At 53.1% G+C, this 57,671-nt stretch carries 49 protein-coding genes and 1 CRISPR repeat array (2 of these 50 running past the window's edge); of the genes, 22 read left to right on the top strand and 27 right to left on the bottom strand.

Translation table 11 applies throughout. From position 1 onward, the window contains the following. Window positions 1-484, bottom strand: partial view of a SpoIIE family protein phosphatase gene (locus QET93_RS10710; protein WP_280126176.1) — the 5' end (the start) only. It extends 1,175 nt beyond the left edge of the window; the window shows 484 of its 1,659 coding nt (coding positions 1-484); its start codon is at window positions 482-484; its stop codon lies beyond the left edge, outside the window. Window positions 485-588: 104 nt separating this feature from the next. Between QET93_RS10710 and QET93_RS10705 the strand changes: the two genes are divergently transcribed. Both QET93_RS10705 and QET93_RS10700 read left to right on the top strand, forming a co-directional pair. Continuing rightward, complete coding sequence (locus tag QET93_RS10705; RefSeq protein ID WP_280126177.1) at window positions 589-948, top strand: YkgJ family cysteine cluster protein; 360 nt, start codon at window positions 589-591, stop codon at window positions 946-948. Next, complete coding sequence (locus tag QET93_RS10700) at window positions 945-2,216, top strand: SLC13 family permease (RefSeq protein WP_280131881.1); 1,272 nt, start codon at window positions 945-947, stop codon at window positions 2,214-2,216. The genes QET93_RS10705 and QET93_RS10700 overlap by 4 nt, the downstream gene beginning before the upstream one ends. 15 nt (window positions 2,217-2,231) lie before the next feature. Here QET93_RS10700 and aroA read toward each other — a convergent pair whose 3' ends face one another. The 13 genes from aroA to QET93_RS10635 form a co-directional block, all read right to left on the bottom strand. After that, window positions 2,232-3,545, bottom strand: coding sequence for a 3-phosphoshikimate 1-carboxyvinyltransferase (gene aroA / locus QET93_RS10695; protein WP_280131882.1), 1,314 nt, complete (start codon window positions 3,543-3,545; stop codon window positions 2,232-2,234). A 40-nt stretch (window positions 3,546-3,585) separates the two neighbouring features. Then, a complete protein-coding gene (locus QET93_RS10690) occupies window positions 3,586-4,287 on the bottom strand; it encodes a hypothetical protein (RefSeq protein ID WP_280126180.1) in 702 nt (233 codons plus the stop codon). Between the two features lie 7 nt (window positions 4,288-4,294). Beyond that, window positions 4,295-5,185, bottom strand: a complete 891-nt coding sequence (locus tag QET93_RS10685) for a fumarylacetoacetate hydrolase family protein (protein WP_280126181.1) — start codon at window positions 5,183-5,185, stop codon at window positions 4,295-4,297. A 132-nt stretch (window positions 5,186-5,317) separates the two neighbouring features. Further along, window positions 5,318-6,307, bottom strand: a complete 990-nt coding sequence (locus QET93_RS10680) for a PDZ domain-containing protein (protein WP_280131883.1) — start codon at window positions 6,305-6,307, stop codon at window positions 5,318-5,320. Between the two features lie 18 nt (window positions 6,308-6,325). Continuing rightward, window positions 6,326-6,952: a hypothetical protein gene (locus tag QET93_RS10675; protein WP_280126183.1), complete on the bottom strand. Its 627-nt coding sequence runs from the start codon at window positions 6,950-6,952 to the stop codon at window positions 6,326-6,328. 18 nt (window positions 6,953-6,970) lie between these two features. Next, on the bottom strand, window positions 6,971-7,540 hold the full coding sequence (locus tag QET93_RS10670; RefSeq protein WP_280131884.1) for an RNA polymerase sigma factor: 570 nt from the start codon (window positions 7,538-7,540) through the stop codon (window positions 6,971-6,973). A 145-nt stretch (window positions 7,541-7,685) separates the two neighbouring features. After that, the gene (locus QET93_RS10665) at window positions 7,686-8,090 is read right to left on the bottom strand and encodes an OsmC family protein (protein WP_280126185.1); all 405 of its coding nucleotides are present in this window, start codon (window positions 8,088-8,090) and stop codon (window positions 7,686-7,688) included. Window positions 8,091-8,191: 101 nt separating this feature from the next. Continuing rightward, window positions 8,192-10,633 carry a tetratricopeptide repeat protein gene (locus tag QET93_RS10660; RefSeq protein WP_280131885.1) on the bottom strand — a complete coding sequence of 814 codons (2,442 nt, stop codon included), beginning with the start codon at window positions 10,631-10,633 and terminating at the stop codon, window positions 8,192-8,194. Between the two features lie 21 nt (window positions 10,634-10,654). Continuing rightward, window positions 10,655-12,778 carry a VWA domain-containing protein gene (locus QET93_RS10655; RefSeq protein ID WP_322189979.1) on the bottom strand — a complete coding sequence of 708 codons (2,124 nt, stop codon included), beginning with the start codon at window positions 12,776-12,778 and terminating at the stop codon, window positions 10,655-10,657. Between the two features lie 13 nt (window positions 12,779-12,791). Continuing rightward, a complete protein-coding gene (locus tag QET93_RS10650) occupies window positions 12,792-13,781 on the bottom strand; it encodes a VWA domain-containing protein (RefSeq protein ID WP_280126188.1) in 990 nt (329 codons plus the stop codon). A gap of 5 nt (window positions 13,782-13,786) precedes the next feature. Continuing rightward, window positions 13,787-14,356, bottom strand: a complete 570-nt coding sequence (locus QET93_RS10645) for a hypothetical protein (protein WP_280131887.1) — start codon at window positions 14,354-14,356, stop codon at window positions 13,787-13,789. 15 nt (window positions 14,357-14,371) lie between these two features. Further along, window positions 14,372-15,262 carry a DUF58 domain-containing protein gene (locus QET93_RS10640; protein WP_280126190.1) on the bottom strand — a complete coding sequence of 297 codons (891 nt, stop codon included), beginning with the start codon at window positions 15,260-15,262 and terminating at the stop codon, window positions 14,372-14,374. A gap of 107 nt (window positions 15,263-15,369) precedes the next feature. Then, the gene (locus tag QET93_RS10635) at window positions 15,370-16,353 is read right to left on the bottom strand and encodes a MoxR family ATPase (RefSeq protein WP_280126191.1); all 984 of its coding nucleotides are present in this window, start codon (window positions 16,351-16,353) and stop codon (window positions 15,370-15,372) included. A gap of 604 nt (window positions 16,354-16,957) precedes the next feature. On the opposite strand from QET93_RS10635, the gene dnaA reads away from it, so the two are divergent. Further along, complete coding sequence (dnaA, locus tag QET93_RS10630) at window positions 16,958-18,523, top strand: chromosomal replication initiator protein DnaA (protein WP_280126192.1); 1,566 nt, start codon at window positions 16,958-16,960, stop codon at window positions 18,521-18,523. 102 nt (window positions 18,524-18,625) lie between these two features. Further along, window positions 18,626-19,408, top strand: a complete 783-nt coding sequence (locus QET93_RS10625) for an enoyl-ACP reductase (protein WP_280126193.1) — start codon at window positions 18,626-18,628, stop codon at window positions 19,406-19,408. A gap of 179 nt (window positions 19,409-19,587) precedes the next feature. On the opposite strand, the gene QET93_RS10620 is transcribed toward QET93_RS10625, so the two are convergent. Beyond that, window positions 19,588-20,316 (bottom strand): TlyA family RNA methyltransferase, encoded by a 729-nt coding sequence (locus tag QET93_RS10620; RefSeq protein ID WP_280131888.1) that lies wholly within the window; start codon window positions 20,314-20,316, stop codon window positions 19,588-19,590. A 159-nt stretch (window positions 20,317-20,475) separates the two neighbouring features. On the opposite strand from QET93_RS10620, the gene QET93_RS10615 reads away from it, so the two are divergent. The 8 genes from QET93_RS10615 to QET93_RS10580 all read left to right on the top strand — a co-directional run bounded on the left by QET93_RS10615 (window position 20,476) and on the right by QET93_RS10580 (window position 30,579). Next, window positions 20,476-21,066, top strand: a complete 591-nt coding sequence (locus tag QET93_RS10615) for a DUF2062 domain-containing protein (protein ID WP_280131889.1) — start codon at window positions 20,476-20,478, stop codon at window positions 21,064-21,066. Window positions 21,067-21,144: 78 nt separating this feature from the next. Next, a complete protein-coding gene (locus QET93_RS10610) occupies window positions 21,145-24,351 on the top strand; it encodes a hypothetical protein (RefSeq protein ID WP_280131890.1) in 3,207 nt (1,068 codons plus the stop codon). Window positions 24,352-24,440: 89 nt separating this feature from the next. Continuing rightward, a complete protein-coding gene (gene nagB / locus QET93_RS10605; RefSeq protein WP_280126197.1) occupies window positions 24,441-25,187 on the top strand; it encodes a glucosamine-6-phosphate deaminase in 747 nt (248 codons plus the stop codon). Window positions 25,188-25,369: 182 nt separating this feature from the next. Beyond that, the gene (locus QET93_RS10600; RefSeq protein ID WP_322189978.1) at window positions 25,370-26,413 is read left to right on the top strand and encodes a hypothetical protein; all 1,044 of its coding nucleotides are present in this window, start codon (window positions 25,370-25,372) and stop codon (window positions 26,411-26,413) included. A 60-nt stretch (window positions 26,414-26,473) separates the two neighbouring features. Further along, the gene (locus tag QET93_RS10595) at window positions 26,474-27,523 is read left to right on the top strand and encodes a hypothetical protein (RefSeq protein ID WP_280131892.1); all 1,050 of its coding nucleotides are present in this window, start codon (window positions 26,474-26,476) and stop codon (window positions 27,521-27,523) included. Beyond that, a complete protein-coding gene (locus QET93_RS10590) occupies window positions 27,520-28,659 on the top strand; it encodes a hypothetical protein (protein WP_280131893.1) in 1,140 nt (379 codons plus the stop codon). The genes QET93_RS10595 and QET93_RS10590 overlap by 4 nt, the downstream gene beginning before the upstream one ends. Before the next feature lie 12 nt (window positions 28,660-28,671). Then, entirely contained in the window at window positions 28,672-29,916 is a 1,245-nt protein-coding gene (locus QET93_RS10585) for a TolC family protein (protein WP_280131894.1), read from the top strand. A 153-nt stretch (window positions 29,917-30,069) separates the two neighbouring features. Beyond that, entirely contained in the window at window positions 30,070-30,579 is a 510-nt protein-coding gene (locus QET93_RS10580; RefSeq protein ID WP_280126202.1) for a YlbF family regulator, read from the top strand. Window positions 30,580-30,677: 98 nt separating this feature from the next. On the opposite strand, the gene bioB is transcribed toward QET93_RS10580, so the two are convergent. Continuing rightward, complete coding sequence (gene bioB, locus QET93_RS10575) at window positions 30,678-31,643, bottom strand: biotin synthase BioB (protein ID WP_280131895.1); 966 nt, start codon at window positions 31,641-31,643, stop codon at window positions 30,678-30,680. 137 nt (window positions 31,644-31,780) lie between these two features. Here bioB and QET93_RS10570 point away from each other — a divergent pair, with 137 nt between their 5' ends. From QET93_RS10570 to QET93_RS10545, 6 genes are all read left to right on the top strand, one after another. After that, window positions 31,781-32,206, top strand: coding sequence for a MarR family transcriptional regulator (locus QET93_RS10570; protein ID WP_280126204.1), 426 nt, complete (start codon window positions 31,781-31,783; stop codon window positions 32,204-32,206). Between the two features lie 75 nt (window positions 32,207-32,281). Further along, entirely contained in the window at window positions 32,282-33,637 is a 1,356-nt protein-coding gene (locus QET93_RS10565; protein WP_280131896.1) for an efflux RND transporter periplasmic adaptor subunit, read from the top strand. 3 nt (window positions 33,638-33,640) lie between these two features. Further along, a complete protein-coding gene (locus tag QET93_RS10560; RefSeq protein ID WP_280126206.1) occupies window positions 33,641-36,826 on the top strand; it encodes an efflux RND transporter permease subunit in 3,186 nt (1,061 codons plus the stop codon). Window positions 36,827-36,901: 75 nt separating this feature from the next. Continuing rightward, the gene (locus QET93_RS10555) at window positions 36,902-37,624 is read left to right on the top strand and encodes a SagB/ThcOx family dehydrogenase (protein WP_322189977.1); all 723 of its coding nucleotides are present in this window, start codon (window positions 36,902-36,904) and stop codon (window positions 37,622-37,624) included. 64 nt (window positions 37,625-37,688) lie between these two features. Beyond that, entirely contained in the window at window positions 37,689-38,087 is a 399-nt protein-coding gene (locus QET93_RS10550) for a hypothetical protein (protein WP_280126208.1), read from the top strand. 30 nt (window positions 38,088-38,117) lie between these two features. Beyond that, a complete protein-coding gene (locus QET93_RS10545) occupies window positions 38,118-39,029 on the top strand; it encodes a hypothetical protein (protein WP_280126209.1) in 912 nt (303 codons plus the stop codon). Here the strand turns inward: QET93_RS10545 and QET93_RS10540 are convergent. The 3 genes from QET93_RS10540 to QET93_RS10530 all read right to left on the bottom strand — a co-directional run bounded on the left by QET93_RS10540 (window position 38,983) and on the right by QET93_RS10530 (window position 43,121). Then, window positions 38,983-39,681, bottom strand: a complete 699-nt coding sequence (locus tag QET93_RS10540; protein ID WP_280131897.1) for a Bax inhibitor-1/YccA family protein — start codon at window positions 39,679-39,681, stop codon at window positions 38,983-38,985. The genes QET93_RS10545 and QET93_RS10540 overlap by 47 nt on opposite strands. Before the next feature lie 211 nt (window positions 39,682-39,892). Beyond that, window positions 39,893-40,624 carry a hypothetical protein gene (locus QET93_RS10535; protein WP_280131898.1) on the bottom strand — a complete coding sequence of 244 codons (732 nt, stop codon included), beginning with the start codon at window positions 40,622-40,624 and terminating at the stop codon, window positions 39,893-39,895. 169 nt (window positions 40,625-40,793) lie between these two features. After that, complete coding sequence (locus tag QET93_RS10530) at window positions 40,794-43,121, bottom strand: hypothetical protein (protein ID WP_280131899.1); 2,328 nt, start codon at window positions 43,119-43,121, stop codon at window positions 40,794-40,796. A gap of 140 nt (window positions 43,122-43,261) precedes the next feature. Here QET93_RS10530 and QET93_RS10525 point away from each other — a divergent pair, with 140 nt between their 5' ends. Then, a complete protein-coding gene (locus QET93_RS10525) occupies window positions 43,262-44,509 on the top strand; it encodes an MFS transporter (protein WP_280131900.1) in 1,248 nt (415 codons plus the stop codon). Window positions 44,510-44,574: 65 nt separating this feature from the next. On the opposite strand, the gene QET93_RS10520 is transcribed toward QET93_RS10525, so the two are convergent. From QET93_RS10520 to QET93_RS10505, 4 genes are all read right to left on the bottom strand, one after another. Next, window positions 44,575-45,327, bottom strand: coding sequence for a TatD family hydrolase (locus tag QET93_RS10520; RefSeq protein ID WP_280131901.1), 753 nt, complete (start codon window positions 45,325-45,327; stop codon window positions 44,575-44,577). An 18-nt stretch (window positions 45,328-45,345) separates the two neighbouring features. Further along, window positions 45,346-46,317 carry a KpsF/GutQ family sugar-phosphate isomerase gene (locus tag QET93_RS10515; protein ID WP_280126214.1) on the bottom strand — a complete coding sequence of 324 codons (972 nt, stop codon included), beginning with the start codon at window positions 46,315-46,317 and terminating at the stop codon, window positions 45,346-45,348. A 283-nt stretch (window positions 46,318-46,600) separates the two neighbouring features. Next, a complete protein-coding gene (locus QET93_RS10510; protein ID WP_280126215.1) occupies window positions 46,601-47,158 on the bottom strand; it encodes a DUF308 domain-containing protein in 558 nt (185 codons plus the stop codon). 60 nt (window positions 47,159-47,218) lie between these two features. Then, window positions 47,219-48,154 carry a hypothetical protein gene (locus tag QET93_RS10505; protein WP_280126216.1) on the bottom strand — a complete coding sequence of 312 codons (936 nt, stop codon included), beginning with the start codon at window positions 48,152-48,154 and terminating at the stop codon, window positions 47,219-47,221. A 52-nt stretch (window positions 48,155-48,206) separates the two neighbouring features. Here QET93_RS10505 and QET93_RS10500 point away from each other — a divergent pair, with 52 nt between their 5' ends. Next, window positions 48,207-49,097 carry an alpha/beta hydrolase gene (locus QET93_RS10500; protein ID WP_280131902.1) on the top strand — a complete coding sequence of 297 codons (891 nt, stop codon included), beginning with the start codon at window positions 48,207-48,209 and terminating at the stop codon, window positions 49,095-49,097. Between the two features lie 157 nt (window positions 49,098-49,254). Here the strand turns inward: QET93_RS10500 and QET93_RS10495 are convergent, their stop codons facing one another. From QET93_RS10495 to QET93_RS10485, 3 genes are read right to left on the bottom strand one after another with little or no spacing between them, the layout of a single operon-like run. Continuing rightward, entirely contained in the window at window positions 49,255-50,904 is a 1,650-nt protein-coding gene (locus QET93_RS10495; RefSeq protein ID WP_280131903.1) for a beta-N-acetylhexosaminidase, read from the bottom strand. 51 nt (window positions 50,905-50,955) lie between these two features. Continuing rightward, complete coding sequence (locus QET93_RS10490; protein WP_280131904.1) at window positions 50,956-51,954, bottom strand: aldo/keto reductase; 999 nt, start codon at window positions 51,952-51,954, stop codon at window positions 50,956-50,958. Between the two features lie 57 nt (window positions 51,955-52,011). Continuing rightward, window positions 52,012-53,898, bottom strand: a complete 1,887-nt coding sequence (locus tag QET93_RS10485; protein ID WP_280131905.1) for an SLC13 family permease — start codon at window positions 53,896-53,898, stop codon at window positions 52,012-52,014. A gap of 316 nt (window positions 53,899-54,214) precedes the next feature. On the opposite strand from QET93_RS10485, the gene QET93_RS10480 reads away from it, so the two are divergent. Then, on the top strand, window positions 54,215-54,910 hold the full coding sequence (locus tag QET93_RS10480; RefSeq protein WP_345783056.1) for a hypothetical protein: 696 nt from the start codon (window positions 54,215-54,217) through the stop codon (window positions 54,908-54,910). A gap of 41 nt (window positions 54,911-54,951) precedes the next feature. After that, a complete protein-coding gene (locus tag QET93_RS10475; RefSeq protein WP_280126225.1) occupies window positions 54,952-55,953 on the top strand; it encodes a GGGtGRT protein in 1,002 nt (333 codons plus the stop codon). A gap of 344 nt (window positions 55,954-56,297) precedes the next feature. Further along, a CRISPR array of direct repeats spans window positions 56,298-56,731; the repeat unit is 32 nt; unit sequence GTCGCTTCCTATACGGAGGCGTGAATTGAAAC. A 118-nt stretch (window positions 56,732-56,849) separates the two neighbouring features. Here QET93_RS10475 and QET93_RS10470 read toward each other — a convergent pair. Then, window positions 56,850-57,671: the 3' portion of a M60 family metallopeptidase gene (locus QET93_RS10470; RefSeq protein WP_280131906.1), read on the bottom strand. The gene runs 696 nt beyond the window's last position; only the last 822 of its 1,518 coding nucleotides appear in the window; its start codon lies off the right edge, out of view; the stop codon is at window positions 56,850-56,852.

Below are 57,671 nucleotides of genomic sequence, written 5' to 3'. Positions count from 1 at the left end.
TGTTGGGAATATGGTCGATCAGGGTACGGAACAGTTCGCGTTCTTCTTGAGCCCGGAGTTCGGAGGTCTTGCGTCGGGTGATGTCGACGAAGACCCCGACGAGTTCGATCGGTTTTCTGTGTTTATCGTACTTGGCCTTACCGTTGACACGAATCCACATCCAGCCGCTGGAACGGTTGTTGCGGATGCGGATTTCGATCCTCATGGGTATGATCGGATTGAGGCTTTCGAGGTAACGTCTTACTTCAAGGTCGAAGAATGCCCTGTCTTCTTCATAGACGACCTGGTCGGACTGAGTAAAAATGTTCGGTGCCAGTTCGTCACGACCGTACCCCATCATTTTGAGGCAGCGATCCGTGTAATGGATGTCGTTTTTCTCGATATTCCAGATAAAAAAACCTTCTTCCGCCGCTTCGAGAGCCAGGTTGACCTGATCCCAGGTGAAAACCTCTTGTCCGTGTTGATGGTGGGCGGGTAGATCCATAACGACTATAGATACGTTTATAAAACCCCAAATCAGTGTTGCATGCAAGGGGTAAACATCGGCGGATTGATTTTTTTTATGGATCCTGCTATATTGCACCTGTCATGTGTGAAGATATCCAGGGGAAGGTGCTCTACCGTTGTGTCCGATGCGGGGCTTGTTGCCGCTGGGAGGGGAATGTCTGTGTGGAGCCGGAGGAGATTGAGGCAATTGCCGGATTTTTGGGAATGGACGAAGATTTCTTCATTGAACAATACTGCCAATTGAGGGAAAACAGACAGGGGCTTTCCCTCAAGGATGGCCCCGACGGTGCTTGCATCATGCTGGAGCATAACGACTGCAAGATTAATCCGGTCAAGCCCGTTCAATGCCGCAATTTCCCCAATGGGTGGAATTTCCCGGGATGGAGGGACAGGTGCCGGGCTGTTCCGGATGAAAGATCACGAGAGAACAACGAGCCATGAACATGGGATACATGGATGCCCTTCATTCCTTCTTACTGGCATGGAAGGAGCCGATTACATTGATTCTCTTTATCAATACGTATCTATGGGTCGGTATTGGTCACGGGCGTTCCCTGCGGCTGGATCGTACGGGGTTTGCTTTGATCGGAGCCATTTCGATGATGGTGTTCGGTTGCATAACGTTTCCTGAGGCGATTCAAAGTATTGACTTCCATACTCTTGCACTTGTGTTTTCCCTGATGGTGATTTCGGCGCAGCTTCATTACTCAGGGTTTTACACCATGCTGGGCAACAGGCTTTCTGCGTATATGGATCGTCCTGTTTTGTCGATGTTCATCCTGATGATGTGCGGGGCTGTGTTTTCTTCGTTCTTTAACAATACGATCATTGCCCTAGCTGTAGCGCCTGTGTTGGTATCCGTTGCTCTGGCCAAGAAGTTGAATCCCTCTCCGTTTCTGATTGCTCTGTGCATGTGCAACAATGGAAGTATGACGATCATTGGCAATCCGCAGAACGTGTTTATCGGGGAATATGCCAAATTGTCTTTTCTGGATTATACGAAATTTGCCCTTGTTCCGGTGATGGCATGTGCTCTCGCTTGTTTTGGGATTTGCTGGCTGTTGGGACGTAAGAACTTCCAGCTACAGGAGGGTAGCCAGGCGGCCTTGCCGGAATTGGAGCATCCGTTCAGCATGCAGGGATCGGTCAAGGGATTGTCGGCAATGTTATTCCTGATTTTGGCTTTTATCCTGACGGACTGGGATCATGGAATTGTGGCCTTGTTTGTGGCGGGGATCATGCTTTGCAGCCATACGTGGTCGAGCCGTATTATTCTGGGGCGTGTGGATTGGCAGACAATTTTGCTTTTCATGGGCCTCTTCGTCATTATAGGAGCTTTCAATATCAATGACCTGGGATGTCAAATGGTTGATTTGCTCCAGCATTGGAACGTGAATTTGGACGAGCCCATGACGATGATTCTGGCGGCAACCGGGCTAAGTAACCTGATTAACAACACGGCGGCCGTGATGTTACTCAGTCAGGTGACGGATTTGGCAGCCAATCCGCGTACGGCTTATGCTCTGGCTTTGTCCAATTCACTGACAGGCAATCTCATTCTTGTCGGCAGCCTGTCGAATTTGATTATGATCCAGACGGCGGAGCAAGCGGGACTGAGGATTTCTATGAGGAGATTCTTTATGTACGGCCTGCCTTGTACGGTTGCCTCCATCCTGATTCTGACAGGGTGGTTTTATGTGACGACTTGAACAAGACGCCGTTTTTCAGATACGCAGGAAACGTTCCAGATCGCTTGCAAAGCCGGGGTAGGAGGTGGCGATGCAGTCTGTATTTTCCAGGATGGTTGTTCCTTCCGCCGAGAAACCGGCTACGAGGAAGCTCATGGCGATGCGGTGGTCGCCGAAACTGTCCAGACAGCATCCGGTGAGTGACGCGTTGCCGTGAATGACCATGCCGTCGTCGTATTCGTCTACGGCGGCTCCCATGGCTCGGAGGTTGGCGGCAGTGGTGGCAATCCGGTCCGTTTCCTTGACCCGGAGTTCCCGGGCGTTGCGGATGACGGTATCTCCGTCAGCCAGGGCGGCAGCTACGGCCAGAATGGGGATTTCGTCAATGAGATTGGGGATTTCTTCTCTGAGCAGTTCCGTTCCGTGGAGACGGCCTGTTCCTCGGATAGTGATGTCTCCGTAGGGTTCTCCTTCTGTCGGGGATGAGGTGGCGGAGACGGTGATGTCGGCTCCCATGCGGCGCAAGGCATGCAGGATTGCATCGCGTGTCGGGTTCAATCCCACATTGCGGAGGGTTAGTTCGGAATTCGGGCGCGTAGCGGCGGCGACTATCCAGAATGCGGCAGACGAGATGTCGGCCGGGACAGTCAGATCGCGGGCTTGTGGGGAAGCAGGACCGTGTACGGAAACGTCTAGCCCGTTGACGGTACAGGGGATATCGAAATGTCGGAAGAGGCGTTCCGTATGGTCCCGCGTCTGGGCGGGCTGATAGACGGTTGTGGTGCCATGGGCAAACATCCCAGCCAGAAGGATGGCGCTTTTTACCTGCGCGCTGGCCATAGGCAACGTATAATTGATGGGATGTACATGCCCGGCGTGGATGAATAGGGGGGCGCAGCCTTCCTTGGCGCCTTGAGCTTCGATATGGGCGCCCATGAGAGCAAGAGGAATCATGATCCGTCCCATTGGTCGGGAACAGAGGGAGGCGTCACCGAACATTTCGGAATCAAAGGGACAGGCGGCCAGCATGCCGGCCATCAGGCGCATGCCGGTACCGGAGTTTCCGCAGTCAATCGGCTGCATCGGCGGGACAGGGCGCATGCCGACGCCAGTGATGCGGAAGCGTGTAGGACCGTATCCTTCCCGGTTTTCAAGGACTTCGACACGAGCTCCGAGTTGTTCCATGGCTCGGAGCGTATTGAGGCAATCTTCACTGCATAAGTAGTTACTAATCTCGGTTGTGCCTTCTGCCAGACCTCCGAGGATGGCGGCGCGGTGGGAGATGCTTTTATCTCCGGGAACGAGAAGTTCTCCGGCCAGGGGAGCTGTACGGTGAGATTGCAGATTCATGGGATGCTGGGTGGACTATACAGGTAGGGCGGGAGGCAAATCAAGGTTTCATGTCCGCATCATGCGGGAGTTCTGCTGCGTCTGTCTTCGGCTTTGGCAGGGAGTGTTGCGGTTCGGGGGCGTTGGCAACACCTTCCAGGAAGATGATATCGGAACTGAAAAAATCCCTGGCGGAACGCCCTACGCGCAAAGTGTCCCGGTAGGAGACGGTACCCATCAGGGCGGCTCCGACACCCGGCAGGAAGCGGGTAATGCCTCGGCTGAGCAGTTTTTCCGTCATGGAGATACCCACCTTCTGGAGTATTTTCTGCATGAACTGGGTGGATGCATGGCGGACGAGGTATTTTTGTCCGACTTTGACGACGAGGGCGGACAAAGTGACCGAAAGCCCCTGCTTGAACAGACAGTAGGCCATGGATTCGTTTGTGAGGCTGGAGGTTTTACCGTACACGGAGGCAATGTCCGATACCATTTGCCTTTGGATTTGCCAGATGACGGCCAGTTCGGGAATGATCGTCAACAAACCGAGAGGTCCGGCTGGGAGCGTGAGCGTGGCCGAGGTGGCGGCGGCTTTAATACAGGCAGACTTGATGATGGCAGTTGCGCGTTCGTCCGGTGTGGGCGAGTGTAGTTCCCGGGAGACCGGGATACTGCCGAACAGCTCCAGCAACTTGGCCGTGATGGCGGCTGCAGAGTTTGCCCGGGTACGGGTATCCGCCTCAGTCTTGTGTGAATCGGGCATGTGTGTTTCAGGATGCCGTTGTATCCTGTTCGACGATCTGGCGGGCAAAACCGATAGAGGGGGTTCCCCATTCGACGATGTCGCCGGGTTGCAGGAATTGGGGAGGATCCATGCCGATGGCTACCCCGACGGGAGTACCGGTGGAGATGACGTCTCCCGGCAGGAGTGTCATGAAGCTGGAAACGTAAGAGACTAGCTCAGCCATGGGCATGATGAGCTGGTTCGTGTTGCCTGCCTGACGGGATTCTCCGTTGACTTTGAGGAAGATGGGAAGATTATCCGGATCAGTCAGTTCATCCGGAGTGACGAAGGTTGGGCCGAGAGGGGCGAAGGTGTCGTAGCTCTTGCCCTTGGTCCACTGTCCCCCGCGGTTGAGCTGAAGGTCGCGTTCTGAGTAATCGCACATCATCGTGTAGCCGGCGATAGCTTGGGCTGCCTGGATGGAATCCGCATTTTTGAGTTTCTCTCCGATGACGATGGCTAGTTCTACTTCATAATCAAGCCTGGAACATCCGGGGGGGATCAGGACGGGGGAAAAGGCTCCCGCTACGGCTGTTGTCGCTTTGAGGAAGATGGAGGGTTCCGTGGGGGCACTGCCATCGAATTCCCGGGCATGGTCTGCATAGCTCTTTCCGAGGCAGACGACTTTTCCGGGACAGGGTACGGAGGGAGCCAGAGTGTAGAGGCTTTCGTCAATGAGAGTGGCTTCGTCGGCATGGTCGGCGATCCATTGGATCAATTGGCGTTTTTGTACAGCATCGGCGGCAAGGTAGGATGCGGCCAGAGCCGGTTTGCCGCAGGAGGAGAAGTCGGCGTATCCGTTGCGTGACGACAGCCAGATGGCTGTGATAGATTCAGCATTCGGCGAGGCGATGGGAAAAAGGCATTTCCATTTCATAGGACAGAGAATTGACGGAAAAAGGGGTGATGTCTAGAGTAATTATTCAATCCCCTGCTTCGTTGACGGGACAAACGGAGCAGGGGCTTCACTCTACCAGCACTCGTTGGAAACGTGCGAAGGAAGGAAAAATTATCTCACATCGATTTCGATGTTGAGATTGCTGAGCCTTTTTTGAATTTCCGGAGGGACATTGGCTTTTTCCTCATCAGTGTTGTACGGGCCTTCGAATAGAAGCTTGCCGTTCGCGTCCGTAACGTAAAGTCTGGTTCCTCCCTGGGAGCTTGTCGTGATACGGATGGTGCCCTGGGCATCGGAAAAACTGGTCGTGGATGATGAAGACGAGCTGAAGTTCCCTTGCAGGGGGGCTCCCTGCGTATTGGGGAGGGCGTTGGGAGGCGGTGCCGGCATACCCATGCGCTGATTCATCAGGGAACGGAGCCGATCAATCCTGTCGAAGGGATTGTTGGCGCCCGTTCCGTTCATGAGGCGATCCATCATATCGAATGCCTGGTTTATGTCATCCAGCGGTGAAGGGCCTCCCTGGAATGTTCTACGTCCGGCTCCGATGGCTCTATCGATATCGTTATGAAGAGTTCCGTCGGTAGAAAGATTCCCATGAGGATAATCGCCATAGAGGGATTTTTCCAGAGTGAGGGTGCAATCCTGTTGTTTTCCTCCGCGCAAGTATTGGATGTTGACCTTGTCCCCGGGATTTTTCCCAGCCACTGCTTCTTTGACCGATGCTACGCCTAGAATAGGGGTATCGCCTATTTTCAGGATGATATCGAGATCTTGGAGGCCTGCTTTTTGAGCCGGACCGCCCGGCTCCGTACTTTCTACGACGACACCGGGGTAGCCGCTCATGGCAAGCTGGGCGCGAACAATTTGCGGGACTTCACCAGGGATAATGCCCAGTCTGACTTGTCCCGCCTTTTGAGGTGCCGCTGTTTGGGGTGTCTGGGGAGTATCCTGCTTGGGGAGTATCCGGGTAGGGGCGGGAGCATTTCCCGGAGCGACCTGGACTCCTTGGGCTTGTGAAGAGGGACGATCAATAGCGGATGCTGTAGCAATGCAAAGCCCGCATCCTGCAGCAAGTAATTTGAGGTTATAGGAGTTCATGTTGTTGAAAAATTTGAATTAATAGGTTTCAACGGGAACAACGACTGTTCGGGATGACGGTACGGAGACGGAAATCCTGTTGCCGTTCTTATCGCGTAGTTCGATGGTGTCTTCAAAATCTACGCGAAACTGGCGTTCCGCGATCCCTTTTTCCTTATTCCAGTTGACACCTTGTGGGACAACTCGCACAGCCTGTCTGTTCAAATCACCTGTGGCAGCCATGGAGTTTTTTTCTGGTGAATTATAGAGAAAGGCCAGTATACCCATCGTCAGTGCCAGAAGGGCGGCTGCGGCATATGTCATCCGTCGCTTGAACGAAAAACCTGATTTTACAGGGATGACGGGAGCGTGGTCTTCCGGTATCCGTTTTTCGTCGGAGTGGTGGATGACAGGGCCAGCTGCTTCCTCCATGGCGAGAGTCCATTTCATGGACGGGATTTCTCCGGGGGAGGCCGGTTTCAACTGGCGGAGGCTGTCTTCCGTCGCTTCTTGGGAGGCGCGTGCCATCAGGAGCGCCCAGGAATGAATTTTATCCTGTGTGGGAATGCTGGGCCGGATCCCTTTTAGGGTTTCGACCAGTTCTTCTTCTTCCAGAGCGGAGAGACCGTTTCCGGGTGAAGATGCGGGGGCGAGTGGATGAGTCATCTTGATGCGGGAAATCGGTTAATATTGATAATCGTCTTTTTGTCCTGAAATAGCTTTGCGGAGCTGTTCCAAACCATATCGGTAGCGGGAGGCAACCGTGTTCAGCGAAATGCCTAGAGTATCGGCTATTTGCTGGAAAGTTTGTTCTCCCCATATCTTGAGGATAATGACCTCGGAAAATTTACCGGGCAGTTTTTTCAATTGACGGTCCAGCAGGTTGCGTAGTTCGTCTTCTCCGGATTCGCTGCTGAACCAGGGATCGTTTAAGAGATCCGTTGTGTCGTCCGCACTGGTTTGTTCCCTCCGGGTGCGGCGGTCGTCCCGGCGGCGGAAGTCGATGGCAATACGGCGGATAGAGGTATAGACGAAAGGCAGCCAGGCTTCTCTTCCTCCGATGAACTCGCCCGATGCTTCTTTGCGAGCCAGCCGGACGAGAGCTTCCTGGACGATGTCTTCTGCGTCTTCCTGCGTGCGTGCCTGCTGTCTGGCAAAGAGGTAAATGCGGGCGGCATGTTCCTTGAGCCAGGCTTCCCAGTCCCGGGCACTGCCATTCTCGTATTCGTCGTCCTGTGGAAGAGTGTTGTTCATAACCGGTTCCTTCTTGCGTAGCGTACCATCCGGCATTTTTTGTGTAAAAAATTTTCTATTGTTTTACAGATAGTATGTACGAAACGAAAAAAACTGCCTCCCGGGTCAACGAGGGGCAGTTTTGCGAAAGAGTGAGGAGGAGCGTTTAGCCGATCCACTTCCATTCTTGCGTGATTTTGATGGAAGGATCCAGCGCTTGTTTGACCGGGCAAGTCTGGGCGGATTGTTCCAGGGCCTGGCGAGAGGGATGGTTGGAGGATAGGGGCATGGTAATCAACAGATTGAATCCCGTGATTTTCAAACCTTCTGTAACCGGCTGGGCTTCGATGCTCATTCCTTTGACGTCAATGTCTTTGCGCCCGGCGAGGTAAGATACCAAGCTCATCATACAGGAGGCAAGAGTTGCTCCCAGCAATTCGGCCGGAGCCGGATTATCCTCCAGCCCACCGAGATCCCGGTGCAGGTCGGTGGCGAATTTTTTGCCGGATGCAATATGGGTGGTCAGGCAACGGCCCTGGCCTTCATAAACGGTTTTCGTATTGTAATTCATGACGGGTGGTTACGGTTTGAATAAACCCCGGGATACGGGGATATATACATGAAGATTGGATTCCTTTCTCGGCAGGATCGTTGAATTAAAATAGGAATTATTTAGTTTTCCTGGCGAACTAGGGGCAATTTTTTCGTGAGAACCGGAGAGGCTGAGTCTGCGTGGATCCATGCAGGGGTACCGGTGAACGTACGGACGTAATACCACGATCCGCGTTTGGCTTGGAGGATGAGCGGCGTAGAAGGAGGCAGGGTCATCAGAGTGGGGCTGCTGGCATCGGCCGCATGGCGGGCCGGGGTGGCTTGCGTGACGATGAGCAGACTGGACGGGTTGACAGTTTCCGGAATGACCGGGTACATGGCTCTATTGGCAATGGCTGCCGCCATGGAGAGGCCTCCCAGAACGCACAATACGGTCAGGAGGATGACGTAGCGGTGATATAAAAGGAGCAGGACGAGGGCTGTGAGCAGGACGGCTCCGGAAAGGATGATGATCGGTGGCAGAGAGTGGTAGCCGACGAAGGTCAGCCATTCGGAGGCTTGGTCGTTGATGGGAAGGATGGCCCCTTCCTTACGTTCGATGAACTCGAGATTTTTACGGGCTTCCGTGAAGCCCGGGCAAATGTTGAGAGCTCTGTTGTAGGCGAGGGCGGCTTCTCCGGGCTTGTTCAATCTGTAGAGACTGTTGCCGAGGCCGTAGTAGTCGAGAGCCTTTTGACCTGGATATTGGTTCGGTTCGGTGACTGCATGGGCATATGCCTTGGCGGCTTCCGTGAATTCTCCTCGTTCGTAGAGGAGGTTGGGTGCTGCTTTCGTGTGGATAGGCGGGGCGGCCTGGACTTCTTGCATGGCAATGGGCAGAAGGAGACAGGTCAGCAGGAACACGACGGGGAGTTTGGTGAGGATTGTCCGGACATGTTTCACCATGGACTTGCGTTCAGCGTCGGAAATATTGTCGCTGGTGTCCTGGGGAAGGAAGGCAAGTTCGTCGCGCGTTGCGAGGATTTTCCGCAATGTTTCATCCTGTTTGGATTCGGGAATGTATGTTTCGATGAAGGAACCGATGGAACGCAGGAAAACCGGGGTGGATTCTTTGACGGGAATGGCCTTGAAGGCAGCCATGCGTTCGCGGGATTCTTCCGTCTGGAGGCGTTTTTTCCGGATGTACGATGCTCCGGCAAACGCGAGGATGAGTAGTACAGGCAAATAAGCGAGCAGGTACCACGAGGAGGAATCCGGCGTCTTGAGGCTGGTGGCCATGGTGAGGGGAACGAGTCCGTAAATGTCGGTCATTTTGGCGACGGGGACATCTCCGGCAGGTGGAGGTGTTGCAGCGGCTGCCATGGAGGCGGGAACGAGATCAGGAGCAGTGGCTTTCCAGGGAAGTGGAATGGCCGGAGTGGAAATGAGTTCGTATTGTTGTGTTGAGGGATCGAAATAGACGAGTTCGAAAGGTGGTACGGCATCCGTTTCCGCTGTCGGACGAAGCAACTGCTGGAATGTGACGCTTCCGCTCAGGCTGCGGGCCTCATCATTGCCGATTTTGTTGGCGGGATAGAGTTTCCAGCGGGAGGGATCTTTGGGCTCCGGGGCACTGAGAGTGTTGATATTGCCGGTGCCGGAAATGGTGATTTGGACGGAGATGGGTTCATTGGCGCTGAGATCGCGGGCATCGGTCGTGGCTTTGATGGTGAATTGACCGACGGCGTTTTTGAATCCGGCGGGAGCTCCGGGAGGAAGGGGGCGGGCCTCAAAACTGAATTCCGGAATTTCCATGGGAATGGAAATCATGTTGCGCGTAAACTGGGCCAGGATAGGATCCGCAGAACTATCGAGGGCGAACATGGTTTCCGTGCCGCCGATTTTGACCTTGCCGCTACGGAGGGGGGTCAAGGCACTGTGGAAGGAACAGACTTTCCAGTCGTAACCGCTGATAAGGGCCGATCCGAATTGGAAGATGTTGATATTGGATGGCTGAGGTTCGAAACGCCAGGTGGCGAGGCCGTCTGCCTTAATGGATGGAAGTTGGTATTCAACGATGTCCGGCGGAACATAGAATTTCAGCTCAGTCATGGTAGGCTGGTTGACGTAGGGTGTCTGGTCGTCAATATGCCAGAGGGTACCGTACTGTCGGCGTCCTCCTGATTGGGGAATGGGAGTCCATTTAATGGCATCGAATGGATACACTTTGAGGGACTGGGGGGCTGTCTTGTAAATAGCTCCGTTGTTGCCTTTTAATTCGATGGAGGGAATGGTGACGATGCCTGGCTTGTCGGCAACAACTTCGAAGGCGACATAGTAAAAGGCGCGTTGGGAAGGGGAACCGTTCCATACCATATAGTTGCGGGCGGCAAACCGGACACTGGCCCCTTCTATCCTGCTGGTTGGCAACGGTTGCACCATCTCTCCGTTGGTCATGATGACAAGCATGAGCGTTTTCTCTCCCGGGACAACGGCTTGGGACGACCATTGCGTAATCACCTGAGTCCAGCCGGATAAAGCGAACCCCAATATGAGGATGATGATGGATAATAGTTTGTTCATGTTTGCTTGAGTAGTGATAAATTAATAATCCTTGTCCGGAGTGAAAATGTAGGGGTTTTGGGGGATAGGAGAACCTTTTTCTTGGTCTCGACGTTCAAACAGAATGCGGGCTGCTTCTTTCTTCTCCTGTTCTTCCTTGGATTCCTGTACTTGGGCTTGCTGAAGTTGCTGGTTTTGCTGTTCCGCACTTTGCTGTTGACCGGAGACGCTTTCCTTTTCCTGGTCTTTTTTTAAATCAATAGGATTGGGCGTTTTATTCTGAGGGTTGTTTTGATCCTTGTTCTGATCCTTGTTCTGATCCTTGTTCTGATCCTTGTTCTGATCCTTGTTCTGATCCTTGTTCTGATCCTTGTTCTGATCCTTGTTCTGATCCTTGTTCTGATCCTTGTTCTGATCCTTGTTCTGATCCTTGTTCTGATCCTTGTTCTGATCCTTGTTCTGATCCTTGTTCTGATCCTTGTTCTGATCCTTGTTCTGATCCTTGTTCTGATCCTTGTTCTGATCCTTGTTCTGATCCTTGTTCTGGTCCTTGTTCTGGTCCTGATTCTGGTCCTTGTTTTGATCCTGCTGTTGTTGCTTAAGTTGCTCCAGATATTCGGTCAGCTTTTTTTTATTGTTAACGGCAGTTTTGAGAGAAGGATTAAGTTTGAGAGCATCATCATAATGTTCGATGGCTTCCTGGATTAATTTTTGTGCTTCTTCGATCTGTTCTTTGCCTGGCCTCTGTGGGGTAGGTGCTTGGTTCGAGGATACTTCTTCAATGTCCTTGTTTTGATCAGGCTGGGGAGGAGCGAGTAAATGGAATGCCCGTTCAGCTACCGTGTTTCCTATGTTATAATGAGCCGCAGATTGAAGAGCTTCGTCTTCGGAAAGAAGCGCTTGTGAAAACGACTGAGTGGCTTCGGCATCCTTGCCTTTTTTGAGCAGGGCATACCCGCGAGCGAAGGCGAGGCGGGCTTGATCTTCCGGTGTCATGTTGGAGGATGTCCCATAGGTGTCCAACAGTTTGACTGCTTCATCGTATTTTCCCTGTTTCAGAGATTCCCGTACTCCGGGGGCCAGTTCGGCTGCATGGACGGTAGTCAGTCCGAATCCTGCCATGATAAGCAGGCAGGGCAGGATTGCTGCAGAGTTGCGGGTGGCAATCCTCCATTTTCTCCATTTGGTTCCGGCCAGGAGGCAGAGAATGAAGCATAGGAGGGAAGGTATGGCGAAGAGGTAATATTTGTCGTTTGGAATTGTGTGGACTTCGTCTCTGTTTTCCTGCTCATCCAGTTTACGTGAAACGTCTTTAACGAGAGCCGAGAGGTTGGTGCCTGCTCCAAGGTGGATGTATTGTCCTCCGGTTTCACGAGCCAGGGTTTCGAGTGATTCCGGAACGAGTTTGGAGATGACATGCTGCCCTCGGGCATCGCGGTATAACCCATCAGGATTGGATGAGTCGGGGATGGCGTCTCCGTTGACGGTGCCGATACCTGCCGCGATGACGATGAGTTTGGATTCCCGAGCGTCGAGTGCAGTGTTGTAGTCAAGGTTGACGGTATCTTCACCGTCGCTGAGGATGACGAGGGCGTTTGTGGATTCTCCTTTGTCTCGCTTGAAGGTATTAAGGGCAAGCTGGAGGACGTTTTTCATGTTGGTTCCGCCGTAGGAAATCCAGCCGAATTCAAGTTGTTCGATGGCTTCCCGGACAGCGCTATGGTCGTGGGTCAGGGGAATGAGGAGATGTGCTTCTCCGGAGAAGATGATAAGGCCGAAGTTGTCTTCCGGCAAGGCGTCGAGCAAATCGAAAGCGGCAGTTTTGGCTCTTTCCAAGCGGGAAGGGGTGACGTCTCGGGTGAGCATGGAGCGGGAGACGTCGATGGCAAGCATGATATTATGGCCTTTGTGTATGGTGGGGACTTCTCTTGTTCCTGAATAGGGCCGGGCCAATGCCAGAATGAGGAGGCAGAGGGCGAGTAGACCGAAAGTAAGAGTAAGCAGCCTTTTCCAGACGGAGGGGCGGACGACGAGTTCCTGGACATGGTCTCTGGAGACGAGCTCCTCCCATTTGCGGGAACGGCGGCGCATGAGGAGTCCGGAGGCAATCAGAAGGAGTGCCGGGAGAATCAACGCATAGAGAACATGGGGGTAAAGGAATGACATAAACTTGGGAGAATTACGGTGCAGGGGTGGGTCTCAGGATCTGCAGGGAGAGCCCCAGAGCGGCGAGGATGGCACTGGCGGCCAGGAAATACATGAAGAGTTCCTGTTCCTTGCGGATGACGTAAAGTTTGGCTTCGTTTTTTTCCAATTGGTCGATGGAGGAGAAAGCGAGCAGGAGTTTGTTGGTATCCGTAGCCCGGAAGTGTTCTCCACCGGTAATTTCCGCTATTTTGCGCAGAGTGGGTTCGTCAAAGTTGTCTCCCGCGATTTGGAAGGAACCTCCGAGGCGGCCGCTTTCCGTACCGACGGCGATCGTGTAGACCTTGATACCCAGCTTGGCGGCGGCAGTGGCCGCTTCGATCGGGGAGATTTGGCCGGAATTGGAGGCTCCGTCGGTGATGAGAATGATGATTTTGGACTTGGTGTCCTTTCGGTCTTCCAGGCGGGTGGCAGCAGCGGCAATAGCCGAGCCGATGGCGGTACCGTCTGCGGAAATTGATTTGTCGGTGAAGCGCTGGATGATGGAAATGGGCAGGGCGTGGTCCAGGGTCAACGGACAGAAGGATTTGGTTTTACCGGCGAAACCGATGACACCGATACGGTCGTCGGGGCGTTTGTCGATAAAGTTGCAAATGACGTATTTAGCCGCGGCGAGACGGTCGGCACGCCTTCCCTGAAGCATCATGTCCAGCGTAGTCATGGAGCCGGAAAGGTCGAAGGCTATCATGATATCGACGCCGTTGACGATCTTGTGCGATTTTTCATCAATGATTTGTGGACGTGCCAGAGCGATAGCCAGGGAGGCTGTAGCCAGGACAAGGAGGATGGCTCCAATGCGTCCGGCGAGGGATTCCGGATTGCGGGACAAGGTGGCGATGAAGCGCATGGTGGGGTGGTCGATGGAACCTTCCGCCCCGCGTTTCCTGCGGAGAAGCACCAGCAGGAGGAGGAAAGGCAGGACGTAAAGCCATGCGGAATGAGCAAATTGAAGATTGTCAAACATGCCTGTCATTTGGTGAAGCTGAGCTTGGGTGACGAGGTGTCCCGTGAAAGGGGGGCGTCCTCATTGCCCTTGAGTTGTGAGAGGTATTCGAGCCGCTCGATGATGTCTTTGGTTTCCCGGGCCAGTTCGGAGGCAACGGAGGCGTCGTCGGTCGTGTTTGGTTCGTATTTGAGTTGTACCATGCGCTGGAGCAGGTTGCGGACGGGGATCTGTTCCTGGACGGGGAGATTCATCAGGGCATCGGCCCGCATGCTGAACTCCTGGTGAGTTTCGAACAGGGTGGGATCTTCCGAGGTGCCGGTGAGGTAGGTTCTTAGAATGAGGGATAGCTCCGTGGCGCACTGGCGGAGGTCTTTGCCGGAGGCCAGCACCGCATCGATGTGTTGCAGGGCAATCTGCGCCGGTGTCGGCGGCGGAACCGGCTTGATCAGTTTTTTGGCGATCCATAAGCCCAGCAGGATGAGGAGGGCGATGCCGACAATGATAATCATCCAATGCCACCAGGCTAAAAGAGCCGTGTGCAGATAGGCATCGGGAGATGTGGACGGATCAAGCTGTGGTGGCGGTGGAATCATGGCTGCAGAAGATGATCAGTGGGCAAATTTACGGGCACGACGTCCGAAGAGGGCTTTGAGGGGGCTGAGGAATTGGTTCCTGTTATTCAGGTCCAGATAGTCCAGACCAAGGCGGTGGAAATCTTTGACCCATGCATCGCGTTGGAGTGATACGGCGTGTTCGTGGGCAGCTCTCAAATCCGGACGGGACAGGTTGAGAGACATGAGTTCTCCGCTTTCCGGGTCACGGGCAATGATTCGTCCGGCATCCGGCAGGACAAGTTCGCGAGGGTCGTAAACCCGGATGGGTATGAGTTCGTGCTTGAAGGCTAGTTTTCCCAGAGCCGGACGATTGGGCTCCATCAGAAAGTCGCTGATCATGACGACCATAGCCGTTTTTTTCTGAGTGCGGAGCAGGGTGTTGGCAACGTCGGAAAGAGATTCGTCCTCCTGTCCTGCGGGAGAGCTGATGATTTCCCGGACGATGCGGAGCGTCTGTTTGACTCCCTTGGCGGGGGGGACATAGAAGAGGTCGCCGCGTCCGAAGAGCAGGAGACCGCACTTGTCTCCGCTCTGAGCGGCGCTGAAGGCCAGGACAGCGGCGATTTCCGCCGCGTATTCCAGCTTGGAGTAAGATGCTCCGGCGGAGGCGTACCTCATGGATGCACTCGTATCAATTGCCAGGATGAGAGCTTGTTCTCGCTCTTCCTTGAAGCGGCGGACAAACGGGGATCCCATGCGTGCCGTGACTTTCCAGTCGATAAAGCGGGGATCGTCTCCGGCGAGGTATTCCCGGAAGTCGTCGAAGTCCAATCCCTGGCCCCGGAAACCGGACTGATATTGTCCGGCAAAGTTTTCCGCAGCCAGTCGCCTGGCTCGCAATTCGATGCGGTGAACGCGTTTGAGGATTTCCGCTGCTTTGTCCATATTGATTGTAAGATTGTTAGGAGTTCATCACCGATAAGTGCCTATTGTATTTCGGCAAGGCCGGAGACGAGGAGGACGCTTGGGATGTGTCCCCTCGGATACGCTGTTTACGGCACTGGCACTTTGGACATGATGCGGTCGATGACATCATCCGTGGTGACATTTTCCGCTTCTGCTTCATAGGAGAGCAGGATGCGGTGGCGCAGGATGTCGTGGGCCAGGTCTTTGATATCCTGCGGCGTGACGAAGGAACGGTGATGCATAAAGGCGAGCGCGCGCGAAGCCAGGGCGATATTGATAGTGGCTCGCGGGGATGCCCCGGCACGGATCAAGCCGCTGAGGGTGATGTCGACGCGTTCGGGATTTCTCGTAGCACGGACGAGATCGACAATGTATCCTCTTACAGCATCGTCGATGTAGATCTGGTTGACGAGGTCACGGCTGTCGGCGATTTGCTGCGGAGTGGAAACGGGGGTCGTGCTGGGCGGCGGTGTCGATGTGGACATCAGGTCCAATACGCGGAGTTCTTCTTCGCGGTCGGGATAGGAGACGACGACTTTGAAGAGGAAACGGTCCAGCTGGGCTTCCGGAAGCTGATAGGTGCCTTCCTGGTCGATTGGGTTCTGGGTAGCCATCACGAGGAAGGGATCGGGCAGGGCATAGGTGGTTTCCCCCAGCGTTACCTGGCGCTCCTGCATGGCTTCCAGCAGGGCGGACTGAACTTTGGCCGGGGCGCGGTTAATTTCGTCCGCAAGGATGAGATTGGCGAAAATGGGCCCTTTTTTCGCGGTAAAAACCCGTTCTTCCGGGTTGTAGACCATCGTGCCGAGAAGGTCGGCGGGAAGAAGATCCGGCGTAAACTGAATACGGGCGAATGCTGCATCCAATGCTCCGGAAAGGGCTTTGACTGATAATGTCTTGGCAAGACCCGGGACACCTTCCAAAAGGATGTGGCCCTTGCACAAGAGGCTTAGAATAAGTCGATCGACAAGTTCTGTCTGTCCGATCACGACTTTGCCAATTTCAGCCCGCAAGGGGGAAATCCATGCGGAGTGCATGGCGATGGCTTCGTTGAATTGTTGGGTATTCATATCTCCGGGAATGTTGTCTCAATGTTGGCAATGATTCTGCGCGTCCGGGCAATTATTTCAAGTATGATATCTAATCGTCCTTTGCGGTGTGAGACAGTGCCTCGTCGGATTCTGTTGAAAGAAAGTGTGATCTATCGGAGACGACTGGCTTTCGGAGTCTTTTGGGATATGTGTATTTCGGTCGGTTGAGGAGCTCTATATCGTGGGGTTCGGAGAGAGATGTATGACGTTGCGCTTCCTTCCATTTCCGGTCACTTATCCCTGTTTTTGTCACAGTTCGTTGACACTGGGGTAACAAGAGTTTGCCTGCCGAGAAAAAATGATCGAAAAGAGGATTTTTTTGTTCTTTTCCAGCCTCTCCATTTCCCAGGAAACGGGCTCCGCCGTAATTCTTTGAATCGCGATTAGTTAGGTATAAATTATCCTTGAATGAAAATTTTATGAATCCGTAATCCATTAATAATAAATAGGAAATTAGAAATTTTGAAAAATGAATATCAATCTTTCTTAAGTAATCTCGAAGGCAAGCAAAAAATTTTTTTCTCCGTGGAACCCCCATGGAACTTGATGCGACAGAATTGACACCTGGCAGGGGGGAAAAAATATGTTCACGCACTCCGGTTGTCTGGGTATTGTGTGGCTCCCGAGGCGGAAACGCCCCGACCTGATCCGGCTCTCCCGGCAGGGAGGCGGGCATGTCCAGGCATCCCTCTCCCGGCTCTTACCGAACACGACGAAACAGACTTCTACGAACATGCAGATTCCCCAGGAACAGAATACCGCTCTTTGGTCCAAAATCACCGGTCTCATCCACGCCAAGGTGAATAAGGACACTTTTGAGCGCTGGTTTACCCGGCTGGTTCTCGTAGAAGATTCCGGAACGCATCTGGTTATAGCTGCCGATGACGATATTTGCCTGGCATGGGTGGAAACGAATTATGCCCATTTGATCCAGGAAGCCGCCCTGACGGTTTTGGAAGGATCCCGCTCCCTGACATTTCGCCTTTTGGGGGAGGAAGGGAATGATTCTTCTTCCCATGATGAAAAACTTAAGGAAGGTTGGGGAGACAATGCCCTGAAGGCAGCGGGAGACGCTCGCCCAGCAGCGGTACTGTCCGTCTCCGGTAAAACGGGACGCAAGGCCAGGGGGGTAACGAACCTTAATCCGAACTACAGTTTCGAGAATTTTGTGGTTGGTGCTAATAACCAGTTTGCTCACGCCGTCGGAATTGCCGTGGCGGCGTCTCCAATGTGCCAATACAATCCCCTTTTTATCCACGGTGGTTCCGGGCTGGGGAAAACCCACCTTATGCAGGCCATTGGGAATGAAATTGTCAACCGCCGTCCCGAATCGGTCGTCCTCTACCTTTCCTGCGAGCAGTTTGTCAACGAATTCATTGATTCTATCCGGACGAACGATCTGAGTAAATTCCGCAAGAAATACCGCAAGGTGGACATCCTGCTACTGGATGATGTCCAATTTTTGGGAGGCAAGGAACGTACCCAGGAGGAATTTTTCCATACATTCAATTCTCTGTTCAACGGTCACAAGCAGATTGTGCTCAGTTCCGATAGACCGGCCAGTGAAATTTCCAATTTGGAACCTCGCCTCTCATCCCGTTTTGAGTCGGGTCTGACTGTGGAAGTCCAGTCCCCCAATCTGGAAACCCGCCTGGCGATTCTTCAGCAGAAGAGGAAGCAGTGGAATGTGAAAGTGAGCGACTCTATCCTCTTGTTTTTGGCGGAGCGCATCCGTAAGAATGTACGCCGCCTCGAAGGGGGGCTGATGCGCGTGGCTACTTTTGCTTCACTGTCGGGGGATACCCCCGATATTGCCCGTGTGGAAAGTCTCCTGCGCGACATTCTCCGTGAGGAAAATGCCAAACAGGTCACGATTGATGCCATTCAGCGTCGCGTGTCGGAATACTTCGATATCCGGCTCTCCGATATGGCGAGTCGCCGCCGTCCTGCCAGCATTGCCTTTCCCCGGCAGATTGCCATGTATCTGAGCCGCCGTCTGACGAATGTTTCTCTGCAGGATATTGGCGAAGCCTTCGGCGGGCGTGACCACGGTACCGTTATCCACGCCAATAAAACGATTGAGGCCAAGATGAAAACAGATAGTTCCCTGAAGGATCTGATTGCCCGGTTTGATGAGGAACTGCGGTGATGTCGGTGTCCTTTTTTTGCATATTTATGGAGTCCTTCCGTGGACTCCTGTAAAAAATTTAGCTGGAAAAGCCGGAGGAAATCAGGCAATAAGGAATCAGTTATGTCCAGCAAATTACTTGAAGGCAAAGTCGGCATTGTCGTGGGTGTGGCGAACAAGCGCAGCATCGCATTCCATATCGCAAAGGCATGGCATGATGCCGGAGCCAAGCTTATTTTCAACTATCAGGGAGAACGTCTGAAGGATGGAGTGATCAAACTCATCCAGGAAACCTTCGGTGAAGATACTCCCGTAATTGAGTGTGACGTCAGCAGCGATGAATCCATCGCCGGTTTTTTTGCAGAAGTGCAGAAGATAACGCCCAAAGTGGACTGCCTGCTGCATTCTGTGGCTTTTGCCCCCAAGGAAGCCCTCGGTGGCAGTTTTGTGGAAACCCGTCGCGAAGATTTTAAAATCTCTCTGGATATTTCCGCCTATTCCCTGATTGCCTTGGCTCGTGCCGTAGAACCCATGATGTCGGACGGCGGCAGCATCCTTGCCATGACCTATCTGGGTGCTGTCAAAGTGGTACCGAACTACAACCTGATGGGCGTCTCCAAGGCTGCCCTTGAATGTTCGATGCGCTACCTCGCCTATGATTTGGGGCGTTCCCGCAAGATTCGCGTCAACTGCATTAGTGCCGGTCCTGTCCAGACGCTGGCTGCTCGGGGCGTTTCCGGGTTCTCGACCATGTTCAAAGTGTACGAAGACCGCGCACCTCTGGGGCGTTCCTGCTCCGGTGAAGAACTCGGTGCAACGGGCGTGTTCCTTGCCAGCGATGGCGCTGCCTCGATTACCGGCCAGGTCATCTATGTCGATGGCGGCTACAGTGATATGGGAATGTAAAATTTCCGGGAAATCAGTTTTCCGTTTTAATGGGTTGCTTCTCGAATCGGCAAGATTTTCTTGCCCGGTAAGAGAGACTGATCAGGAAAAGCGTTCCGTCCATCAAGGCGGGGCGCTTTTCTTTTGGCCCCGGGAAGATCAATTGGATACTTGGCAACAGCGACGGAGTGCTGTGAAACTTATTTGAGCCAAGCCAGGAACTCCCTGTTGCCGTCTGTCCCGGTGATGGGGGAATCTTCGCATCCCATCCACTGGCGCCCCAGTGTTTCCGTGACGAATGTGCGGATGGAGTCGACGGCCTTGCGGTGAAGCAAGGGATCTCGGACAATGCCTCCATGGCCGATGTCTTCAGGCTGGAGTTCGAATTGAGGTTTGATGAGAACAAGGGCATCTCCTCCTTCGCGTAGCAGGGGGAAGGCTGCCGGAAGTATCTTCGTCAGGGAAATGAATGAGACATCGGAGACGATTAAGTCGATTTCCTCGCCGATGTCGTCCGGGGTCATGTAGCGGGCATTGAACTGTTCTTTGACGATGACGCGGGGGTCGTTTCTCAATTTCCAGACGAGTTGATTGGTGCCCACGTCAATAGCATGTACCCGGATAGCTCCGTGCTGGAGGAGGCAATCGGTAAATCCGCCAGTGGAAGAACCGATGTCGAGGCACACTTTTCCTTCCGACGATACGGGAAATGCCTTCAGGGCGCCTTCGAGCTTTAAGCCACCGCGGCTGACGTAGCGAGGTTTGTTTTTGACTTCCAGTTCAGCGTCTTCATTTACTTTGACGCCCGGTTTACCTGCGGGATGTCCGTTGACTTTGATTTCACCGGCCAGGATCAGGCGCTGGGCCAGTTGGCGGGATTCGACAAGGCCGCGTGTTACGAGGAGGACATCAAGACGTTCTTTGGGCATGGGGAGGAGTGTGTGCCACTATGTATCCATGGAATGGTGGTCGACTGCAAGGAAAAGCTCCCCTCAGGAAGGCGACTAGGGAGGATGACGGCGTTTTTGTGTCAACGAACGTTAATTTGATTGCGTGGACGGTGTACGAACGTGTTTGCTTGCTCCTGCATGGAGCGTCGTTACAGAACACTCCGGTTCAAGGTGAAAAAGTACCTCAAATCGGAAAAGCGGAAAAATACATGGATGGGGCGGTGTCTCTCCTCGGAGATTTTTGACGAAAGGTACTGGCTGTGGCGCAAACATAGCGTGGCAGTCGGAGCCGGCTGGGGGGCAGCGAGTGCGATTGCTCCCGTTCCGATGCAGTCCTTTTGGGGAATTGCCGCATGTTTGTGGAAGAAAGGCAATATTCCTGTCGCCGTTTTTATGGCTTGGTTGTCTCCTCCCGGATTCATTGTTGTGGCCGTACCTCTCCAGTGGTGGCTTGGCTGGTGGATTTTGAGGGTTTTGGGCTTTGACGGTTCCGGAGCGAGTATCTCCATGCTGAAAGAAGTGGTAACCGGTATTGCCGATAACTTTTTCCTAGCACCTTTGGATGGGGTGAATTATTGGATGTTCGGAGTGGAATTTTCCTTGGGTGTGATCTTGTCGTGTTCTTTGCTGGGAGTCTTGTGTTACGGCCTTACATATGGGATCTGGTCTTTGGTTGACTGGTGGAAAAGCCGTCTTCATGCCGATGATGTTTCGGGAGAAGAGAATTAAATGGTGCAATTCCGGCAAGATCCCTTATAATCCCCTTCGTCATTTATTGGAGTTTCCCCCATGTTTCGTTTTGCCCTCATGAGATGGATCCGCGGATTGATCCCAGCGCTGATGATTCTTCTGATATTGGCGTGTGGCGGGATGGTTGTCTGGATATCCGTCTGGGGGGTGCCCCGTCCTCTGGTGAATTTTGTTGAAGAGGAAATCCAGAAGCAGGGGGTCAAGGTTCACATTGGTTCTTTGAAGGTGAGTTTGTGGTCCGGTGTGACAGTTAAGGCCTCGGATATTGAGGTTTTCCCTGGATTTTTACCGGAAGGCAAACCGCTGGGAAGTATCGGAAATGTGAGAATCGATCTGGATTCTTCCGATTTGTGGGATGGAATCGTAACGTTGAGAAGGATTGAGATAGGGCATGTTTCGGCCAAGGTGCCGGTGGATTTCAGCAAGATGATGCAGGGTGTTTATCTGGACGCCGGCATTGAGTCGGGGGTGTGTTCGTTTCCGTCCGGAGCCTCCATGATGGATATCCAGAATGTGCGGGGGAAGGTCCAGGGAATGGGATTTGTGCTGAATGGACGGGTTGTTTTACCGGAAGACGGTGATTTGTCCTCCTTGTTTTTTCCCGGTGGGAGCAGTACGGGGAGCATGGACGCCGGCAAAGTGCTTCAGGATGTCCTGGAACAAATGAAGAAGGTACACTGGACGAAAGATCATCCTCCCATGTGGAGGATAACGGTGTCTGATGACAGGCAAAGAGGGGGCGGTATCCGGGCTGCGGTAGATTTGGATGTACCTTCTGTTTCCTATGACAGTCTGCAGGTACGGGATTTGACCATGTCTGTGGAATATGCGGGAGGACTCGTGTGGTTGAAGAAGTTGTCGTGCCGTGAACGCCTGGGAAACGGGACATTCGAGTTATCTTCCCGGGCGGATCTGGCCTCGCGTGCCGTGCAGGTTTATGTCAAGAGTTCCATTCCGGTGTTGAAGTGGGTCCTGGCATTTTCCAATTCTCCTGTTCATCTCCCCTATGGATTGGAACTGAAGAGTTCTCCATCATTTCATGTCGCATCGGAATTGCGTTTCAACGAGGCATGGAATGATCTGGAAAGTATCAAAGTTGTTGGCAGTGCATCGGTTCCCCGCTTTTTAATCGGAGAAGATGCCTATGACCGATTTTCGACGGATTTCAGCTATAATAACGGTGATTTTTACATATCGGATTTTTCCGTGATTCACAAACAGGATTCTTTGCGTGGACAGGTGATGGGCAAAGGCGGAGAACTCAAATTCGATGTCCGCAGTACCTTGGGGGTTGGAGCTCTCGTGCACCTTGTCCGTTCATTTGGCGATAGTAAGTTTGAGATGCCGAAGGAATTGACGCTGCGGGGAGATCCTGATCTCGTCCTGCGCGGTACGGCGGATTTCCCCCAAGGCTGGACGGGGGAGCCCGTCTTTCGGAATGCCGAGGTGAAATTGAACTTGAAGGATTTTGCCGTGATGGATGTGGATATGGGCTCTATCGTCATGGATGCACAATACAAGGATGATCGCTTTGTCATCAATAGATGTGCATTGGAGCGTGATGGGCATGGGATGGCTCTGAAAGGAGTCATTATGGGCAAGGAAGTTTATTTTTCAGCAACGAGTTCGTTTCCTCCCAAGGTGCTGGAACAATTGCTGAAAGGCAGGGCCTCTTTTCCGAAGCAGCTTCAACTACCCCAGAGTGCCCGTCTTTCCGCTAGGGGAAGCCTGGATTTCAATGATTTGACCTATGGAGGCATTCACTTGTTGAATGTCGATTTGGAGGCTAGCGAGTTTTCCTGGAACCAGGTTCCGTTCTCCAAATTGAACCTTGCCTTCAAATTCGAAAACGGCGACCTTGTCGTGAAGGATTGCCGCCTGACCCGTTCAACGGGAACGAGTTTGGAATTGTTTGGCCGAGGCAATCTTGGGGGAGACATGTTCTTGATGGGGCGCAATACCATTACGCTCGACGTGTGGGATAAAATTCTCGGTTTGGATGATGATGACTTCTTTATCCAACGCTTCCGATTCAATAAGGATACGAACATGGATCTCTCGTTCCAGGCGAGCGTCAACCTGACGGATCCGGAAAACCAGTACGATCTGGATGCCATCTTGTCCGCTGCCAACGTTGAGTACAAAAAAGTGCTGCTGACATCCGCCTCCGCGAAAGCCCATGTTGTTCCCGGTTCCGTCGTACTCACAAATCCCGTACTGGTCTGTGACAACCGAGGATTTCTCGATAGCCGGAACATCCGTGGAGGAACTGCGAAAAGTACGGTTAAGGCCGATACGGTGAAATTCGATTTTTTGAAGGATACTGTGGAAGTTGTCGGCATCAATGGCAGGGTGTATCCTGATTACACGATCAGGATGTTTTCCGATTCGGCAACGAAGGTTCTTTCTACTTTCAAATTCTACAGTCCCGTCCAGTTGCAGGGTAGAGGCGTGTTCCCGATGGGGGATGACATGCGCCTCATGCAGGGGAGGATCACCTTCAACGCGTACTCCGGTTTGGTGACTTATCCTCTTTTGGGGACGACGCTCGAAATGCGCAATGGCAAGGGAACATTGAACATCGATCCCGCATGGGTGAAGGTAAGCAACCTTTCCGGTACGATTTGGGGCGGTTCTTTTACGGCGAAGATCGATGCGCGGATTGACGAAAGGGATGACCTGAATGGCGTCGTTTCCGTGAAAAACCTGGATTTGAAGAGTATTGGGCAATCCTATGACGAAAAAATGTCTCCCGCCTATGTCAACGGAGATGTCAATTTCCGATCCCAGGGAGGGAATGTTAACAGCCTTAAGGGAGAAGGGATGGCGACCCTGTCCCAGGGGAACCTTGTTGAAATTCCTCTTTTCGGCACATTGGGCAAGGTGATCGGTTCGGTTGTTCCCGGAGTCAAGCATTTGATTAATTACAATATCACAACTGCCAGGTGCGATTTCGTAATTGAGAACGGATACATCAAGACTGCCAGCGAAAATGGGAAGAGTTTTCAGGCGCAAGGAAGCAATATGGGGCTGACGGGAGGGGGATGGATACGTTTGTCGGATCTCTATGTGAATGCGGATTTGCGTGTCAGTTTACGAGGCCTCCCCGGCCTGGTGACCTCTCCCTTGTTTATGATTGCCGGCGGATTGTTCCGAGTGCGCGGAACGGGGCCTCTGTCGAATGTGGAATGGACTCCGGCTCCGTTTTCCGGCGGAGTATCGGCACCGCCTGCCGAAAACAAGGGATCGGTGAAGAAGAAGTGATGTTTTTCCAGGTAAAGATGGGGAAAAGTCTCTTTTGATGCCAAATTCTGATTGAATCCCCCGTCAGGAGCGTTAAAGTTTTCTCCGATATGATCCCTGTCAAAGTTTTTGAAACACCTCAAGAGGCAGCCAATTCATTGGCTAAGGAAGTTGCAGAATTGATCCGTTCCCGCGCCGCGGAAGGCAAGACCGTTGTTCTCGGCCTGGCCACTGGAGCTACTCCGCTTCCCTTTTATGCGGAACTCGTCCGCATGCACAAGGAAGAAGGTCTTTCTTTCGCCAACGTGATTTCCTTTAACCTGGACGAATACAGCGGCCTTGAACGCGAACATCCGGAATCCTACTGGTACTTTATGCACCAGAATTTGTTCAACCACATTGACATCAAGCCGGAAAACATCAATCTTCCCTCCGGTCTCGTTAAGCCGGAAGACCTTGATGCCCATTGTGCCGCTTACGAACAGAAAATCAAGGACTGCGGAGGAATCGACCTGCAGATCCTCGGTATTGGTCGTACGGGGCACATCGGCTTTAACGAACCCGGTTCCGACGATACGACGATCACTCGTAAGGTACTCTTGGACAATTTGACCCGTTCCGATGCCGCTCCTGCCTTTAACGGTATTGAAAACGTTCCGACGACGGCTATTACCATGGGGGTTGCCACGATCATGAGCGCCCGCAAGGTTGTCCTCATGGCTTGGGGAGAAAAGAAAGCTTCCATCGTCAAGAAGGCTGTGGAAGGTCCGGTGACTCCCGATGTTGCCGCTTCTTACCTGCAGAAGCACAAAAACGCCTGCTTCCTTCTGGATAAGGGAGCTGCTTCCGAATTGTAAGTAACTCCTTTAGCAACATGCCGGATTTACCGTTCGGCATTGTCGATTTTCAAAGTGTCGTCCAGTATCCGCTCTGGACGACACTTTTTCTTTTGGAATACATATAATTATTTGTTTTTATTGGATAGCCATTCCGTCTTGTCTTGACCGGATAGTCCTGCCGTGTATGTTGGTAAGGAATCATGTTTTTATGGAAAAAATACCATTACTGCCTTCGTCTTTATTCTGTTTTCCTGGCGAATTTTAATTCTATCTGTCTGATGAAAAAGTTGTTGAATGTATTTGGGCTGGCATGTGCGTGCACCATGATGCTGGCGGCTTGCGGAGGTGGCGGTTCATCATCATCCGTCGAAGACAATACGGACGATTCCGGTACGTCGGAGGAAGAAGTATCGGAAAATCCTGCTCCCGACAACTTGGTGTCATTGAGTATTTCCTGGAAGGACGGGAAGGTGCCGATGACGATGACTTTCTCAGAGGAAGCCGTTACCGGGCAGATTGGCGATAGTTCCGGGAAGATGGTTGTTTACCGCGGTCGTTATCAATATGTGCGTGCTGCGTCTGCGAATGAAGAATCGGCATTGCGCATGCTGATCGAATATGCGGATGACAATGTGAAAAAACAGGTCCTTTTGGAACTTGCCCTTAAGTTTACGAAGGATGGACCTGTCGCCATCCGTGGTCATATGACGGTGTTAAATGATGGTTCTCAAACGATTATTCCTTCGTCGCCTGGTGAATTGGAACCTGGCGAACCGCCTCGGGAGGAACAAGACAATCCGTCCGGGAAGGAATGGGCAACTTTACCGGCAGGAACCGTTTTGTCGATGGTTCCGGATGATGCTTCGGGGGAATTGATTTCTTTTTCCTGCGAAGTGGAATCAAGCAGCGGGACTTCATCCGGAAGAATGCGTTTGAACGATGGCACCGGTTCTTCCGGAAGTTCGGCGTTCTTGTTTCAAAAATCCGGTACACAGGCATATTTCGTAACTTCATTCGTTTATTCTGAAAGTACCGGTAGCCCGGAAGCTCCGGTTGTTTATAAGCAGGCGGATGTGCAGATTCATCTGGACTTGAAGCCTACCGACGCAACGGCGGAAAAACTCCCTGCGCGTATAGAAGGGATTTGCTCTTCCTATACGCTCAAAATCTCATCCAAGAACGGAATTGCCGGCAACGGTCAAACGTATTCCGGCAGAGGAACTTTCTCTATTCAATCGAGATGACGCCGAACGAACTTTTTCTATTAAAGGTGTGATAACGTCTTCCTAGGCGGGATTAATTGTATGGGTATCAAGTCGTTGTTTTTTCATCTGCTGTCCGTTGTCGGAGCCGTCGTCTGCCAGATGCAGATGGCGGTAGGGGAGGAGTATGTGATTTCACGGCTCCAAGCCAAAATAGTTCCCGAGAACCACTATACGTTTACAATGCCGGAAGGCGGTGAAGTGGAAGGGTGGATATCTGGGGAAAAAAGAGCCCGGAAAGGAGATGTATTGTTGAGGATCAATCCCAGGCAGTTGGAACGCGATGAAGCCAATTTGAAGCTGCGCCTGGAACGGGATCGTTTGACGATGGAAGAAAACCTGGTGGAATTGGAGCGCCAGCGGGAGGAATTGGCCTTTTTGCTCGGATTGAACGAAAAGCAGAGACAATTCCTTCAGAAAGATTCTCCGAAGGTGAATCATAAATCCCTGCAAATTATCGATGGGAAAATCGAGTTGGAGAAGAAACGGGCCGCGTCGGAAAGACAAAATGCATTGTCGGAGTTCGAAGAAAAGAAAAAACGTTATGTGGTAGAGATGCCGTTCGATGGCAAGTTCCAGTACCACTTCGTTCTTCCGGAACATGGATTGGAACCGGTGATGCGTTCATCGTCCGATCCGGTGGTGTCGGTTATAGATGACTCAAGGATGTATATTGCGGTGGTGATGTTCGATCCGGATTTGATCCATATTGCCCCGGATCGCTTGAAGGCGCGCGTCCACTCCGGTGGAGGGAATGTCCTGGTGGGGAAGTTTGCCTATCAAAAGGTGGAAAAGGGACGGAACGAACCGGTGTTGACGTATTTTTTCCGCTTGGAAAACAGTCAGTGTGAGGAAGCATCCAGGATGATTGGGGCGAATTGCGTGGCCTCTCTGGCGTATGTTGTAAAGGGGCCGTTTTTGTATAAACATAAACTGGACTTGATTGTTCAGGCGGAGAAGTCGGATTATCACTCCTGGGAGGAGTTGGTTTCCAGGTTGTATCCGGGGTACCGGATTGAGTTCAAGGGGGATACTCATTTGGGCCTTGTTCCCGTAGAGGAGCGGAAGGTTGGTTTCCGGGAAGGGGTATGAAATCTTTTCCATCGGTTTTGTTCTATCTAACCGTGGATACTTTGCACCGTTGGGTGATGCGGGTGTCCAATCCTCTGGCACGTTTTCTCGTGGTGTTTTGCCTGGTCTTTTGTGCGTTGACGGTGTTGTCGCATTACCTTCTTTCCGCACGTACTCTAGAGGGGCAGATCAGGAAGAATGGCGGAGATATGATTGTGATGGCGCGGTATTGTCCTTCTTCGGAGGTTGCTGCGTTGGATCCTCTGGAGGGGATGCCCCGGTATGCCGGTGGACGCGAATGCGTGATCCTGAATGAGTTATTTCAGAATGCAACGATTCGGGACAGGCGTTTCAAACTGGTGGAATATCCGTTATGGGGTGCGGGCTTGTTCCAGGGGATGGACGTGAGACCGGATAACGGCGTGTTTGTGCTTCCTCCGCGTTCGGAACCGGGAGCGTCACCGGAGGAAGTCATGGTGACCAACCATCGTGTCCGGGCTGTCGTGGTACCCGAATATGCGGCTATGGCATTACGGAAGATTTATCCGAATGGCGGTGTGTTTGTACCGGAAGGCGTGTTGTCCGCTCTGAAGATGCGGACGGGGTTGACAAGAATGTATATGTTCCGGTTCGAACAGACGGAAGTAGCTTCGATGAGGGTATTGGAGAAACGGCTTCTCAAGCTGATTGAACTGGATGGTTGGAGCGCCCAGGTACGCAGCAGTCTTGAGTTGTTGGAGGAATTGGAGACTACCCGAGCCAGCCAACAGGTGTATCGCATGGGGATTTCTCTCGGTATCGGGGTGATCGTGTGCGTGTTGCTGACGTCGATTTCTTCGATGGAGTTTCGGCAGAATGAGTACATTTATGCGTTGATGAATAGTTTCGGGGTGAATCGCCTCTTGCTGGTGGCTGTGTTTATGGTGGAGAATTGCGTACTTGTTTTCGGGGCTCTGGCGTGTGCCGTGACTTTGTTCCATGGTCTGAGCGGTTTCTTGGTGAAAGAGTTTCTGAAAATGCCGGGGATGACTCTGTCTGTGGTGGATATGCGGGATGACATCGTTTTACTGTCCGTATCGCTGTTGACGTGTATTGCCGTTTCGACAATTCCGATTGTATGTGCTGTTTTCCGCCCCGTGGGGTGTGTGTTGAAATGATTGCGAGATGCCATGAAACATTTGAATTCCTGTGTCAGTGTCATGTTGTGCGCGATAATGTGCGGTTGTTCCGTGGATCGTCGTGTGGAAGATGCCTATGAAACTCTCCGGCAGACATACGACAACCTTCCGGATTACGAGAAAACCTCTTTCCGGGAATTGACATGGACTGAGGCATGCAAGCTTGCCCTGGCTCAAAATATTGAGCTGCAGCAATCGGCACATGACATTGAGAAGGCACGTTACGAAGTGCGTAAGGTATATCTGGATGTGATACCCTTGGTGAATCTAGGGTTTTATTATAACAAGTATCTGTTTGGCGGCGGCAATAACTACTATGACTCCCGTGATCACGATTACGACATCAACGTGATTTTCAATCTGCCTTCCCTGACGCAGTTGCCGATGAACCGCTACACGGCTTTGCTTTCCCTCTTCAGAGCGGAGAAAAATTACGATTTGAAACGACGCGATGTAACCGCCCGCCTCTACAAGCTGGCCCGTTTGTCGGCTTTGGCCGGAGAGCAGTACCGGGCGGATTGCACGGATGCGGAATACAGGCATGTATCAACAACTCAATTGGAACGACAGCGTGAGATTTCCCTGCGTTCCGAATGGAAGGAGTGGGGAACTCTTTTCAATGATTTCCGTTTTCGTTGGAAAATCAAGTCTGAGTCTATTCCCCGGATGAATTGGAGGCGGTTCCGTTCCTGTTCTCGGAAACCCGATCGGCTGGTTTTGATGAATATGGCATTGGAGTTGGAGGCATCCCGGCTGAGGAAGTTGGGTATTACGTTGAATTATTGGCCGGTTGCGGATGTCCATTTTTACAGCCCGCGTTTGTTCAACATGAGCGGAGGTCATGATTCCGGGTTTATGAGCGGCGGTAGCGATGTGCGGATGGATATGAATTTCTATTTGCGTCTGGATACGCAGTTGAAGAATTACCAAGCCTTGAAACAAGCGAAGAAGGAATATTCCTTTCTGCTGGATACACTGCGCAATACTCTTCTGGATCGTCGGGAGAAGATATTGGCTCTGGTTGAAAGCGGACAGGAATATGAGGAATGGCGGGATACGATGGTATCGTACAAGGAATTTCTTTCCCGGATGGAGGACAGGAAACCGGCAACTCTCCGCAGGCAGATGGAGGAGGGCATGAAACTCGAACGCGATTGCCTGGTTCACGAAAAAGAACAAGTAGAACGCGAGTGCGCCATGATTCTCGAGTACGGACTTCCCGGTGAGGACTCCTGACTTGATTTTTTCTTTCTTAAGAAGGGATCAACGTACCGGACTTTCCCGGATGAGTCGGTGACTGAGATATTCTAAATTGCGTATCCGGCATGTCATGGATGATAGGATTCTTCGTTGCGGGAAACAGATGAGTATGATCTAATCCCGCGAGATATGAATACAACCCCTTTACAGCAAGATTTGCTTGATGCAACGACGACTCTTTGCAACGCTCTTGCCCAATCCCCCCAGATTATTGCGGCCAAGGCCCGCATCGGCTTGTTCTTCCAGAACCCCGACGCAACCAAGTTGTTCGAGGAAGTGAATGCTTACGGAGAAGAACTTCGTTCCAAACATCTTGCCGGCATGCCTCCGACCGAAGAGGAAATCGAAAAATTCGACAAACTTCGTGCCTCTGTCATCGAAAATGAATTGGCCCGCGGTTTCCTGGAAGCCCGCCAGTCTGTAGACGGTCTTCTTGCCACGATCAACCAGTACCTCGGTATGTCCATTGATATGGGGCGCGCACCAACTCCCGAAGAAGTGGAAGAATCCGCCAAGCGTGCAGCCAGCGCTTCCTGTTCCTGTGGTGGCGATTGTGACGGCGACTGCTCCTGCGGCGGTGACTGCCAGTGCGAAGGCGAAGGCCACGAACACGGCGACGACTGCTGCTGCAAGCACTAATCCTGTAATTTGAATTCAATTATTAAACAAGCGACCGTTCCGGCAATCACATGCGGAACGGTCGCTTGTTGCATTTGAACGGTGTACCGGGTCGGCGGTTACTTCATTCGCACTTCATAGCCGAGTTCCTGCAGCATGGCGATATCGTCGCGTGTGGAAACGCCTGCCGTTGTCAGCATATCGCCGGAAATGGCGGCATTGGCACCGGAGAGGAAGGCTTTTTTACCGTGGTCGCTCATGGTGTTGCGCCCGGCGGCGATACGGACAGCTCCATCGGGGATGATGAACCGGACGATGGCGATAATACGGAGTTTTTCTTCCTCTGTCATCGGGGTGAGATTTTCATAAGGCGTTCCGGGGATGGGGGAGAGAAAATTAATGGGGGTGGATTTGATTCCGAGAGCGGCGATGTCCATGAACATGTCGATGCGGTCCTCCATGGTTTCCCCGAGTCCCATGATGCCGCCGCTGCATACTTCAAGGCCGGCTTCCATGGCCCATTTGATAGTTTGGATTTTTTGATCGTACGTATGCGTCGTACAAACGTCGGGAAAATGGCGGCGGGAGGTCTCCAGATTGTTATGGTAGCGGGAAACTCCTGCTGCTTTGAGTTTTTTACAATGTTCCAGTGAGATCAATCCATGAGAGGCGCAGAGTCCCAGGTTGCACTCGTCGCTCATAAGGCGGTAGGCGTCGCAGAGCTGGTCGACATCGGCATCAGTGAGGCGTTTGCCGGAGGTGACGACAGAGTAACGGAGAATGCCGGCTTCTTCGCAGCGTCTGGCTCCGTCTAGGATGGTTTCCCGGGGGAGCAGGGGATATTCGTCCACGGCTGTATTGTAGTGAGCGGATTGGGCGCAGTATTTGCAGTTTTCCGAACACCTTCCGCTGCGACCATTGATGATGGTGCAGAGGTCGAAGGTATTGCCGCAGAAATGTTCGCGGATTGCATTGGCTGCCTGGCAGAGTTCTTCAAGGGGTTCCGTGCAAAGCTGGAGAAGCTCTTCCCGGGTGCAGGACTGGCCTGATAATACTTTGTCAAGAAGGGAAGCGGTCAAGGTCATCTTGCGGAGAGACTAACCCTTCGTTGCGTACCGTCAAGAGACAAAAAAAATTGCCGGGACATTTTCCGATTGGACTTGACTCCCCCGAAAATTCGGGTAAATCATTTCGCACTTTAGAAGCATGCTTCATAATTATTATGAATAACAATCCTCGAATTTCATTTTTGCTCAAGATGATCACGGATCGTGTGGAAACGATGATTACCCGGGAATTGGCATTGGAGCATGTGACGGCCGCGCAGGGCAGGGTATTGGTTTATCTGATTTCCAGGGATGGCGAATTGGTGTCACAGAAGGATGTGGAGCAATACCTCGGTGTTTCGCATACGACGGCCAAGGGGATTGTCCGTCGGTTGGAGGAGAAGGATTTGGTCAAAACATCCTTCGATAACGAAGATGGGCGGGTAAAAAATATTTATCTGACGGAACGCAGTCGCATGATGGACCAAGCTGTCGTCAGGCAGATTGCCGCAATTGAGGATATCCTGCTGCGGGGGATTAACCCGGAAAAGAGGAAAGCTCTGGGGAAAATGTTGCAAGACATGTACGACAATATCAAATAACGGTTTCCGCAATGTCTGTTTCGGCAGCAAAAAACATGAAGATCGCTTCGATCCTATAATTTTCCATTCAAGAATATGAAAGTAGAACACATACTGGTGATAGCCCTGAGCGGGCTGGTTGTCGGCACGCTGGGCGCGTGCAGGGACGGAGGCGGGAAAACGGCATCCATGCAGCAGCGTGAGATGCATCCGATCAAGGTATCCGTGATGAATATGGTCCAGCAGACGGTGGATTTGAAGTCGTCGTGGTTCGGGCATTTGCGGGGTGTGGAGCAGGCGGATATCAGACCCCAGGTATCGGGAACCTTGCTTCGCCAGATTTATTGGGACGGATCGATTTGTGAGAAGGGAGAACTCCTGTTCGAGATTGATCCGTCCACGTACCAGGCTGCAGTGGATCAGGCTGAAGGCAATCTGGCGGCAGCGAAGGCCAGCAAGATGCAGGCGGAAGCTGCACGGAACCGCGCCTCCCAGGATGTGGAGCGCTATGACAAGCTGATTAAGACGGGAGCCATTTCGGAAAAACTGTTCATGGATGCCCAGCAGACGCTGAAGGAAACCCAGGCTGCTTTGGAACAAGCCGAAGCCGGTATCAAACAATCGGAAGCGGCTTTGGATAATGCCAGAATCAACCTCGAACGCACCAAAGTGAAAGCTCCGTTCCGAGGGCTGGCCTCTAAATCGAATGCCAGTGTCGGAGAATTGCTCTCGGCCAATGGAACTCCGTTGACGACCATGTCGTCGATCGATCCTATTCGCGTGGACTTTTCCGTAACGGGAAAACAGGTTCTCAACCGTTTGCTTGATGGACGCGTGGACGTGAAGAACGGACGCATGGGAGATATGGGCAAGTTCGAATTGATTTTGGAAGATGGAACCGTGTTTGAAGAAAAGGGAACGGTTGTTTCCGTGGACAGTGAAGTGAGCCGAGCCAGCGGTACCGTGAATTTCATCGGCCATGTTCCCAATCCCGGTTTCAAGCTGCGTTCTGGCATGGCAGTCCGCGTGCGTGCCGTCACCGGTCAGGAAGAGAACGCCCTGCTGGTGCCGGTACGTGCTCTCGTGTCGGCGATGAGCCACCGCAATATTTACGTCGTGGCTCCGGACCAGACTCCTCGCCGCATCGATGTCCAGCTGGGGGATACTCTAACTCTCGACATGCCCGATGGCAAGGGCGGTACGGCTCCCATGCTGATGCAGATTGTTACGGGAACGGTGAAGCCGATCTCGGAATCCTTGAAGGAAATCGGCTATGACAAGCCCTCCGACGCCCCGGTCATCGTGGAAGGAGGCATGATGGCCGCCCAGTATTCCAAAGTGAACGACATGATGCGCGCGCAGGGAGCCCAGGGGGGCTTCGGTACTGTCATCCCGACTCCGTTTGTCTACACCAAGCCGGTTTCCACGACTCCCTCCATTACCGCCGAGTAAGCCATGAGTGCGTTTTTTATCAAACATCCCGCCATTGCGGCGGTAATTGCTATTGTCACCACCCTGCTCGGGCTGGTATGCCTGGGTAATCTTCCCATTTCCCAGTATCCGGAAATTACGCCCCGTACGATTCAGTTGCAGGCTATGTTTCCTGGGGCCAATGCACAGGCTGTAGCCGACTCCGTGGGGACGCCCCTCGAACGTCAGATTTCCGGTGTGCAGGGGATGGACTACATGACATCCGTGTCTTCCAACAACGGGGTTTACAATTTGTCCGTCGTGTTCGAGCCGGGTTCCGATCCGGACATCGACCAGGTGCTGACGAACATGCGATACGGGCAGGCTTCTTCCCAGCTTCCCCAGGAAGTGCAAAGTACCGGGGTGACGATCAAGCAGCAGCCGGGGCTTCCGTTGCTCATGTATTCTTTGACGTCGCCAGACGGAAGCTATAACTCCGTCGACTTGGCAAACTATGCCCAGGTGAAGTTGATCGACGAACTCAAACGCGTCGAGGGGGTCGGTGAAGTTCAGGTCTATGGGGCGGGGCGTTATGCCATTCGCATCTGGCTGGATACGTCGAAGATGACTCACTACGGCATTTCCATCGGAGAAGTCCGGGGCGCTATCGTCGCCCAGAATACGACGAATCCCGGCGGCAAGATCGGGGCAGATCCCGTACCGGACGGACAGGAACAGACCATTACCGTACGTACCCATGGACGTCTTTCCGAACCGCATGAGTTCGAAGATATCATTATCCGGCAGAACGGCGAAGAGATTGTCTATCTGCGGGACATTGCCAAGGTGGAACTCGGGGCGGAAGACTACTCCGCCATGGGACGCCTGAATGGAAAAATGGCTGCCGCCATCGCCATTTTCCAGGCACCCGGTTCAAACGCCATTGCTACGGCGGATCGTGTGAGAGCGTTGCTGGATGCCAAAGCTCCTTTGATGCCGGAAGGTATTTCAGGACGGGTTTCTCTGGATACGACGACGGCGGTTCGTTATTCGATTGAGGAAATCAAGCATACGCTGATCGAGGCCATCATTCTTGTCGCGTTTGTGGTGTTCATTTTCCTCCAGAACTGGCGGGCGACCCTGATTCCGCTGATTGCCGTGCCGGTGTCATTGATTTCCACGTTTTGCATATTCCCGCTACTGGGATTCTCGCTCAACACGATTTCCCTGTTGGGAATTGTGCTGGCAATCGGCCTTGTCGTGGACGATGCCATTGTGGTGGTGGAAGCCGTACAGGAGCACATCGACAAGGGGATGAATCCCCGCATGGCTTCGTTTGCCGCCATGCAGGAAGTCTCCGGTCCGGTGATTGCCATTGCCTTGGTACTGGCGGCAGTGTTCCTTCCTTCCCTTTTGCTGGAGGGGATAACCGGTACGCTATTCAAGCAGTTCGCGGTGACGATTGCCATATCGATGCTGATTTCCGCTTTCAATGCTTTGACTTTATCTCCCGCCCTGTGTGCCGTTTTGCTCAAGCCCAAAGGGAAATCCCATAGCATTCTGGCGCCGTTTCACCGTTTGTTCAACAAATGCTACGGCAAAACCGCCAATGGCTACACACGCATTTGCGGGGGGCTGGCCCGCAAGCTGGTATTGTCCATTCCTCTGTTGTTTTTGTTCTGGGGTGCGATCAAGCCCGTGGCTGATCATGTACCCGGCGGGTTCCTCCCGGACGAAGACCAGGGCTTCCTGCTTGCGTGTTTGATTCTCAAGCCTAATACGTCATTGCAGGTTGCCTACGAACAGGACAAGAAATTTGAAGAAGCCCTTCAGGACCCCTCCGTCAAAAATTTGACGACCGTTGTGGGGATCAACATTCTCAACGGTGTCCAGACTCCTGGAGCTTGTATCGCCTTCGTCGAACTCAAAGACTGGAGCGAGCGAGCCGAATCCGCATCGGAACTGGCACGCAAATTCCAGGGGAAGGTTGCCATGGCCGGTCTGGATGGAATGGCCATGGTGCTGGAACCTCCGGCCATTCCCGGCGTCGGTACCGCTAACGGCGTGACCATGGTGCTGGAGGATCTGGAAGGCCAGGGCGTACCCTTCCTGTACGGCCAGGTGAAGGCCTTTGAGGAAGCGGCTTCCAAGCGTCCGGAAATCATGATGTGCATGGACATGATGATGGCCGACATGCCGCAAAAATACATCAATCTGGACAGAGAAAAATGCAAGTTCCACAAAGTGGACATCGACGTAGCCAACGGCATCCTCGCCGCTTACAACGGGTCTTCTTTCGTCAACTACTTCAACGCTTTCGGCCAGCAATGGCAGGTGTACATCCAGGCTCAGGGTGAAGATCGCATCAATCTGGAAAAAATGGACGGGTTCTTTGTGACCAATGGCGATGGGGTCCGGGTTCCCCTCTCTTCTCTGGTGAATGTCCAGGAGATTGAGGATACGGAATTCGTCATGCACCATAACATCTACAATGCTGCTAAACTTAACGTGATGCCCAACCCCGGGTACTCTACACAGCAGGTGATGGACGCATTGGAAGAGGTGTTCCATGAAACGATGGATCCGACCAAGATCGGTTTCGACTACCAGGACATGAGCTTCCAGGAAAACAAGGTGCGCAACAGTATCGGCCTCGGTGCGATTTTTACCATGTCTTCCATTTTTGCCTTCCTGATCCTGGTGGCTCTGTACGAAAAATGGACCTTGCCCCTTGCCGTATTCCTGACGGTGCCGATTGCCGTGCTGGGCGCTTATCTCGGGCTCTACTGGCAGGGAATGGATCTGACTCTCTATGCCCAGATCGGCCTGGTGATGCTGGTAGGGCTGGCCGCCAAGAATGCGATTCTCATTGTCGAATTTGCCAACTTGGAGATGGAGCGTGGCAAGAACCTGATGGATGCGACGCTGGCGGCAGCCAAGCTGCGGTTGCGTCCGATCCTGATGACGTCCTTTGCCTTCATCCTGGGGTGTATTCCGCTGATGATTTCGTCCGGTTCCGGAGCTCTGGCCCGCAATGCCATCGGTACCGTCGTGGTCATTGGCATGGGAATGGCAACCTTGGTGGGCGTATTTTTGATCCCCTGTTCGTACGTGTTTATCATGCGCTTGTTCCGCATTAAATTCTCACTTCATGAATTGAAGGAGGATCCGGACGAAGTGGGGGCTCGGGAATACCTGGCTGCCCATAAGAACGATTCGCCGGTTAGTTGACATCCGGTTCATTCCTGGTTTGATCGACCTGCGGCCCGTTCCCATCCTGTCATGGAAAAGGAACGGGCCTTTTTTATGCTTCGCTTGTTACACGCAATGAAGACTTGCGCAGGAAAAACGATCTGGGATAGTATCTCCTATATGAAGACGTATCGCCTGTTTGCCGGATTGTCCGTTATGTTGATGGCTGTTTCCTCTGTTGCCTCCGTTTCCGCCGAGGAAATTTCCCTGCCTAAACCTGTTACGACGGGAGGCATGCCTTTGATGGAGGCCTTGCAAAAGCGGGCTTCGGGCCGTAAGTTTTCCGACCGTCAGCTGACGCCGCAGGAAATGTCCAACCTGCTTTGGGCAGCTTGGGGAGTCAATCGAGAAGATGGCCGGCGCACAGCTCCTTCCGCCCGGAATATTCAGGAAATTACCCTGTATGTTTCCACTCGCGACGGCGTGTTTGAATACGATGCTCCTTCTAATTCCCTCCGAGTCATCATGAAGGAAGACATCCGGGCTTTGACCGGGGCTCAGCCTCTTGCGGGCAAGGCTGCCGTCAACATCATCATGGTAGCGGACAAGTCTAAAGTCAACTGGTCGGCTTCCGGCAATGAACTGGTGGACTATCCCTCTGTGGATTCCGGTTTCATCGGACAGAATATCTACCTCTTCTGCGCATCATCCGGTATGTCAACCGTCATCCGAGGTCTTGTCGACAGAAAGGCTCTGGGGGCTAAATTGAATCTTCCGGAAAACAAATTCGTTACGTTTGTCCAAAGCGTCGGTTTCCCGGAGGAGACCGAAAAGTGAATTTCCTGCAGCGTCTCGGCAGCAGGAATATGCGGGTGAATGTCAAAGCAAGGACCCAGGCGGCATGAAAGAAGGCCTTACCTTTTTGTCTTCTTCGCTGTATTGGAGTTTCACTCTGTACGGTTTGCTGCCTCTTGTTGCCGTGTACGGTTTGCTGCTGATGCGGGTTCATCCCGGGAAGGGAGCGGAGAACGTGGTCGCCTGCGTGTTTTTCGGGGTGTTCAGCGCATTGTTGGGCAATTCGGCCGCATACTTTTTGAACGGCATCGGTATCATGTGTGAAGGATATGGGTGGGGTATGCCGTTTTTGTGGGCATGGATTGCCGGGTATGCCGTGATGCACGTTATTCTGGCCCTGCTGCCCGGCAAGGTGTTCCATTACGTTTTCCCCTGGTGGGGCCGATGGATTCTAGGAATGGTAACCGCTGCGGTGTTGGCGGGAGTGTGGTATTCGGGGGTGTAACGGATGAATCGCTAGGAGGGGAATCATCCTATGGCAGACAAGAAGCTACCTCTTGATGACCTTTTGCCGCCAGGTCCCGTCGGAGACTTTGGACGGGAGTATTTTGCCAATCTTCCCGATGTGAAGCAGGATCCATTGACTCCTGATTCCTTCCTGCGGGAATCGGATCATTCCTGGTCGGAGTATGCCATGGCTTACCTTTTATGGTATCCCGGTATCGTCATCCTCCTCGCCCTTGCGGGAGGGATGGGAGTCTGGATGTTTTTCCGTTTTAGCCGGACAAGGGAATATGCTCACAGGCTTCCATGCGGGCATTGCGGGACAATGATGTATCCTTGTGCCCTCAATTGCCCGTACTGCGGTACTCCCAATCCGCATCCGGCCAAGCTGAACATGATCGGGTATTCCAAAATAGGAACCTCTATTCCTTCTGATGGCCGGGAAAGGCATGCGAATGTCTTGCGCAGTTTTCGCAGGTGTGCCAATTGTGGGGAAATCCTGACCAAGCCGACTCTGAATCAGATTTGTCTTTCATGCGGGACTCCCGTTCTCTCCTGTAATTCTCTTGTGCAGGGATACGATCAATTCGTGAGCCGGAGACGGTACTGGACCTATCCGATCGTATTTCTCGTTTCCTTCGTTCCGATTCTCGGACCGTTGCTGGTGTCGTCGCTGTACAAGCGGACAATTGTCAATCCCTATTCGCTGTACATGACGTTGCTGAAGGACAGTTCTTTGATGATGCTTCTGTTTGTATGCCGCCACCTGTTCCGCCTGCTGCCCATTGTAGGCAATTTTTTGATGCCCTTTTTGTGTGTTACCGAATACACGATTTACAGGAAAGCTTTCCTGCTCAAGGCTGAGAAGCGAGGCGGCCGGATGACGGACGAAGACGTCAATTCCTGCGCCCCAGAAAGCGCAGGAGGTATAGGAATAGGTTGATAAAATCCAGATAAAGTTCCAAGGCTCCCAGAATTGATGCCTTGGCAAATCCGATGCCGAGAAAATCCGGATTTTTGATGAGTTTCTGAGTATCGTAGGCGGTCAATCCTGCGAAGACGACGACTCCGATTCCGGAGAGGACGAGATCCATCATGCCATTCTTCATAAAGAAGATATTGACGACCATGGAAATGATCAGGCCGATCAGGGCCATAAAGAGGAAACGTCCCCAGCCGGAGAGATCTCTTTTCGTTGTGAACGCATAAACGGTCATGGCTCCGAACATGCTGGCTGTACAGATGAAGGTTGTAAACAGAGACGCCTGGGTATAGATCAGGAACACCGGTGTCAGGAAAAGTCCTTCCAATACCGAATAAACCAGAAAAAGGACCATGGCGGTAGGAGCCGAAAGTTTGTGGATAGCCGCAGAAAGAACAATAACCATGCCGAGAGTTGCGAGCATAAGTACAAGCATCGGTGTGAAACTGGATGTCAGGTAAGTAGCAACCTGATGCGTTTCAGAAGCCCATAAACCGACGAAAGCCGTTAGTCCGATACCGATGGTCATCCACAGGTAGACTCTCTGGAGAAATGCATGTATGGCAACTTTTTCACGGGATGCCTCAAGTGAGTAAATGGAAGTATCGTTCATTATAGTTTGTGGGAATTGAACCTTATCGGTCACTCTAGCCATAAGCCGGAACGAGACAAGACAATTCAGTTCCATGGCATTCTCACCTACTTTCAAAATTGGGGCAGAGTAGTTATTTGTAGACGGATTGTCGGGGGAGTGCAGTTCCGGGATAAGGTTTCAACGTACGACCGAATTGCTTTGCCTCATTTCCTCGGATATGGTGACGGCACTAATCGTCTTCATCTTCATCGTCAATCAGATCGGGCAATTCTTCCTTACCTTCGAGAGATTTCCTGTATTTGAGGATGACTTTGTTTGTCGAGAGGATAAAGAACAGGGCAATGATGATTTTGGAACAAGAGAGAATGTTGTATGGCAACGGGGGAATGGTTTTGAAGTCGTACCAGGCCGAGATTCCGAGATAGGCGAAATTGAATAGAGTGAAGAGCATCCAGTAAAACAGACTATGGTTTATTTGTCTGAACCCTCGTACATTTCCTGCATGTAGAATATAAAGGATTCCGCCGCAGGCTATACAATACGAGGAGAGGATGATTCCTTGAATCAAATTGATATAGGGGATGGAGACCAGGGCGGGAAAGATGTGCATCAGATAGTGTGCGCTTGTTGCCAGTATCAGGACGAAGAAAAAGGTGGGAGAATACCTCTTCATGAACGGGGTACAATAGTCAAGGTGCCTTTCCAGAGAAAGAAGCTGGTACATGGAGATGAACAGGATCGAAAGGAATAACAGGTTGGAGAACCGTTCCAGATAGAGAATCAGGAGGTAAAGCGAGACGAGTGGATCGACGTTGGGTGCATATGCCAGCTCAGGATGGTGGAATAGGGGGAAGATCATGTCCATCATGAACATGAAAGCGGCACAGAGCGACCCGATAGTGAATACGAGGTAAATAAAGGCCCGGGGAAGGGGAATTAGGATGAAGGTACGGATATTCATAAAAACAGACGGGGAGAGAGAAACCGTTTGAATCTTTGTTCTTTAACACTGATAAAGCATGCTTTCTTTCAAAGCAAGCAAAGTTGATCTGATGGCAGGTAAATCCACAAAGAGTCCTCCTTCCGGAACGAGGCGGACTCTTTGAAATATTTGTTCCGTAAATTAAATACTACTCGACCGTATACCAGACGTAGCCTTTGGGTGGGAAGGTGACATCCAAGGTGATGCTGTAGTCCCGATTAAGGCGGCGGCGGATGGGATCAAGATCTTCCTTTTTAAGGGTGGCGTAGTCTGTTAGGCCGGTGTAGTACAGGGGGATGCGGATTTTACGGGTGATTTCCTTGTCCAGAGGATTGTAGAGCGAAATGAAGCCTTTCTGCTTCAGAGAGGGGTTGACGTGCATGATCCCGTCCCAGTCCTGGCCATCCGGGCGACGCAGATGGATGATGTCGGAGTCGAGAATGGGGCGGTATTTCTTGTAGAAGGAAACCCATTTTTTGACGAGATCGCGAGTCCTGTCGGTGTCGTAAATTCTTGGTCCGCGGTAGCAGGCCTGGACGCCGGCGCCAAAGAGATTTTTGAGACGCTGTTCGTAATGGTCGCGGTGTTCGTCGAGCGGTTCGATGGTGGCGGCCGCTCCTCCTCCATGGTACTGGGTCAGAGGGACGAACATGAATCCCATGGTCGGCGATTTTTGCCACGTACCGTCATAAATGTTTTGTCGTTCGATGATTTCTTGCTGGGCTCGCGGCAGAGACCAGTTTGTTTCGACGTATCCCATCGGTGTTTTACTGGAACCGGAGAGGAAGTACCAATCGGGGACATTGAGGTAGATGCCGTTACTGCGGCACCAGTGGTAGAAATCTTTGATGATGTTCCACTGTTTCCATTGGGAGTCTTCGTATCCCTTGTGACCGGAATGTTCATGGGAGGCGCATGTATCCCCTGGGTAGGAACCGTCGTTTTCGAAGACATTCATTCCCGTGGTGATGAAGTAGTTGCGCAGGCGGTCAAAGTAGGTGTCTCCCCATTCCGAGGCCAGACAGGGGGATTTTCCGAAGCGGGAACCTTCTTCACGGGAGACGGCGGGTTTGCCGGTCTTGGGACTGATGGCTGCATCGGCGTCCTTGGCTCCACGACTGGCCAGCAGGGAGTAGCCGCCAATGGCGATGCCTTTGGCCTTGGCGTACCCGGCAATTTCTTTCATGCTTTCCAAATACCCGGGGTCTGTGTTTTCGATGTTGAAGCCGCTGCCGAATGTCATGATGACCATTTCGAACCCGACCTCGGCGCACTGGTCGATGACGTTGCGCAGGGCAGCCGGATCGGCATTGCGGACATGCATGAAAACCGGGTTTTCCTGAACCCACGGGGACATCATGCGCCAGAATTTGCATTCTGCCAGGCCGCGGCGTTCACGATCGGTGGAATCGCGCATCATCTCGAAGGTGGTGAAGGATTTCCAGGTATCACCCGGGGCGATATCCGTATTCGGGCCGATGGGCAGGGTGGTTTCCAGCCGGGCGGGCTTGTATTGGCCGTAGTAGCGGATACCGGTGTATTCGTATTCCGGATGGTCAAAGACCCAGCGGACGGCGGGGTTGTCCTTCATGGCCTCCATGTCGCCCCCCATGGCGTAGTCGGTGACGACGAAGAGTTGGGTGAAACGGTCGATGTAATCGCGGGGAGCGTCCGTCTGGACGGGAGACTTGCGGTAGTTTTTCGTGTAAGTACCGGGCGGCTGGGCCAGCATACGGATTTCGTGCGGCTCGCCGTAGTGGACTTTGGGGGCGGTATCCGTCATGGCGAGGATTTCCGCCTTGAATGAATTAAGAGTGACAGGGCTTGTTCCTTTGTTTGTAATTTCCAGTTTTTTGGACAGGATAGGTGCTCCGTCATAGAGTTCGTAAACGATGTTGATTGTTGTGTTCCTAAGATTGTCAGGGGCTGTCGGCGGTGCTTTGTAGGTGAAAGTGACGCGCGTTCCCGGAGCGGGCCATGCGGTAGCGGTCGAGAGCCATTGGGGATTTTTTTTCCACGGGAAGCGTTCTACTGTTTTTTCGACTTTGTGGCTTTCGTAAATGAAGGCGTTGGGGTCGGCCTTCATTGTATCCAGGAAGTCCGGGGAAAGGTAATTGTTGACGGGCTGTCCGGTGAGACCTCCAACGCTGTATTCTTTGCCGTCAATGGTGACGACGGCTTCCGGACGGACGGCGCGGATTTCCGATTCTCCTGTCATGAGGTTGTTATAACCGACAGTGGCGCAGTTGGGGGTAGTGCGGAACACTCGTTCCATGAGGCCGTTTCCGATCACTAGTTGACCGCTACTGTCTGTGCGGGTGGTGGATTTGTAGGGCCTGCCGTCAATCAGCCAGTCAACGGATTCCGAAGAGACTACTGCTTCCGGTGGTCGGGCCTGGGATTGTGGAACAAGGGGAACTGCTGCCATTCCGAGCAGCAACAAAAATGGGGATATGCCGAGGGGTTTCAATTTCACAACGGTACTACGGCGACAGGACAGGATCTCTTTCATCTATAATGTACATGGGACGCTATAAGGTCAAAAAGACACGGAATGGCCGTGCCGGATGGGAAAATTTACGGTAGACTCTCTCTCGGAAAGGATTCCGTTCCGTTTTGCAGATTCCCAATCATGGCTGGCTCGGTTTTTTTGTGCCTCTGAATGTGCGTGCACTCCGCATTTACTGGCTGGGACAGGCGTGTTCCCTGATCGGGATGTGGCTCCAGGTGACGGCTATGGGGATTCTTGTTTACGATTTGTCGCATGGATCGGGGACGGCCGTCGGGTTTTTGGCGGCGTTGAATGCGGCTCCTTTCCTGTTTGGCGGCATGGCTCTAGGTGCTCTGGGGGATCGTTTTGACCGGCGGAAACTTTTGATGGCGGTTCAGCTTGTCCAGATTGCCGTGGCGGGCATCCTGTGGTTGTTGGGATGGAGCGGGATTCTGGAACTATGGCATTTATATATGGCTGTGTTTTTGCTGGGAGTGATGCAGTGCGTTGCCTTTCCGTCCCAGCAGGCTTTCGTGGGGGATTTGTCTCCGAAAGGGATGCTGCTCAAAAGCGTGGGCATGTATTCCCTTGTGTTCAATGTGTGCCGTTCTGTCGGCCCCCCTTTGGGGGGATATGTAATTGCCGGATTGGGGGCGAATTATGCCTTCGGTCTGAATGCCCTGTGCTGTATCCCCCTGGTAGGTTGCCTGGCTGTTTTGAGGGGGATGTATGTTCCGGAGTCTGTGGGTATGGGGCGCAGGGTCGGGGAAAACGTGCGGTCGGGATCCGGCCTATTGATTGTCTGGAGGGACGGACGTTTGCGCATGATTCTCATCAGTGCCTTGATCCAGAATCTTCTGGGGCAGTCGTTGTACCAAATTGTCCCGGCGTTGACGTATGGCAATCCCTCGGCAACGGGGGCTCTTCTGGGAGCGGTCGGAGCTGGTGCCGTTTCGAGTATTTTGTTTGTGATGCCGTTTTTGCGGTATAGTCCCCGGATCGGTTTGAATTTGTCCTGCGGCACGCTGTGGATGGGCGCTATGTTTGCCTTGGCTGGCATAGTACCGATGCTTCAGGTTCAAACAGTTTGTTTTTTCCTGGCGGGTGTGGCGACTTCTGCCTTGTTTGTGACGACGTCCTCGACAGTTCAATTGTTATCTCCTGCCGGGCACCGCTCCCGCATCCTGGGACTATTCACCATAGTAACGATTGGCGCCCAGCCGTTGGCCGCCCTGTGGTGGGGGGCTCTTCTGGACCATATCGGCGTGCCGTCCCTGCTTGTTTTTGTCGGCATAGTGGAAGTGGTTCTTTCCGTAGGGATGCTGCTGGTACCGTTCTGGCCCCGGTGGAAGATGGAGGAACCGGAGAGTTGAGTTTCCGGCATCTCATGGTTTGGCAGGATTGTCGGAATCTTTTGCCGGCTTTTTTGTGGAATGCGTCAGGGAAGGAAGATTGAGGGAGAGGACAGGTTCATGTAGTTTTCCCGGATTTGTATCAGCCACCATTCCGGAGGACAGTCACGGAAAAGAGAGCAAAGATACCGGAATGCCGGAATGAGATTCCCGGTGTAGCCGTCTGTTTCCGGCAGGAGGCGTTCCGGAGGAAGGCTGCGGATAGCGGCGTGGAAGGATTCGTCCATGAGTTGGCGGCTGCCGACGGAGAAAAGGGCATTGTGTTTGAGCAGAGGGGAGACGTGTTCGGACGGACCATGCCATGCGTGGACGAGCAGTCGGGGAGGAGGAAGTTCATCAAGGATTTTGAGAACCGGTCCCCAAGCCCGGACACAATGCAAAGTAACGAATCGGTTTTTTTCCCGGGCGATACCGAGATGAGTGCGAAAAGACTTTTCCTGAGCTTCCTGGGGAATGCGTGGGCGATGGGCCTTGTCCATGCCTGTTTCTCCGACACCGGCCATGGGGAATTCATCCAAAAGTTCGGTGAGGCGCTGCCAGTGGATGTCGCTGGCGTTCCCGGCGTGCCAGGGATGGATGCCGAATGAGGGGATGATCCGTTCCGGGTACTGCCTTGCCAGGGATGCCAGAGTGTCCCAGTCGTTGGGCTCTGCAGAACAAACGATGGATGAGGCGGCTCCGGGAAAGGGAAAATCCCGCCCGTTCGTCTCAAACGGGCGGGGAAGATGAGTGTGCGCATCCGGCAGCCCGGGCGGTATTTCGGAGGGGTAGCCGGCCATGGTTTCCGCAGGTGGTGTTTAAATGAGCTTCAGACGGGCGAGATCCTGTGTATCGACAATGCCGACCGGCTTCTTTTTGGCGTTGAGGACGACGAGGTCGTCGATCCTGCGGCTGCTGAGAGCGCGGATGGCCTGGGTGGCGAGATCGTCTTCCAGAACGAAGACCGGTTCGCGGGTCATGAGTTCTCTGACAGGCATGGCACCGGCATTGACGTTTTTCTGGTAGGCTCGCACAAAGTCTCCATGGGTAAAGACCCCGGCCAGTTCTCCGGTCGGTGTAATCAAAATGGTTGCACCGGCACGGCTGTCCGTCATAGCCTGGAGACAGTCGGTGACCGTGGAGTCTTCCGGAAGGATAGCGATTTCCGGAGGTTTACGCATAATATCTCCCACTTTGGTAAGCAGGGCTCGCCCGAGTGAACCGCCGGGATGGCGTTTGGCAAAATCTTCCGCCGTGAAATGGCGATCTTCCAGGAGAGCCATGGCAAGGGCGTCTCCCATGACGAGCATGGCGGTGCTGCTGGACGTGGGGGCCAGGTTAAGGGGGCAGGCTTCACGGCTGACTCCAGTATCGAGTACGATATCGGAGTACTTGGCCAGCGAGGATCCCATGTGCCCCGTCATGCCGATGATGGGCATATCGAAGCGTTTGAGGAAGGGGAGAAGATTGAGCAACTCAACCGTCTCGCCGGAGAAGGACATGGCAATACAGACATCCCCGTCGCAGACGACTCCCAGGTCTCCGTGAAGGGCGTTCTGGGAATCCAGCATGACGGTAGGGGCTCCGGTGGAGTTCAGGGTAGCGACGATTTTTTGACCGATATTGCCGGACTTGCCAACGCCCACCACGATGATCTTATGTCCCTTGGCGAGGGCTTTAGACATGACGGTGATGGCTTTATCAAAATTTTCGTTCAATCTGGAGGCAACACTCTGGAGTTCTTCGATCTCCATATTGAATACAGCTTGGGCTCTATTGAGATGATTCATGGTTCCCCTCCATGATGCTGTTAATTTGTCTCAAGGTCAAATTTTCTATGCGTTTCTGGCATGAATCCCGAGAAGATTTTTCGAAGGATCAGGTCGTTTTTCGGAGGGCAGCCTTTGTTTTTTTATTGATCCTTAAGAGGAGCACCGTTCTAAACGATTGCATGACGAGGAGGCGGTTTATTTCCGGTGGATGTGGAATCAGTCCGGATTTATGGATGATAACAAAGGGCTGCCTCTGTGAGTGAGACAGCCCTTTGGCAGGAAAGGAATGGATATTCCCGGGTTAGTCCTTGTTTTTGCCGGAGGCAAAGGCGACGAAGAACATGGCCCATCCGGAGAAGATCAATTCACAGGCGATGACGGTTCCCAGAAACCATGCGGCCGATTGCGGAAAGGTTGCAACGATGATGATACCGAGGCCGAGGGTGATGATACTGTTGAAAATCAGCCATCCTTTACCCGGAACTTTGCCGACGCGCATGCTGGCGAACAGGCGGAAGATTCCTCCGAATACGAGGAACCAGCCGATAACCAGAGTGAACGAGGCCATCGCGAGGATCGGATTGAGAATTGCCAGAACACCCACGATTGCATAGATGATTGCCGAAACCAGGTTCCACCATCGAGAAGCGGATGTGTTGGTTTTGAACACCCGGAACAGGCGCAGCAGAGCCGCTGCGACAAACAGGATCCCGATGACCCACATGGAGGCTGCCCCCAAGGCAAAGGGGATGCTTAGGGCAATGATGCCGAGGATGATTTCAACAATGCCTATCGTACCTGCAACCCATGGGGTGAGGATGGAAAAACGGGGATCTTCCGATGATGTCTTTTCTGTCATGGTTTCTTACTTGGTTGAAGGGATAGACACCAGGGAGGAGATGAACGTTCGATTGGTCAGTTATTTTTTGGCAGCCTCGGATGTTTCTTTTTTGTGAAACTGGGGAGCCATGTGGCGGATGGTATCGGGCGTGATGGTGAACGTCGTGGGGCCGCTGGTTCCGGTCTGGTCGGCGGGAACCGTGTAGGAATAAGCCAGTCCGGGGAAGTTGCCCACGGTTTCCGGCATGACGTATACCATTACGGCGAGGGGCCCCGGCTTGCCCCCCGGAGCGGGAGAGATGGATAGATCGATGGTGTTGACGCCGTTCCTCAACCCTCCGGAGATGACTTCTGCCATGCGGGCGTCTTCGAAGACATGATCGGATACATTATTGATGCGCGCCTTGACTGTGCGGCCGGGGCAGTCTACGAAGATTTTACCGATGTACTGCGGTACGGGGCAGACGACCGGTACGGGAGGGACGGTGCCGAGGGGTTGGAATCCGTCTTGTTCTTCAAGGACGGATGTATCGTGGTTGCGCAGGCGTTCACGGACTTTGGGAAGTTGGGCGAGGTTGAAGAATCGTGCCTGGTCGTACTTCCATTCACCTCGTTCGTTGGTGAAAAGGAGGACATAGGCGTTTTCCGAGGGAGCTCCGCCGATCCCCCAGTCCACTTTGCCGAAGTAGGTGGCGGCTGCCGTTGGCCCTTTGACGACAGTACCGATGTATCTCAACGGCAGGAGGGAGGGAGGGCTGATTTGCTGGTTGAAGAGGGACTGGGGCCAGGGACGCTTTTCCGAAACGGCCAGGTTGCGGACTTTGACCTTACGGTAGGCGGCGGTCGTCTTTTGCCAGCCGTCGTAGTTTTCACGGATCATGTGCTGTCGCCATGTATTGTACACGGTTTCCAAGTCGTTTTTGAGCTGCGCCTGGTTGGGTGTCGGTGCGGCAAATGCTGAAGCGGCAAAGCAAACCGCCGAACAAAGGACGGATAAAAAAATGCGATGTGTCATTCTGCTCGGCAATATGACATGACTCTTGCCCTGGAGGCAACACAAATGCATCATGATGTCGTTTCCTATGGATTTGCTGTCTCCCTCCGACCGGCTGGCTGAACACCGGTATCAAAAATTGCTTCGTTTGCAACCCGAGTTTGTCTGGCGTGAATTCGGGGACGGAGAAGTATTGAAGGCTCGGGTGTTTTTTCCCCCGGAACACAAGAGCGAGGATTCTGTTCCGGGAGTCGTTTTTTTTCACGGCGGCTTGTGGTCGTCATACAATGTTGTTGAGTTTGTTCCTTGGGCTCTGCATCTGGTGAGCCGGGGTGTTGCCTGCATCCTTCCGGAGTACCGTATGCCGGTGAATTACGATGTGGCTCCGCGTGATATCTTATATGAAGCCCGCGAGCTCTGGGCCTGGGTGAGAAGCAATGCCGTCGAGTTGGGAATGGATCCGTCCCGCATTACGGTGGCGGGGAGCGATGTTGGCGGCTTGATGGCTCTGCATGTAGCTCTTCCTGATGTTCCCAAACGCCGCCGTTGGTTCCGCAAAGCGCCTCCTTTGCCTCCGGGGCCTGCTTGTGTGGCTCTTTTCCGGGGAATTGTGGATACCGATGCCCGGATCGCAGACCGCGTTCTGCACGGGATGAACGAGGAAGAACGCAAGGCTCTGTCTCCCTCGCGTCGCCTTCGGAAGGGGTTGCCTCCCTTGTTTGCTTCGCACGGTGGACAGGACAGGATGATTTCTGCCCGGATGACGGAGGAATTCTGCCGGGAGTGGACGAAAAAGAAAAATGTCGGGCATTACGCCTACCTTGATCTTGCCGACCATTCCTATTATCATTTCAATGTGAATGCCCGTTACTTTGAGTTTCTCCTCAGCGAATGGGATACTTTTATGGTCGAACAGGGGATTTGGGAGGAAGACGGCGGGGTTGACAATGTCCTGCTCTCGTGAGGGGAAGGAGGAAAGAGGCTGGAGGACTGTACAAGAAATGTTTCCCACTAGTTAATAACAAGGAGATATCAGTTGTGCGAAAGATGACAATAAGGCTACTCCGCGAATCCCACGCAAAGTAGCCTTGAAGATAGGAAAAGACGGTTAAATTCGTCGTTTATTTCGATTTTTCGGGTGCTGTCGTTTTAATGACGACATCGGGTCTGGCTGGAGCGCCTGTGTCGGGACGGCGGTAGTTGACCTTCTGTTCGTCGAGGTAGGGAAGTTGCTTGTTGAGGCGATTCTTGAAGTCCGCTTCATTTTTCAACTCCAGCGGGGTCCAGGCAATTTCAGCGAGGGCCAGTGCGCGGGGGAAGACCTGGTATTGGAACTTGTTGATGTCCGGGATGTACTCCGACCAGACATTGCCTTGGCAGCCGAGGACGTGTTTTTCCTGTTCCTTGGTGATGCCGGAGGGAACCGGGTTGAAGGCATAGACCTTTTCCAGGGGAACATTCCCGCCGATGACTTCGTATTCGGGCTTGTTGGGGGCTCCAGGGCCTTGGGAGTAGTCGAGGTAGAGGGAATCGGTGTGGGTCATGACGACGTCATTGCCGCGTTCGATGGCATGGCGAGCCCAGCGGATGTCGCGCCAGACCATCATGGAGGCAGTCGGGGAAAGTCCGCCTTCATTGATTTCATCCCATCCGATGAGGCGTTTGCCCTTGCTGTTGACAAGTTTTTCGACGCGTCTAATGAAGTAACTTTGGAGTTCTTCTTCGTTCTTCAGCCCGTTTTCCTTCATGATTTTTTGAGCTGTCGCGGACTTTTTCCATTGATCCTTGGGGGCTTCGTCTCCGCCGACATGGATGAAGGGGCTGTCCGGGAAGAGTTCGGCAACTTCCGTCAACACATCGTCGAGGAACTTGAAGGTTTCTTCCGTCGGGGCAAAGATGTACGGGAAGACACCCCAACTGCATACGACTTTCGGGTCGTAGTTCTCAATGTCCTTGTTGCCGAGTTCAGGGTAGGCTGTGATGGCGGCGGCGGCATGCCCGGGGACTTCGATTTCCGGGATGACAGTGATGCCACGCTGTTTGGCGTACTTGACGACATCCTTGATTTCATCCTGAGTGTAGTAACCGGAGTAGGGGACGCCATCCGGCTTGTTCCGTTGGCCCATGATAGGGGAATGCGTACGGGAACTGCCGACTTCCGTCAGCTTCGGATATTTCTTGATTTCGATGCGCCAGCCCTGATCGTCGGTGAGGTGCCAGTGCAGGGTGTTGAACTTGTAGCGTGCCAGAAGATCAATGACTTTTTTGATGTCTTCGGCAGGCATCATGTGACGGCAGCTGTCCACCATCAGGCCTCGCCAGGAGAAACGCGGGGCGTCTTCAATAGCCATTGTCGGGAAACAGATTGTTCCCTTGTCGTCTTTGGTAACGCTTTGGGCAAGGCTTTGCAGGGCGTAGAAGGCTCCCTGGGGAGTGGAAGACTCGACGGTGATTTTCTGGGGGGTGACATTCAGCCGGTAGGCTTCCTTGCCGAGCTTGTCATCTGTGGAAAAGACCAGTTCCGGATTTTTGTCGCTGATTTGCGTCTTGATGCCAACATTCTGGAGAACACGGCTGGCCATGCCGGAGATGGAGCCGGGGGCGATGCGGATACCTTGGGAGAGGCTGAAGCCGGGTTCGCCCAGTTTTTCCTGGAGCGAGACCGGTTTGGGGATGATGGCGCTGCCTTCCTGTACCGGTCCCGAAGGTGCGGCTAGGGCGGTTGTAACCAATGTCAGGGAGGCAATCAGGGGAAGAGAGCGGCTTTTCATAATTTTCTCTAGTACGGGGCTGGGATGTATCATCTTTCAGGATGGATGCTATTATTTTTCGGGTAATTTGGAAATGGAATCGATACTGTCGAGTTCTTCTTGCGACCATGAATTGTTATTCAGTGCCTTGAGGCAGTCCGTAATCTGTTCCGGCCGACTGGCTCCGATGATGCAGGATGTCACTTCGGGGCATCTGAGAACCCAGGAGATAGCCATTTGGGCAAGATCCTGACCGCGGTTGTCTGCGATTTTGGCAAGTTGCCGGATCTGGGGCAGTTTTTCGCGGACGCGGTCTTCTGTGAGGAAAACGGAGGAGCCTCCGGCGCGGGAGTCGGACGGGATGCCCTGGAGGTATTTATTGGTAAGCAGGCCCTGGGCCAGCGGCGAGAAGACAATGCCCCCCATTTGTTCCTGGCGGATAACGGGGAATTGGGCTGTTTCCGCTTCCCGGTCGAACATGTTGTAACGGAACTGGTGGAGGAGGCACGGCACACCCGCTTCTTCCAGAATGCGGCAAGCGGTTCGCGCTGCATAGTCCGGATATTTCGAAATCCCGGCGTATAGAGCCTTGCCGCTTCGGATGGCGGAAATGAGGGCTCCCATGGTTTCTTCCACCGGGGTATCCGGATCGTAGCGGTGGGCATAGAAGATATCCACGTAATCAAGTCCCATGCGTTTCAGGGATTGGTCGAGGCTGGCGAGCATGTGCTTGCGGGAGCCCCATTCTCCGTATGGACCATCCCACATGAGGTGGCTGGCTTTGGTGGAAATGATGATTTCATCCCGGTAGGGCAGGAGATCCGAGGAGAGGATGCGTCCGAAACATTCCTCGGCGGAGCCGGGGGGCGGGCCATAGTTGTTGGCGAGGTCGAAGTGGGTTATGCCGGCGTCAAAGGCCGTCAAAATCATCTGACGGCTGACCTCGGCGTCGGTGCCGGTGCCGAAGTTATGCCACAATCCCAAGGACAGGGGCGGCAGGAGCAAGCCGCGCCGCCCGCAGCGCACGTAATCGAAGTGCCGGTATCTGGAGGAGTCCGCTTGATAAGCCATATCCTGTATCATTACATGACTCCCTCCGGGATGTCACGACAACAATAAGACACGTACTTAATGAAACGGGAAAAAGAAGGGGGCCGTCAATGTGAAGAGAATCCAAAGAGCGATGTTCAGCGGCAGGCCGACGCGGAGGAAATCCGAAAATTTGTACCCGCCCGCATTATAAACGTACGTGTTGGTCTGGTAACCGATGGGGGTGGAAAAGCTCGCGCTGGCTCCGAACATGACTGCCATGATGAACGGCATCGGGTCAACGCCGAATTTGACGGCCATTTCATAGGCTAGTGGAGCCATGACGGCTGCTACGGCGTTGTTGGAGACCATCTCCGTCAGAATGGAACAGAGAAGGTAGAGTGCGGAGAGCATGAAAACGGGGCCGAAGGGGCCGACCGTACTGACAACGGTTTCCGCAATGGTCCGCGCCAGACCGGTCTGGCTCATGGCATCGCCGATGCAGAGCATGCCGAGGATGAGGAAAATGATGCCCCAGTCTACGGATCGGTAGGCTTCTCGTGGCTTGATACATCCCGTAATAACGACGAGCAAGGCGGCGATGAAGGACAGGTAGAACGGATCGAACTGCGAGAAGAAGGAGAAGAATGCTCCGTATTTGTCGAAGGATCCCAGCAGGCCGAAGAGAATGAAGATTCCCATGGCGGTAATGGCCCAGCCGCGTTTGTGCCTGTTGTGCAGCTCGGCCGATCTCCGGCTCAGGGGGATAAGACGGCGCTTTTTGAGGATGCGATCCATGCCGTCTTCTGGGCCTTCCAGAAGGAGGGTATCTCCCTCGTTGAGGCGAGTGCTTTGACCTATGTTCTGGGTGATGTTTTTGCCGTGGCGGTGGATGGCCAGGACAAGGACATTGAAGCGCTGGCGGAATTTGAGCTCGGTGAGCGTGTGTCCCGCGAATTCGGAATCGATGTCTACCATGCCTTCGACGATAAGCACATCGCGTTGTTCCAGGGCTTCCAGACCGCGCGTTTCATCCCAGCCGAGATCGACGCCCTTGGCCTCGCGAGCCTGGGCTATTTTACGGGTTCCGCAAAGGACGAGGACGCGGTCTCCCTCAAGAAGCTGAATGTTGGGGAGTTCCTCTTGGAGAGTAACGCCTTTGCGCCGGACTTCGACGATTTTCATCCCGCTGAGTTCCCGGCGGATCAATTCCAGAGGGGACTCCCCGATGAAGGGAGAGTCTTTGATGATGCGCATTTGCAGCAAAAAGTCCTTTTGGGATCCCTGGGGAAGAAGGGTGGAAAGTGTCTCGCGGTTGGGCAGCAACTTGCGCCCGATCGTCCACAAATAGATGAGTCCGAATGCGGCGTAGAGCAACCCCATCGGGGCCAGTGTGAACATTTTAATGGCATCGTAACCCAGCTTTTGAACCTGTCCGAGGACGACGACATTGGTTGAGGTGCCGACGACCGTGCAGGTACCCCCCAGAATTGTGGCAAAGGAGAGGGGAATGAGCAGTTTGGACGGGGCAATTTCGTGTTCCCGGCAGAAGGAGAGGACGACGGGCATCAGGATGACGACGACGGGAGTGTTGTTGACGAACGGAGATACGGCGAAAGCCCCGAGCGTGATGACGACCAAGGCATATATTTCCCTTCCTTTAGATACGCGGTTGAAGATTTTGGACAGATCGGCGATCAAGCCTGTTTTTTCCAGGGAAGCGCTGAGAATGAACATGCAAACAACCGTCAGAGGACCGCTGTTGCCAAAACTGGAGAGTACCTGCTTTGTGTTCAGAATGCCGAAAACCATTAACAATCCCGTTGCGCTTAATGCCGTGATTTCAACGGGCAGCCACTCTTTGACGAAGGAAACGAAAATAAAGATCAGAAGGATGCCGACTATCCATTGCTGGACGGGTGAACTATGGATCCATTCCTCTATGGGAAGCGTGGCGAGAAGCGAGGTGTGAAAACAATCAAACATATCGAAGGAAAAGGTCGTTTGGCGTTGTCCTGTTCGACGGGCATTGGAAACGCAAGCCCCTTGTTCCTACCCTTCGTAGAGCTTTGTGTCAAGTGAAGCGAATTTTCCTCCTTACCGAGAACGTTGTACGGGAGAATACCCGGAACGGAGGGCTCCCCCAGGCATTCCTTGTCCCGAACTGCGTATTTGACGGGAATCCTTAGAATCTTGTTTGCCAATCGGCTTGAAATCGTTTACACTATTTCCCAGAGGGCTTGGCTCGTTCCCGATCGGGGACATGCCGGATTGCCCAAACACCTACAGCAAACAGATAACCATGCAGTTTACTCACGAAATCGAACAAATGTGTTGCGTCAAAAAGGGATGCAATCACGGTCCGGCTCCTATTCCCCAGGAAGGGCAGTGGACCCAGGCCAAGGAGATCACGGACATCTCTGGTCTTACCCATGGTGTGGGCTGGTGCGCTCCTCAGCAGGGAACGTGCAAATTGACGCTCAACGTCAAGAACGGCATTATTGAGGAAGCCCTTGTGGAAACGTGCGGCTGCTCCGGCATGACTCACTCCGCAGCCATGGCCTCTGAAATCCTTCCCGGCAAAACCATTCTTGAAGCTCTCAACACCGACCTCGTTTGCGACGCCATCAATACGGCCATGCGCGAACTCTTCCTGCAAATCGCCTATGGCCGTACCCAGAGTGCCTTCTCCGAAGGCGGCCTGCCCATCGGCGCAGGTCTGGAAGACCTCGGCAAAGGTTTGCGTTCCCAAGTGGGTACGCTGTATGGCACCCGTGCCAAAGGCGCTCGTTATTTGGAAATGGCCGAAGGCTACATCACCAAGCTTGCCGTTGATCCCGAAGGTGAAATCGTCGGCTACCAGTTCATCAAGATCGGCCCCATGATGGAAATGATCAAGAAGGGCGTTGATGCTAACGAAGCCGTTCAGAAGTGCACCGGTCAGTATGGTCGCTTTGACGAAGAAGGCGTGAAACACATTGATCCGCGCCACGAATAAACCCACCCCCGGAAAACCATATCTGAGAAAGGATAACTAACATGGCACTCTTTGAATCATACGACCGCCGCATCAAGCAAATCAATGAAACCCTTGCCAAATACGGCATCGGCTCTATTGAAGAAGCGGAACAAATCTGCCTCGACAAGGGCATTGATGTCCGCAAAATCGTGATGGGCATTCAGCCGATCGCTTTCGAAAACGCCGGCTGGGCCTACGTTGTCGGCGCAGCTATCGCCATCAAGAAGAACTGCTCCAAGGCTGCTGATGCTGCCGAAGCCATCGGTGAAGGTCTCCAGTCCTTCTGTATCCCCGGTTCCGTAGCCGATGACCGCAAGGTGGGTATCGGGCACGGCAATCTGGCCGCCATGCTTCTGCGTGACGAAACCAAATGCTTCTGTTTCCTCGCCGGTCACGAATCTTTTGCCGCCGCTGAAGGCGCCATCGGCATCGCCCGCAACGCCGACAAAGTCCGTAAGGAACCCCTTCGCGTCTGCCTCAATGGCCTCGGCAAGGATGCTGCCTACATCATCTCCCGAATTAACGGCTTCACGTACGTGGAAACCAAATTCGACTATGCTACCGGCAAGCTCAACATCGTCCGAGAAAAGGCCTTCTCCAAAGGACCTAAGGCTGCTGTCCGCTGCTACGGTTGCGACGACGTCCGTGAAGGCGTTGCCGTCATGTGGAATGAAGGTGTGGACGTTTCCATTACCGGTAACTCCACCAACCCGACCCGCTTCCAACATCCGGTGGCCGGTACGTACAAGAAGGAATGCATTGAAAAGGGCAAGAAATACTTTTCCGTTGCCTCCGGTGGTGGTACGGGGCGTACCTTGCACCCGGACAATATGGCCGCCGGTCCCGCCTCCTACGGCATGACCGACACCATGGGACGCATGCACTCCGATGCCCAGTTTGCCGGTTCTTCCTCCGTTCCCGCCCACGTAGAAATGATGGGCTTGATCGGCATGGGGAACAACCCCATGGTTGGCGCCTCCGTGGCTGTCGCCGTGGCTGTTCAGGAAGCTCTGACCAAGTAAAGGGCAGGCTCATCCTGTTTTGCAGACTCCGGGTCATTTTATGTGGCCCGGGGTTTTTGTTTGCTGTTCATTCGGGATTTTGAAAGGAAAGATCTTTTCAATTGCTCCATGATTTCGCATTTTGAACGTAGGGTATTTTCTCGGATTATTCCTAGGAAGGATGCTCCGGCGCCGACCCCAAGTGGACACGATTTTGCCAAGGGATTGGCGGATTGCTTTCTCCTTGATTCTGAATATTTATACAACCTATTTCACGAAGAATACCAAACGGCAGGTATTCCCAGAGGGAGGTTGGCGGAAATTCCCTCCCGGGGCATTTATATTCAATACCTCCAAAATCCGCCGTCGCTTCCTATACGGAGGCGTGAATTGAAACGCGCGATATCCGAACGCCCGCACAAAAAAAGCCGGGAGGTCGCTTCCTATACGGAGGCGTGAATTGAAACGCGCGGGCAAGAGCAAATCCCATGCGGATCCAGGGTCGCTTCCTATACGGAGGCGTGAATTGAAACTTGGAACCGCTTAACCGTCCATTCGGTTTGAGCGCGTCGCTTCCTATACGGAGGCGTGAATTGAAACGTCGAGCATTGGGGCGGATGGGTACGCGGAGCTGGTCGCTTCCTATACGGAGGCGTGAATTGAAACCGCCTGGAATGCTTGGGAGAAGACGAAGGAAACCGTCGCTTCCTATACGGAGGCGTGAATTGAAACGGCTATATGGCGTCGAGGTATTTGCTGTGCTTGCAGTCGCTTCCTATACGGAGGCAGCATGGAAGTATGGCGTTATTGCTACGGTGATAAAAGGGGGAAAAATGAAACGGCTCATGGCCTTCTGAAAACAGAGGAGGGCCATGAGCCGTTGTGTTTTTTGGAGGAAAACGAGAGGATGAGTTGGGTTATTCGTCCGTCAGCGTGATGTCGGCGGCGGGTTTTTTGAAGCCTTGGTCGGCGATCCACTTTTTAGTTTCGTCAACCATTTCTTTGGTGATATTGAAATTGTATTTGGCGTAATCGTTCAATGTGATGTTGCCGGTCCAGAAGAATCCCCACTTGTCGAAGAAGTCGGTGAGGTCGGTCTTGGTGGCGGCGCAGCAGGCTTTGATGAATTCGAACTGGTACTTGATGGTATCGTTGCCTTGATACTGTCCGGCGTTGTTGCGGAGGTATTCCATGACATCTCCGTAGAAGTCGGGGTAGCCGTTCTTCGTGAAGTAGAGATGCAGCTGCCATAAGGGAACGAGTCTGTTGAAGACATCTGGGGAATGCAGGTAGGAGATACCCTTGCCGATGATTTCTTCCCGGGCCTTGGCGAAGCTGTTCTGATCCTTGAGGCGGCTGCCGTTACCCATCAGGGCGGCGGCCTGGAGGGAGAAGATGTTGTTGCTGACTTCCGTCATGCCTCCCCAGGTCATGGGACGCATTTGCATGACGTGGCCTACTTCGTGGGAGAATCCCCAGCACGGATCTCCTTTGACGACGGCGGCGGGATCCGTCACCATGCGCATGGTGCCGTTGTTGCCGAGGTAGGCGACGCCATCTCCGTCCCGGAACATGTAGTAATTGTAGTTAGTGCGTGCAAGCACCCTGTTCTTGGGAACCTTGTTGTATTTGACGAGGCCCATGAGCTCATACTGGATACCGATGAGGCGGTCATAGGCATTGATGAGTTCTTCTCCTTTGCCGGAAGCGAATTTTTTCAGGAATTCGACGGGGTAGGC

The sequence above is a fragment of the Akkermansia sp. N21116 genome (genome assembly GCF_029854705.2).
In the GTDB taxonomy this organism is placed as follows: Bacteria; Verrucomicrobiota; Verrucomicrobiia; order Verrucomicrobiales; family Akkermansiaceae; genus Akkermansia.
The sequence above is the reverse complement of the archived record's forward strand: the minus strand, read 5'-3'. Positions and strand labels throughout refer to the sequence as shown.

Excerpts from the sequence above, each read along its gene's own strand:
- nagB (WP_280126197.1), top strand. The coding sequence starts at position 24,441 with ATGATCCCTGTCAAAGTTTTTGAAACACCTCAAGAGGCAGCCAATTCA.
- QET93_RS10675 (WP_280126183.1), bottom strand. The coding sequence starts at position 6,952 with ATGACTCATCCACTCGCCCCCGCATCTTCACCCGGAAACGGTCTCTCC.
- QET93_RS10650 (WP_280126188.1), bottom strand. The coding sequence starts at position 13,781 with ATGTTTGACAATCTTCAATTTGCTCATTCCGCATGGCTTTACGTCCTG.
- QET93_RS10680 (WP_280131883.1), bottom strand. The coding sequence starts at position 6,307 with ATGAACTCCTATAACCTCAAATTACTTGCTGCAGGATGCGGGCTTTGC.
- QET93_RS10635 (WP_280126191.1), bottom strand. The coding sequence starts at position 16,353 with ATGAATACCCAACAATTCAACGAAGCCATCGCCATGCACTCCGCATGG.
- QET93_RS10640 (WP_280126190.1), bottom strand. The coding sequence starts at position 15,262 with ATGGACAAAGCAGCGGAAATCCTCAAACGCGTTCACCGCATCGAATTG.
- QET93_RS10595 (WP_280131892.1), top strand. The coding sequence starts at position 26,474 with ATGGGTATCAAGTCGTTGTTTTTTCATCTGCTGTCCGTTGTCGGAGCC.
- QET93_RS10615 (WP_280131889.1), top strand. The coding sequence starts at position 20,476 with ATGGAGCGTCGTTACAGAACACTCCGGTTCAAGGTGAAAAAGTACCTC.
- QET93_RS10545 (WP_280126209.1), top strand. The coding sequence starts at position 38,118 with ATGGCAGACAAGAAGCTACCTCTTGATGACCTTTTGCCGCCAGGTCCC.
- QET93_RS10600 (WP_322189978.1), top strand. The coding sequence starts at position 25,370 with ATGTTTTTATGGAAAAAATACCATTACTGCCTTCGTCTTTATTCTGTT.
- QET93_RS10490 (WP_280131904.1), bottom strand. The coding sequence starts at position 51,954 with ATGGCTTATCAAGCGGACTCCTCCAGATACCGGCACTTCGATTACGTG.
- QET93_RS10560 (WP_280126206.1), top strand. The coding sequence starts at position 33,641 with ATGAGTGCGTTTTTTATCAAACATCCCGCCATTGCGGCGGTAATTGCT.
- QET93_RS10690 (WP_280126180.1), bottom strand. The coding sequence starts at position 4,287 with ATGCCCGATTCACACAAGACTGAGGCGGATACCCGTACCCGGGCAAAC.
- QET93_RS10580 (WP_280126202.1), top strand. The coding sequence starts at position 30,070 with ATGAATACAACCCCTTTACAGCAAGATTTGCTTGATGCAACGACGACT.
- QET93_RS10480 (WP_345783056.1), top strand. The coding sequence starts at position 54,215 with ATGCAGTTTACTCACGAAATCGAACAAATGTGTTGCGTCAAAAAGGGA.
- QET93_RS10485 (WP_280131905.1), bottom strand. The coding sequence starts at position 53,898 with ATGTTTGATTGTTTTCACACCTCGCTTCTCGCCACGCTTCCCATAGAG.
- dnaA (WP_280126192.1), top strand. The coding sequence starts at position 16,958 with ATGTTCACGCACTCCGGTTGTCTGGGTATTGTGTGGCTCCCGAGGCGG.
- QET93_RS10515 (WP_280126214.1), bottom strand. The coding sequence starts at position 46,317 with ATGAATCATCTCAATAGAGCCCAAGCTGTATTCAATATGGAGATCGAA.
- QET93_RS10645 (WP_280131887.1), bottom strand. The coding sequence starts at position 14,356 with ATGATTCCACCGCCACCACAGCTTGATCCGTCCACATCTCCCGATGCC.
- QET93_RS10510 (WP_280126215.1), bottom strand. The coding sequence starts at position 47,158 with ATGACAGAAAAGACATCATCGGAAGATCCCCGTTTTTCCATCCTCACC.
- QET93_RS10535 (WP_280131898.1), bottom strand. The coding sequence starts at position 40,624 with ATGAATATCCGTACCTTCATCCTAATTCCCCTTCCCCGGGCCTTTATT.
- QET93_RS10540 (WP_280131897.1), bottom strand. The coding sequence starts at position 39,681 with ATGAACGATACTTCCATTTACTCACTTGAGGCATCCCGTGAAAAAGTT.
- bioB (WP_280131895.1), bottom strand. The coding sequence starts at position 31,643 with ATGACCTTGACCGCTTCCCTTCTTGACAAAGTATTATCAGGCCAGTCC.
- aroA (WP_280131882.1), bottom strand. The coding sequence starts at position 3,545 with ATGAATCTGCAATCTCACCGTACAGCTCCCCTGGCCGGAGAACTTCTC.
- QET93_RS10625 (WP_280126193.1), top strand. The coding sequence starts at position 18,626 with ATGTCCAGCAAATTACTTGAAGGCAAAGTCGGCATTGTCGTGGGTGTG.
- QET93_RS10685 (WP_280126181.1), bottom strand. The coding sequence starts at position 5,185 with ATGAAATGGAAATGCCTTTTTCCCATCGCCTCGCCGAATGCTGAATCT.
- QET93_RS10660 (WP_280131885.1), bottom strand. The coding sequence starts at position 10,633 with ATGAACAAACTATTATCCATCATCATCCTCATATTGGGGTTCGCTTTA.
- QET93_RS10500 (WP_280131902.1), top strand. The coding sequence starts at position 48,207 with ATGATGTCGTTTCCTATGGATTTGCTGTCTCCCTCCGACCGGCTGGCT.
- QET93_RS10555 (WP_322189977.1), top strand. The coding sequence starts at position 36,902 with ATGCTTCGCTTGTTACACGCAATGAAGACTTGCGCAGGAAAAACGATC.
- QET93_RS10665 (WP_280126185.1), bottom strand. The coding sequence starts at position 8,090 with ATGAATTACAATACGAAAACCGTTTATGAAGGCCAGGGCCGTTGCCTG.
- QET93_RS10495 (WP_280131903.1), bottom strand. The coding sequence starts at position 50,904 with ATGAAAAGCCGCTCTCTTCCCCTGATTGCCTCCCTGACATTGGTTACA.
- QET93_RS10670 (WP_280131884.1), bottom strand. The coding sequence starts at position 7,540 with ATGAACAACACTCTTCCACAGGACGACGAATACGAGAATGGCAGTGCC.
- QET93_RS10620 (WP_280131888.1), bottom strand. The coding sequence starts at position 20,316 with ATGCCCAAAGAACGTCTTGATGTCCTCCTCGTAACACGCGGCCTTGTC.
- QET93_RS10505 (WP_280126216.1), bottom strand. The coding sequence starts at position 48,154 with ATGACACATCGCATTTTTTTATCCGTCCTTTGTTCGGCGGTTTGCTTT.
- QET93_RS10700 (WP_280131881.1), top strand. The coding sequence starts at position 945 with ATGAACATGGGATACATGGATGCCCTTCATTCCTTCTTACTGGCATGG.
- QET93_RS10655 (WP_322189979.1), bottom strand. The coding sequence starts at position 12,778 with ATGTCATTCCTTTACCCCCATGTTCTCTATGCGTTGATTCTCCCGGCA.
- QET93_RS10705 (WP_280126177.1), top strand. The coding sequence starts at position 589 with ATGTGTGAAGATATCCAGGGGAAGGTGCTCTACCGTTGTGTCCGATGC.
- QET93_RS10610 (WP_280131890.1), top strand. The coding sequence starts at position 21,145 with ATGAGATGGATCCGCGGATTGATCCCAGCGCTGATGATTCTTCTGATA.
- QET93_RS10550 (WP_280126208.1), top strand. The coding sequence starts at position 37,689 with ATGAAAGAAGGCCTTACCTTTTTGTCTTCTTCGCTGTATTGGAGTTTC.
- QET93_RS10585 (WP_280131894.1), top strand. The coding sequence starts at position 28,672 with ATGAAACATTTGAATTCCTGTGTCAGTGTCATGTTGTGCGCGATAATG.
- QET93_RS10565 (WP_280131896.1), top strand. The coding sequence starts at position 32,282 with ATGAAAGTAGAACACATACTGGTGATAGCCCTGAGCGGGCTGGTTGTC.
- QET93_RS10475 (WP_280126225.1), top strand. The coding sequence starts at position 54,952 with ATGGCACTCTTTGAATCATACGACCGCCGCATCAAGCAAATCAATGAA.
- QET93_RS10590 (WP_280131893.1), top strand. The coding sequence starts at position 27,520 with ATGAAATCTTTTCCATCGGTTTTGTTCTATCTAACCGTGGATACTTTG.
- QET93_RS10570 (WP_280126204.1), top strand. The coding sequence starts at position 31,781 with ATGAATAACAATCCTCGAATTTCATTTTTGCTCAAGATGATCACGGAT.
- QET93_RS10520 (WP_280131901.1), bottom strand. The coding sequence starts at position 45,327 with ATGGCCGGCTACCCCTCCGAAATACCGCCCGGGCTGCCGGATGCGCAC.